Origin of the sequence: Pseudomonas sp. PDM16, from assembly GCF_014851865.1 — a bacterium.
Taxonomy (GTDB): Bacteria; Pseudomonadota; Gammaproteobacteria; order Pseudomonadales; family Pseudomonadaceae; genus Aquipseudomonas.
In genome coordinates, this window is the sequence record NZ_JACVAM010000006.1 from 112,724 (window position 1) to 170,192 (window position 57,469).

Annotated in this window: 50 protein-coding genes and 1 pseudogene (2 of these 51 cut by a window edge); 23 read left to right on the plus strand and 28 right to left on the minus strand. The window is 65.5% G+C overall.

What is annotated here, in order from left to right; translation table 11 throughout:
* The 3 genes from IB234_RS19975 to pbpC all read left to right on the plus strand — a co-directional run.
* Positions 1-3,032 carry the 3' portion of an alpha-2-macroglobulin family protein gene (locus IB234_RS19975; RefSeq protein ID WP_192321245.1) on the plus strand. 2,806 nt of this gene lie to the left of the window's left edge, so the window shows 3,032 of its 5,838 coding nt (coding positions 2,807-5,838); its start codon lies off the left edge, out of view; the stop codon is at positions 3,030-3,032.
* Positions 3,033-3,093: 61 nt separating this feature from the next.
* The gene (locus IB234_RS19980; protein WP_192321247.1) at positions 3,094-3,363 is read left to right on the plus strand and encodes a hypothetical protein; all 270 of its coding nucleotides are present in this window, start codon (positions 3,094-3,096) and stop codon (positions 3,361-3,363) included.
* A gap of 5 nt (positions 3,364-3,368) precedes the next feature.
* Positions 3,369-5,693: a penicillin-binding protein 1C gene (pbpC, locus tag IB234_RS19985; protein ID WP_192321249.1), complete on the plus strand. Its 2,325-nt coding sequence runs from the start codon at positions 3,369-3,371 to the stop codon at positions 5,691-5,693.
* A 151-nt stretch (positions 5,694-5,844) separates the two neighbouring features.
* On the opposite strand, the gene IB234_RS19990 is transcribed toward pbpC, so the two are convergent.
* The 9 genes from IB234_RS19990 to IB234_RS20030 form a co-directional block, all read right to left on the minus strand.
* A complete protein-coding gene (locus tag IB234_RS19990) occupies positions 5,845-6,786 on the minus strand; it encodes an AEC family transporter (protein ID WP_192321252.1) in 942 nt (313 codons plus the stop codon).
* A gap of 92 nt (positions 6,787-6,878) precedes the next feature.
* Positions 6,879-8,249 (minus strand): OprD family porin, encoded by a 1,371-nt coding sequence (locus tag IB234_RS19995; protein ID WP_192321254.1) that lies wholly within the window; start codon positions 8,247-8,249, stop codon positions 6,879-6,881.
* A 113-nt stretch (positions 8,250-8,362) separates the two neighbouring features.
* Positions 8,363-9,919 carry a galactarate dehydratase gene (gene garD / locus IB234_RS20000; RefSeq protein WP_192321256.1) on the minus strand — a complete coding sequence of 519 codons (1,557 nt, stop codon included), beginning with the start codon at positions 9,917-9,919 and terminating at the stop codon, positions 8,363-8,365.
* A gap of 28 nt (positions 9,920-9,947) precedes the next feature.
* On the minus strand, positions 9,948-11,318 hold the full coding sequence (locus IB234_RS20005) for an MFS transporter (protein ID WP_192321258.1): 1,371 nt from the start codon (positions 11,316-11,318) through the stop codon (positions 9,948-9,950).
* Positions 11,319-11,415: 97 nt separating this feature from the next.
* A complete protein-coding gene (locus IB234_RS20010; RefSeq protein ID WP_192321260.1) occupies positions 11,416-12,855 on the minus strand; it encodes an aldehyde dehydrogenase family protein in 1,440 nt (479 codons plus the stop codon).
* A gap of 18 nt (positions 12,856-12,873) precedes the next feature.
* Entirely contained in the window at positions 12,874-13,785 is a 912-nt protein-coding gene (gene kdgD, locus IB234_RS20015; RefSeq protein ID WP_192321263.1) for a 5-dehydro-4-deoxyglucarate dehydratase, read from the minus strand.
* A gap of 129 nt (positions 13,786-13,914) precedes the next feature.
* The gene (locus tag IB234_RS20020) at positions 13,915-14,652 is read right to left on the minus strand and encodes a FadR/GntR family transcriptional regulator (protein ID WP_192321265.1); all 738 of its coding nucleotides are present in this window, start codon (positions 14,650-14,652) and stop codon (positions 13,915-13,917) included.
* A 222-nt stretch (positions 14,653-14,874) separates the two neighbouring features.
* Positions 14,875-15,435, minus strand: a complete 561-nt coding sequence (locus tag IB234_RS20025; RefSeq protein ID WP_192321267.1) for a response regulator transcription factor — start codon at positions 15,433-15,435, stop codon at positions 14,875-14,877.
* On the minus strand, positions 15,428-16,699 hold the full coding sequence (locus IB234_RS20030) for an ATP-binding protein (RefSeq protein ID WP_192321269.1): 1,272 nt from the start codon (positions 16,697-16,699) through the stop codon (positions 15,428-15,430). The genes IB234_RS20025 and IB234_RS20030 overlap by 8 nt, the downstream gene beginning before the upstream one ends.
* A 192-nt stretch (positions 16,700-16,891) precedes the next feature.
* Between IB234_RS20030 and IB234_RS20035 the strand changes: the two genes are divergently transcribed.
* From IB234_RS20035 to IB234_RS20065, 7 genes are all read left to right on the plus strand, one after another.
* Positions 16,892-17,602, plus strand: coding sequence for an SIMPL domain-containing protein (locus IB234_RS20035; protein WP_192321272.1), 711 nt, complete (start codon positions 16,892-16,894; stop codon positions 17,600-17,602).
* Between the two features lie 191 nt (positions 17,603-17,793).
* Positions 17,794-19,395, plus strand: coding sequence for an ABC transporter substrate-binding protein (locus IB234_RS20040; protein ID WP_192321274.1), 1,602 nt, complete (start codon positions 17,794-17,796; stop codon positions 19,393-19,395).
* 122 nt (positions 19,396-19,517) lie between these two features.
* On the plus strand, positions 19,518-21,107 hold the full coding sequence (locus tag IB234_RS20045) for an ABC transporter substrate-binding protein (RefSeq protein ID WP_412547932.1): 1,590 nt from the start codon (positions 19,518-19,520) through the stop codon (positions 21,105-21,107).
* 54 nt (positions 21,108-21,161) lie between these two features.
* Positions 21,162-22,172, plus strand: coding sequence for an ABC transporter permease subunit (locus IB234_RS20050; RefSeq protein WP_192321279.1), 1,011 nt, complete (start codon positions 21,162-21,164; stop codon positions 22,170-22,172).
* A gap of 12 nt (positions 22,173-22,184) precedes the next feature.
* Positions 22,185-23,096: an ABC transporter permease subunit gene (locus IB234_RS20055; protein ID WP_192321281.1), complete on the plus strand. Its 912-nt coding sequence runs from the start codon at positions 22,185-22,187 to the stop codon at positions 23,094-23,096.
* A gap of 10 nt (positions 23,097-23,106) precedes the next feature.
* Positions 23,107-24,081: an ABC transporter ATP-binding protein gene (locus IB234_RS20060; protein ID WP_192321283.1), complete on the plus strand. Its 975-nt coding sequence runs from the start codon at positions 23,107-23,109 to the stop codon at positions 24,079-24,081.
* Positions 24,081-25,052 carry a peptide ABC transporter ATP-binding protein gene (locus IB234_RS20065; protein ID WP_192321285.1) on the plus strand — a complete coding sequence of 324 codons (972 nt, stop codon included), beginning with the start codon at positions 24,081-24,083 and terminating at the stop codon, positions 25,050-25,052. The genes IB234_RS20060 and IB234_RS20065 overlap by 1 nt, the downstream gene beginning before the upstream one ends.
* A gap of 22 nt (positions 25,053-25,074) precedes the next feature.
* Here the strand turns inward: IB234_RS20065 and IB234_RS20070 are convergent, their stop codons facing one another.
* The 12 genes from IB234_RS20070 to IB234_RS20125 form a co-directional block, all read right to left on the minus strand.
* A complete protein-coding gene (locus tag IB234_RS20070) occupies positions 25,075-26,226 on the minus strand; it encodes an ABC transporter substrate-binding protein (RefSeq protein WP_192321287.1) in 1,152 nt (383 codons plus the stop codon).
* Positions 26,227-26,329: 103 nt separating this feature from the next.
* Complete coding sequence (locus tag IB234_RS20075) at positions 26,330-27,241, minus strand: biotin-dependent carboxyltransferase family protein (protein WP_412547939.1); 912 nt, start codon at positions 27,239-27,241, stop codon at positions 26,330-26,332.
* Positions 27,241-27,915 (minus strand): 5-oxoprolinase subunit PxpB, encoded by a 675-nt coding sequence (gene pxpB, locus IB234_RS20080; RefSeq protein ID WP_192321291.1) that lies wholly within the window; start codon positions 27,913-27,915, stop codon positions 27,241-27,243. The genes IB234_RS20075 and pxpB overlap by 1 nt, the downstream gene beginning before the upstream one ends.
* On the minus strand, positions 27,912-28,658 hold the full coding sequence (locus IB234_RS20085) for a 5-oxoprolinase subunit PxpA (protein WP_192321293.1): 747 nt from the start codon (positions 28,656-28,658) through the stop codon (positions 27,912-27,914). The genes pxpB and IB234_RS20085 overlap by 4 nt, the downstream gene beginning before the upstream one ends.
* A gap of 179 nt (positions 28,659-28,837) precedes the next feature.
* The gene (locus IB234_RS20090; RefSeq protein ID WP_192321296.1) at positions 28,838-31,390 is read right to left on the minus strand and encodes a PepSY domain-containing protein; all 2,553 of its coding nucleotides are present in this window, start codon (positions 31,388-31,390) and stop codon (positions 28,838-28,840) included.
* Positions 31,391-31,477: 87 nt separating this feature from the next.
* Positions 31,478-32,590, minus strand: coding sequence for an alpha-hydroxy acid oxidase (locus IB234_RS20095; protein WP_192321298.1), 1,113 nt, complete (start codon positions 32,588-32,590; stop codon positions 31,478-31,480).
* A 2-nt stretch (positions 32,591-32,592) separates the two neighbouring features.
* Positions 32,593-33,270: a Fe2+-dependent dioxygenase gene (locus tag IB234_RS20100; RefSeq protein ID WP_192321300.1), complete on the minus strand. Its 678-nt coding sequence runs from the start codon at positions 33,268-33,270 to the stop codon at positions 32,593-32,595.
* 66 nt (positions 33,271-33,336) lie between these two features.
* Positions 33,337-35,565, minus strand: coding sequence for a catecholate siderophore receptor Fiu (locus IB234_RS20105; RefSeq protein WP_192321302.1), 2,229 nt, complete (start codon positions 35,563-35,565; stop codon positions 33,337-33,339).
* Between the two features lie 370 nt (positions 35,566-35,935).
* Positions 35,936-37,099 carry a type III PLP-dependent enzyme gene (locus tag IB234_RS20110; RefSeq protein WP_192321304.1) on the minus strand — a complete coding sequence of 388 codons (1,164 nt, stop codon included), beginning with the start codon at positions 37,097-37,099 and terminating at the stop codon, positions 35,936-35,938.
* 368 nt (positions 37,100-37,467) lie between these two features.
* Positions 37,468-39,417, minus strand: coding sequence for a TonB-dependent receptor domain-containing protein (locus IB234_RS20115; protein ID WP_192321306.1), 1,950 nt, complete (start codon positions 39,415-39,417; stop codon positions 37,468-37,470).
* A gap of 87 nt (positions 39,418-39,504) precedes the next feature.
* The gene (locus IB234_RS20120; RefSeq protein ID WP_192321308.1) at positions 39,505-40,833 is read right to left on the minus strand and encodes a sensor histidine kinase; all 1,329 of its coding nucleotides are present in this window, start codon (positions 40,831-40,833) and stop codon (positions 39,505-39,507) included.
* Positions 40,830-41,528, minus strand: a complete 699-nt coding sequence (locus IB234_RS20125) for a response regulator transcription factor (RefSeq protein WP_192321310.1) — start codon at positions 41,526-41,528, stop codon at positions 40,830-40,832. Before IB234_RS20125 ends, IB234_RS20120 begins: the two co-directional genes overlap by 4 nt.
* Positions 41,529-41,729: 201 nt before the next feature.
* Between IB234_RS20125 and IB234_RS20130 the strand changes: the two genes are divergently transcribed.
* Entirely contained in the window at positions 41,730-43,313 is a 1,584-nt protein-coding gene (locus IB234_RS20130; protein ID WP_192321312.1) for a peptide chain release factor 3, read from the plus strand.
* A gap of 120 nt (positions 43,314-43,433) precedes the next feature.
* On the opposite strand, the gene IB234_RS20135 is transcribed toward IB234_RS20130, so the two are convergent.
* Both IB234_RS20135 and IB234_RS20140 read right to left on the minus strand, forming a co-directional pair.
* Entirely contained in the window at positions 43,434-44,039 is a 606-nt protein-coding gene (locus tag IB234_RS20135; RefSeq protein ID WP_192321314.1) for a PolC-type DNA polymerase III, read from the minus strand.
* A gap of 25 nt (positions 44,040-44,064) precedes the next feature.
* Positions 44,065-44,544: an NYN domain-containing protein gene (locus IB234_RS20140; RefSeq protein WP_192321316.1), complete on the minus strand. Its 480-nt coding sequence runs from the start codon at positions 44,542-44,544 to the stop codon at positions 44,065-44,067.
* A gap of 110 nt (positions 44,545-44,654) precedes the next feature.
* On the opposite strand from IB234_RS20140, the gene IB234_RS20145 reads away from it, so the two are divergent.
* From IB234_RS20145 to IB234_RS20155, 3 genes are all read left to right on the plus strand, one after another.
* Complete coding sequence (locus tag IB234_RS20145; protein WP_192321318.1) at positions 44,655-45,329, plus strand: hypothetical protein; 675 nt, start codon at positions 44,655-44,657, stop codon at positions 45,327-45,329.
* A gap of 71 nt (positions 45,330-45,400) precedes the next feature.
* Positions 45,401-45,835, plus strand: a complete 435-nt coding sequence (locus IB234_RS20150) for a VOC family protein (RefSeq protein ID WP_192321320.1) — start codon at positions 45,401-45,403, stop codon at positions 45,833-45,835.
* A gap of 132 nt (positions 45,836-45,967) precedes the next feature.
* The gene (locus IB234_RS20155; protein ID WP_192321322.1) at positions 45,968-46,708 is read left to right on the plus strand and encodes a transporter substrate-binding domain-containing protein; all 741 of its coding nucleotides are present in this window, start codon (positions 45,968-45,970) and stop codon (positions 46,706-46,708) included.
* Between the two features lie 7 nt (positions 46,709-46,715).
* Here the strand turns inward: IB234_RS20155 and hrpB are convergent, their stop codons facing one another.
* Positions 46,716-49,235, minus strand: coding sequence for an ATP-dependent helicase HrpB (gene hrpB / locus IB234_RS20160; protein ID WP_192321324.1), 2,520 nt, complete (start codon positions 49,233-49,235; stop codon positions 46,716-46,718).
* Between the two features lie 110 nt (positions 49,236-49,345).
* Here hrpB and IB234_RS20165 point away from each other — a divergent pair, with 110 nt between their 5' ends.
* From IB234_RS20165 to IB234_RS20175, 3 genes are read left to right on the plus strand one after another with little or no spacing between them, the layout of a single operon-like run.
* Positions 49,346-49,762, plus strand: a complete 417-nt coding sequence (locus tag IB234_RS20165; protein ID WP_192321326.1) for a polyribonucleotide nucleotidyltransferase — start codon at positions 49,346-49,348, stop codon at positions 49,760-49,762.
* Positions 49,762-50,265: a DinB family protein gene (locus IB234_RS20170; protein WP_192321328.1), complete on the plus strand. Its 504-nt coding sequence runs from the start codon at positions 49,762-49,764 to the stop codon at positions 50,263-50,265. Before IB234_RS20165 ends, IB234_RS20170 begins: the two co-directional genes overlap by 1 nt.
* Positions 50,262-51,137 (plus strand): cation diffusion facilitator family transporter, encoded by an 876-nt coding sequence (locus IB234_RS20175; RefSeq protein ID WP_192321331.1) that lies wholly within the window; start codon positions 50,262-50,264, stop codon positions 51,135-51,137. The genes IB234_RS20170 and IB234_RS20175 overlap by 4 nt, the downstream gene beginning before the upstream one ends.
* A 35-nt stretch (positions 51,138-51,172) precedes the next feature.
* On the opposite strand, the gene azu is transcribed toward IB234_RS20175, so the two are convergent.
* Positions 51,173-51,622 carry an azurin gene (azu, locus tag IB234_RS20180; RefSeq protein ID WP_192321333.1) on the minus strand — a complete coding sequence of 150 codons (450 nt, stop codon included), beginning with the start codon at positions 51,620-51,622 and terminating at the stop codon, positions 51,173-51,175.
* Positions 51,623-51,884: 262 nt separating this feature from the next.
* Here azu and IB234_RS20185 point away from each other — a divergent pair, with 262 nt between their 5' ends.
* Positions 51,885-52,304 (plus strand): MAPEG family protein, encoded by a 420-nt coding sequence (locus tag IB234_RS20185; RefSeq protein ID WP_192321335.1) that lies wholly within the window; start codon positions 51,885-51,887, stop codon positions 52,302-52,304.
* A gap of 48 nt (positions 52,305-52,352) precedes the next feature.
* On the opposite strand, the pseudogene IB234_RS24010 reads toward IB234_RS20185, so the two are convergent.
* Positions 52,353-52,973: pseudogene (locus IB234_RS24010) on the minus strand (GDSL-type esterase/lipase family protein); the annotation flags it as partial.
* Between the two features lie 333 nt (positions 52,974-53,306).
* Here IB234_RS24010 and IB234_RS20190 point away from each other — a divergent pair.
* From IB234_RS20190 to IB234_RS20200, 3 genes are all read left to right on the plus strand, one after another.
* Positions 53,307-53,786, plus strand: a complete 480-nt coding sequence (locus IB234_RS20190; protein ID WP_043308345.1) for an Lrp/AsnC family transcriptional regulator — start codon at positions 53,307-53,309, stop codon at positions 53,784-53,786.
* A gap of 92 nt (positions 53,787-53,878) precedes the next feature.
* Positions 53,879-54,097, plus strand: a complete 219-nt coding sequence (locus IB234_RS20195; RefSeq protein WP_192321337.1) for a DUF2788 domain-containing protein — start codon at positions 53,879-53,881, stop codon at positions 54,095-54,097.
* A 97-nt stretch (positions 54,098-54,194) separates the two neighbouring features.
* A complete protein-coding gene (locus IB234_RS20200; protein ID WP_192321339.1) occupies positions 54,195-54,587 on the plus strand; it encodes a globin in 393 nt (130 codons plus the stop codon).
* Here the strand turns inward: IB234_RS20200 and IB234_RS20205 are convergent.
* Positions 54,581-55,153, minus strand: coding sequence for a pseudouridine synthase (locus tag IB234_RS20205; RefSeq protein ID WP_192321545.1), 573 nt, complete (start codon positions 55,151-55,153; stop codon positions 54,581-54,583). The genes IB234_RS20200 and IB234_RS20205 overlap by 7 nt on opposite strands.
* 186 nt (positions 55,154-55,339) lie before the next feature.
* Between IB234_RS20205 and ahr the strand changes: the two genes are divergently transcribed.
* Together ahr and IB234_RS20215 are read left to right on the plus strand one after the other, a co-directional pair.
* Positions 55,340-56,365: an NADPH-dependent aldehyde reductase Ahr gene (gene ahr, locus IB234_RS20210; protein ID WP_192321341.1), complete on the plus strand. Its 1,026-nt coding sequence runs from the start codon at positions 55,340-55,342 to the stop codon at positions 56,363-56,365.
* Positions 56,362-56,838 carry a GNAT family N-acetyltransferase gene (locus IB234_RS20215; RefSeq protein ID WP_412547933.1) on the plus strand — a complete coding sequence of 159 codons (477 nt, stop codon included), beginning with the start codon at positions 56,362-56,364 and terminating at the stop codon, positions 56,836-56,838. The genes ahr and IB234_RS20215 overlap by 4 nt, the downstream gene beginning before the upstream one ends.
* A 9-nt stretch (positions 56,839-56,847) precedes the next feature.
* On the opposite strand, the gene amn is transcribed toward IB234_RS20215, so the two are convergent.
* Positions 56,848-57,469, minus strand: the end of a protein-coding gene (gene amn, locus IB234_RS20220; RefSeq protein ID WP_192321547.1) for an AMP nucleosidase. The gene runs 845 nt beyond the window's last position; only the last 622 of its 1,467 coding nucleotides appear in the window; its start codon lies beyond the right edge, outside the window; the stop codon is at positions 56,848-56,850.

The window sequence follows — 57,469 nt, forward strand, 5'->3', positions numbered from 1 at the left end:
TCGACTCGCTGGACTACGTGAGCAAGGGCGCCAAGCGCGAAGTCGAGTGGCTGGCCATCGGCCCCGACCTCAAGCCACTGGCGGTGGACGGCCTGTCCACCGAACTGGTCGAGCACCGCTACGTGTCGGTGCTGGTCAAGCAGTCCAACGGCACCTACAAGTACCAGTCGCGAATCAAGAACATCCCGCTGGGCAGCCAGCCGCTGAGCATTGGCGCGAGCGGCACGAAGCAGACACTGAACACCAGCGAGCCCGGCGACTTCACCCTGACCCTCAAGGCCGCCGACGGCACGCCGCTGAACCAGGTCGACTACAGCGTGGCCGGCCACGGCAACGCCAGTCGCTCGCTGGAGCGCAACGCCGAGCTGCAGCTGCGCCTGAACCAGGACGCCTACGCCCAGGGCGACGAGGTCGAAATCAGCATCCGCGCGCCCTACACCGGCGCCGGCCTGATCACCATCGAGCGCGACAAGGTCTATGCCCACCAGTGGTTCAAGGCCGACAGCACCAGCAGCGTGCAGCGCATCCGCCTGCCCGCCGGGCTGGAGGGCAATGCCTACGTCAACGTACAGTTCGTGCGCGACAGCGCCTCGCCCGAGGTGTACATGAGCCCGCTGTCCTACGGGGTGGCGCCGCTGCGCATCAAGCTGGACGCGCGGCGCATTCCGCTGCAGGTCAGCGCTGCCGAACATATCGAGCCGGGCCAGGCGCTGGACATCAGGGTCAGCACCGACCGTCCTGGCCGCGCCGTGGTTTACGCCATCGACGAAGGCATCCTGCAGGTCGCGCGCTACAAGGCGCCGGACCCGCTGGCGCAGTTCTTCCAGAAACGCGCCCTGGAAGTGCAGACCAGCCAGATCCTCGACCTGTTGCTGCCCGAGTTCAGCCGCCTGCTCGACGCCGCGGCTGCCGGCGGTGACGGCGAGGACCTGCTCGGTGCTCACCTCAACCCGTTCAAGCGCAAGCGCAAGCCGCCGGTGGCCTACTGGTCCGGCCTGGTCGACCTGCAAGCCGGCGACAACGACTTCCGCTACAACGTGCCGGACTACTTCAACGGCAAGCTGCACCTGTTCGTGGTGGCGGTGGACGACGCGCGTATCGGCGTGGTCGAAGGCGCCACCGAGGTACGCGGTCCACTGGTGATCACGCCCAACGTGCCGGCCTTCGTCGCCCCGGGCGACGTATTCAAGGTCAGCGCCGGAGTGTTCAGCAACCTGGAGCAGCCGACCACGGTCAAGGTCAGTGTGGAGACCAGTGCCGGACTGAAGATGAAGTCCATCGACCAGGCCGAGCTGCGGCTGGCGCCGCGCAAGGAAGGCGTGGTGGAGATCGACCTGCTGGCCCAGGAAAACCTGGGCTCGGCGGACATGACCTTCGTCGCCACCCTGCCCGACGGCCGCCGCGTGAAGATCGGCGAGACCACCTCGGTACGCCCGCTGGTCGAGCGCCGCGTGGCACTGACCCTGGGTCGCACGGAAGATGCCAGCGGTGAGGTGCAGGTCAGCCGCGACCTCTACCCGCAGCTGCGTGACGTGCGCTTCGCCGCCGCCGGCTCGCCACTGGTCTGGGCCAGCGGCCTGCAGAGCTACCTGGACGACTACGGTTACAGCTGCACCGAGCAATTGGTGTCCAAGGCCATGCCGGCACTGGTCTGGGGCAGCTCGGCCACGGGCGTCGACCCGCAGGCGGTGCCGTCCTTCGACAACGCCGTACGCATCCTGCGCTCGCGGCAGAACCTGGAGGGCGGCTTCGGCCTGTGGGCGGCCAACCCGCAGGTGGCGCCGTTCGCCAGCCTGTACGCCACCGACTTCCTGATCGAAGCCAAGGAGCGTAACTTCGCGGTACCGGGCGACCTGCTCAACCGCGCCAACGGCTACCTCTCGCAACTGGCCAACGGCCCCAGCGAAGGCCTGGAGGAACTGCGCAACCGCGCCTACGCAGCCTACCTGTTGACCCGCCAGGGCGTGGTCACCAGCGGCGCGCTGGCCGATATCCGCGAGCGCTACGAAACCTTCCACAGCAAGAACTGGCAGCAGGACATCGGTGCTGCGTATCTGGCCGCCAGCTACAAACTGCTGAAGCAGGACAAGCAGGCCGACAAGCTGTTTGACCAGCAGGTGTGGCGCAATCTGGAGCAGAGCTGGAGCAGCTACGGCCTGTACTACGACCCGCTGGTGCACGACGCCGAACACCTGCGCCTGCTGGCCAAGCACTTCCCCGCCGAGCTGGACGAGGTGCCGGTGAAGCTGCTCGACGCCATGGGCCAGCGCCTCAGCGAACAGCGCTACAACTCGCTGTCCGCCGCGCTGCTGCTACGGGCGCTGGACAGCTACGGCGAGCGCGCCGAGGACGGCCTCAACCTGCGTGTCAGCGCCTGGCTGGGCAAGCAGGGTGAACAGCCCCTGCAACTGAGCGGCAAGCCGCCGGTCAGCGACGTGCCGCTGGCAGCCAAGATGCTGTTGCTGCGCAAGGACGGCGATGCCCCGGTGTTCTACATGCTCAGTGAAGGCGGTTACGACCGCGGCGCTCCGGACAAGGTGATCGCCGACGGCCTGGAAGTCACTCACGAGTACACCGACCTGAACGGCGAGCCGGTCAAGCAGGTGCGCGTCGGCGACGAGTTCCTGGTCCGCCTGCGCCTGCGCGCCAAGGACTTCGACCAGGTACAGCAGGTGGCCGTGGTCGACCTGCTGCCGGGTGGCACCGAGCCGGTGTATAACCAGCCGGCACCGGTCACCGAGCCCAGCGAGGAGGACGAGTATGCGGAGGAGAGCGAGTACGAGGAGCCCAGCTGGCTGCCGCCAGTGGGCGAGCTGGCGATGAGCGACTGGTCGCCCGAGTTCGCCGATGTGCGCGACGACCGCGTGGTGCTCTACGGCACCGTGTACCGCGACGCCGCCACCTTCGTCTACCGCGTGCGCGCCACCAACGCCGGCACCTTCGGCACGCCGCCGGCCTACGCCGAAGGCATGTACGACACCACCCAGCAGGCCCGCGGCAAGGCCGGTCAACTGACCATCGTCAAACCCTGACGGCCACCTCCCGCCGTTTCGCGCGGCGGGAGTGCCCTACACCCAATCGGATAGGCAGCGCATGAACCGATCACTGCTTTTTCTGCTGCTTGGCATCGTCCTGCCGGCATTTGCCGAGCAGCTACCGGTCGACGTCGTCACCTTCATCGACGACCACCAGAACTGCGAGCACTTCAGCGGCGAGGAACCTTATGACGAGGAGCGCCGGGCCTTTCTGAACGAGCAACTGCAGGGCTGCGACCAACTAGAGAGCCGCCGCGCCACGCTGCAGCAGCGCTATGCCAGAGACCCCAAACTCCTGCGCCGCCTGGAGCAGTACCCACCGCTCTGACCACCATGCCCGCCCTCACCCACCTCTCCCGCAGCTGGCGCCACCTCGGCCTTCTACTACTGGCCGGCGCCGGCCTGTTGCTGATCCTACGCCTGTGGCCGCATGCACCGCTGCGCGAGGCGGCGCCGCTGTCGCGCATGGTGCTGGCGGAGAACGGCGAACTGCTGCGCATGACCCTGGCCAACGACGGCCAGTACCGCCTGTGGGTGCCGCTGGAGCGTATCGCGCCGGCCATGGTCGAGACGCTGCTGCTCAAGGAGGATCGCCACTTCTACCGGCATCCGGGCGTCGACCCCACTGCGCTGCTGCGCGCGGCCATGGCCACCTATGGCGGCGGGATGCGCCAGGGTGGCTCGACCCTGAGCATGCAGCTGGCCAGGCGCCTGTACGACCTCAACTCGCGGCAGATCCCCGGCAAGCTGCAGCAGATCGCCCTGGCGCTATGGATCGAGGCGCGCCACAGCAAGCACGACATCCTCGAGGCCTATCTCAACCTGGCCCCCATGGGCGGCAATATCGAGGGCGTCGAGGCTGCCAGCCGCATCTACTTCGGCAAGGCGGCGGAACAGCTGTCGCTCAGCGAGGCCCTGGCCCTGGCTGTAATTCCCCAGCAACCGGGGCGCGGCCAGTTCGGCCCGGCGCTGCAGCGCGCGCGCCTGCAACTGATGGCTCAGTGGCGCCGCGAGCATGTCGACGACCCACGCAACGACGGCCTGCTGGGGCTGCCGCTGCAGGCCCGCACCCGGCGGCAATTGGCATTCCGCGCGCCGCACCTGAGCGAGCAACTGCTGGCCAGCCACGCTGGCAACGAACTGCACAGCACCATCGACCCACGCTTGCAGCGGCGCCTGGAACAGTTGGTCAGCCAGTTCGTCGACGACCAGCGCAAGCTGGGGGTGCGCAACGCCACGGCGATCCTGGTGGACAGCCGCGACCAGGCGGTGAAAGCGCTGGTCGGTTCGGCGGACTACTTCGATGCGAGCATCCATGGCCAGGTCAACGGCGTGCAGTCGCGCCGCTCGCCGGGCTCGACGCTCAAGCCCTTCCTCTACGGTCTGGCTCTGGACCAGGGCGTGATCCAGCCGATGAGCATCCTCAAGGACGCCCCCAGCGCCTTCGGCGCCTTCCAGCCGGAGAACTTCGACGGCAAGTTCGCCGGCCCGCTGACTGCCCTGGACGCGCTGATCCGCAGCCGCAATGTGCCGGCCGTGTGGCTGGCCAGCCAGCTCCGCCAGCCATCGCTGCATGGCCTGTTGCAACGCGCCGGCATCAAGGGCCTGCGTGAAGAGGAGTTCTACGGCCTGGCCCTGGCCCTCGGCGGCGGCGAGCTGACCCCGGCTGAACTGGCCAGGCTGTACCTGATGCTGGCCGGCGACGGCCGCCTGCGGCCACTGCGCTGGACCCGTGAGGACCGCAGCGAACCGGGTGCCCAGTTGCTGTCGCCACAGGCAGCCTTCATGGTCCGCGACATGCTGCGCCACAACCCACGCCCGGACGGCCTGCCCACCGACGCCCGCGGCCGCGATTGGCCAGTGGCCTGGAAGACCGGCACCTCCTGGGGCTTTCACGACGCCTGGAGCGCCGGCCTGGTCGGGCCCTACGTGCTGGTGGTGTGGGTCGGCAACTTCGACGCCACGCCGAACCCGGCCTTCGTCGGCATCAAGACCGCCGCGCCGCTGTTCTTCCGCATCGCCGATGCCCTGCCGCTGGCCCTGCCGGAGGTACGCGCTCCGGCCGACCGGCCGCCGCCGGGGCTGACCCGCGTCGAGGTCTGCGCCGCCTCCGGCGAGTTGCCCAATCGCTGGTGCCCGCAGACCCGCAAGACCTGGTACATCCCCGGCGTCTCGCCGATCCGCGTGTCGAACCTGCACCGCCCGGTGATGGTCGACCGGCAGACCGGCAAGGCCGCCTGCCCGCCCTTCAACCCGGCGACCAGCGAGCTGCAGGTGTTCGAATTCTGGCCGTCAGACCTGCAGCGCCTGTTCATCGCCGCCGGCCTGCCACGGCGCACGCCACCGGACGCCCAGCGCGACTGCCAGGTGCAGGCCGCCATCGATACCCGCGAGGCGCCGCGCATCACCTCGCCGCTGACCCAGGTGACCTACAGCCTGCGCCTGTCGCAACCGCAGGAGAGCATCAGCCTGGCCGCCCATGCCGCCGCCGATGCACGTTTGCTGTACTGGTTCGCTGACCACACCCTGGTCGGTCAGGGCTCGCCGCAGGCCGCCCTGCAATGGCGGCCCGAGCGTTCGGGGCAATACCGCATTCGGGTCAGTGACGACCAGGGCCGCAGCACCAGCCGGGCGCTGCAGGTGGAGTTCCTGCCGTAAGAGCAGGATCAGAATCTGTTTAGGGTCTTTTGAGCTAGAGCCAGGCAAGGCGAGATTGGGCGAGGACGCGGAGTTTACGAGCTGTAAATGAGCAGTCCGAGCCCAATCTCAACGCAGCATGGCCGACGATCAAGAGATCCTAGACAGATTCTCAGATCCAGCCGCCCCACTGCAGCACAAACAGGCCGATGTTGGTGGTGACCACCGCGACCAGGGTGGTGATCACGATGATCGCTGCCGCCAGCTCGTGGTTGGCACCGGCGGCGCGGGCCATGACGAAGCTGGCCGCCGCCGTCGGGCTGGCGAAGAACAGGAAGAGAATGGCCAGCTCGGCGTTGCGAAAGCCCAGGGCGAAGGCGCCGGCCGTGGCGAGAATCGGCAGCCAGACCATCTTCATCAGGCTGGAACCGATGGCCAGACCGCTACTGGCGCGCAGGGAGGCCAGCGACAGGGTGCCGCCGATGCAGATCAGCGCCAGCGGCAGGGTCAGCTCGGCCAGGTACTGGCCGGAAGTGGTCAGCCAGCCCGGCAGGGCGATCTTCCAGTAGGCGAAGGGAATCGCCGACAGCACGCCGATGATCAGCGGGTTGCGCAGGATGCTCTTGAAGATCGCCAGGGGGTTGGTGTTGCCGTTGGGGTTGTAGACCTCCAGCACGATCACCGAGAGCGTGTTGTAGCAGAGGATCACCACCCCACCGAGGATGCCGCCCAGCGACAGGCCGTAGTCGCCGTACAGGCTGGTGGCCAGGGCCAGGCCGATGATGCCGTTATTGCCACGGAACGCGCCCTGCACGTAGACCCCGCGCTCGGCGTGCGGTACCCGCCAGATCGCCCAGCCCCAGACCAGCAGGAAGCCCGCCACGGTGGCCAACGCGAAGTAGCCGAGCACCGCCGGCTGCAAGGCGGTCGACAAATCAGCATGCAGGATGGCGAGGAACAGCATCACCGGCATGCTGACATTGAAGGTCAGCTGCGAGGCGGTATGGATGAAGTGATCGTCGATCTGCCCCAGGCGCCTGAGCAGCACACCGAGGAACAGCATGGAGAACACCGGGATGGTGATCGTGAGGGTTTGCAGAAAGACAGCCAGCATGCGCGCCCCGGCGAGTTAGTTAGGCGGCTAATGATACCAGCGAAACGCTCTGGAATGGCGGATGCCGAGACGATCGGCATCCGCCACGCCGATCAGAACAGCGGCAGGCTGTAGCTGACGATCAGGCGGTTCTCGTCCTGATCACGCTGGGTCGGGGAACCACTGCCGGAGGCCGGCAGCTCACTGCGCAGCACGGCGTTGCGCCAGGACAGACCGAGGCCCTTGAAGGTACCGCTGGGGACCACGTAGGACAGGGTGATGTCGCGCTCCCACTCGCCCTTGTCGCCCTGGTTGGTCTTGATGTTGTCGCCGCTCAGGTACACGGTGTTGAAGGTCAGCCCTGGCACACCGAGCTGGGCGAAATCGTAGCCGTAGCGCACCTGCCAGGTACGCTCGCCGGCGCGCTGGAACTTGCCGATCTGCACGTCGGTGCTGAGGTAGGACGAGGAGCCCTCGCCGTCGCCACGGTTGAAGAACGGGAAGTCGCTGTCGCCATTCACCACCTGGTAGCCGGCGCCGATGCTGTGGCCGCTAACCACGTAGGTGAACAGGCCGCTGAGCACGCGGTTGTCGACTTCGCCACGGGTCACCCCGCCGCCGTAGTAGCCGCTGGCGACGTAGCCATCGGCCCGCCCGGCGGCGCTGCCGTTCTTGCCGTCCGAGTCACTATCGAAGGCGCGCAGGTCGGTCTTCAGCACGCCGGGGCCGATGGCCCAGTTGTGTTGCAGGCCGACAAAGTGCTGGGCGTAGAAGTCTTCCAGGTTGCCGTAGTAGTACTGCAGGGTGAGGTCCTTGTTCACCTTGTAGTCGCCGCCGGCGTAGTAGAACTGGTTGCTGTCGCGCGAGGTGGCCGCGCTGCCGTTGGCGCCGGCGATGGTCAGGCCGCGCTGGTCGGTGGAGTTGCGGCCCTTGGAATGCTCCAGGCGGCCGGCGACCAGGGTGAAGTTTTCCAGATCGGTCGAAGTCACCTGGCCACCCTCGTAGGTGGTCGGCAGCAGGCGGCCGTCGTTGGCGATCACCACCGGCAGCTTGGGCTGCAGGGTGCCGTAACGGAACTCGGTGTTGGAGACCTTGGCCTTGGCGGTCAGGCCCAGGCTGCCGAATTGGTCCACGGCATCGCCGTTGCGCTCGGACGGAAAGATCGTGCCGCCCTGCTGGCTGCTGGACTCGTAGTGAGTGCCACTGCCGCTGTCCAGGCGCACGCCGAGCAGGCCGAGGGCGTCGACGCCGAAGCCGACCGTGCCCTGGGTGTAGCCGGATGTGTAGTTAAGCATGAAGCCCTGCCCCCACTCCTCCTGCCGGCTCGGCGCGGCGGTGCCTTCGCGGTTGTCGGCGTTGATGTAGAAGTTGCGCAGGTTGAGGGTCGCCTTGCTGTCTTCGATGAAACCGGCGGCGCCGGCCTGCAGGGCGAAGCTGCCGGCCAGCGCGGAGGTGATGGCAGCGGCGAGTGCGGAGTTTTTCATTGTTGTCTCCTTGGGGTGCAGAAACCCGCTGCGGCGTGTTGGCAGGCCGCAGTCACGGGATGGGGAAGAAAAGGTCACCGCAGCCATTGCCAGCGCTGCGGTGACAAGCGTGGTCAGGTGATCGGCGCCGGGTTGAACAGCGTCAGGTCGTTGTGCAGACGCAGCCGCTCGGCGCAGGTTTCGCTGCGGCCGCTGGCGACGTCGAGGTACAGCTGGAAGATTTCCCAGCCCAGTTCGTCGAGGCTGACGCGACCGGAGGTGATGCGCCCGGCATCGACATCGATCAGGTCCGGCCAGCGCTCGGCCAGCTGGGTGCGCGTGGCCACCTTGATCACCGGGACCATGGCCAGCCCGTAGGGCGTGCCGCGGCCGGTGGTGAAGATGTGCAGGTTCATGCCGGCCGCCAGTTGCAGGGTGCCACAGACGAAGTCGCTGGCCGGGGTGGCGCAGTACTGCAGACCACGACCCTTGACCCGCTCACCGGGCGCAACCACGCCAGCGATGGCGCTGTTGCCGGACTTGGCGATCGAGCCCATGGCCTTCTCGACGATGTTGTTCAATCCGCCCTTCTTGTTGCCGGGCGTGGTGTTGGCGCTGCGATCAGCCATGCCGCGCTCCAGGTAGCGGTCGTACCACTCCATCTCGCGCACCAGCGCCTCGGCCACCTCGGGAGTAGCCGCACGCGGGGTGAGCAGATGGATGCCGTCGCGCACCTCGGTGTTCTCGGAGAACATCACCGTGGCGCCGGCCCGCACCAGCAGGTCGGCGGCCACGCCAAGAGCCGGGTTGGCAGTGATGCCGGAGAAGGCATCGCTGCCGCCGCACTGCATGCCGACCACCAGTTCAGAGGCCGGGCAGGTCTCGCGGCGGCGCTGATCAAGCACTTTGAAGCGCGCCTCGATCAGTTCGAGAATCTGCTCGACCATGCCAGTGAAGCCGGTGCTGGAGTCCTGCAGGCGGAACAGCCAGTCCTCCTCGTCCATGCCCGAGGTCATCGCGTCGCCCGGCATCAGCTGGCTGGCCTGCAGCTTCTCGCAACCGAGGCTGATCACCAGCGCCTGGCCGCCGAGGTTGGGGTTGCGGCTGATGTTGTGCAGGGTGCGGATCGGGATCACCGCATCCGGTGCGGTAATCGCCACCCCGCAGCCGTAGGCGTGGGTCAGAGCGACCACGTCATCGACATTGGGGTACTTCGGCAGCAGCTCCTTGCGGGCCCGTTCCACACAGTGATTGAGCACCCCGGTGACGCACTGCACGGTGGTGGTCACGCCGAGGATGTTGCGCGTGCCGACCGTACCGTCCGGATTGCGAAAGCCCTCGAAGGTGTACCCCTCCAGTGGCGCCGGAGTCGGCGGCACGGCGGTGGCCATCGGCAGGTGGTCGAGCTGCGGGGCATCGGGGATGCTCAGCAGCTCCTCGCGCACCCAGGTGCCGGCGGCGATGTCGGCCAGTGCATGGCCGATCACCGTGCCGTAACGCAGTACCGCGTGGCCAGCGGGGATGTCGACCAGTGACACCTTGTGGCTCTGCGGGATCGACTCGCGCGCCTCCAGGCCGTCGGCGAAATGGCCACCGGCCGCCACGCCCTGCTCGTTCACCACCACCGCGACGTTGTCGTCCGGGTGCAGGCGGATGTGCCGGGGCGAGTTCTGATGTTGAATCAACTGCATGGTTCAGACCCTTTCACGGTAGGGGCGGTCAGGCGCTGGTAACGGGATCAGCCGAGCCGTTCGCCGACGACTTTTTTACCGGCAGCCCATCATCATCCTCGCGCAGTTCGACGCGCTGGATCTTGCCGACGATGAACAGGTAGCTGATCACCGCCACCAGGGCGTTGGCGCCAACGTAGACCAGGGCCCACTTGAACGAACCGGTGGCCGCGATGATGTAGCCGATGACGATCGGCGTGGTGATCGAGGCGATGTTGCCGAAGGTGTTGAACAGGCCACCGGACAGACCGGCGATCTGCTTCGGCGAAGTATCCGCCACCACCGCCCAGCCCAGCGCACCGATGCCCTTGCCGAAGAACGCCAGGCTCATGAAGCCGATGACCATCCACTCGGCCGACACGTAGTTGCAGAACACCATGGTCGTCGACATCAGCAGGCCGAGCACGATCGGCAGCTTGCGGGCGAAGGTCAGCGAGTGACCACGGCGCAGCAGCCAGTCGGAGATCAGGCCGCCGAGCACCCCACCGATGAAGCCGCAGATGGCCGGCAGGGAGGCGACAAAACCGGCCTTGAGGATGGTCATGCCGCGCTCCTGCACCAGGTACACCGGGAACCAGGTGAGGAAGAAGTAGGTGATGCCGTTGATGCAGTACTGGCCCAGGTACACGCCGAGCAGCATGCGGTTGGTCAGCAGCTGTTTGACATAGCTCCACTTGGGGCCGCCACCGGCCTTCTTCTGGTCCATGTCGACCAGGCCGCCATTGGCCGCAATGTACTCGTACTCGTTGCGGCTGATACGCGGATGGTCTTTCGGGTTGTAGATGGTCTTCATCCAGATGCCGGAGAAGATGATGCCCAGCACACCCATGACGATGAACACGTGTTCCCAGCCATAGGAGTGCACGATCCAGCCCATCAGCGGAGCGAACAGCGCGGTAGCGAAGTACTGCGCGGAGTTGAAGATAGCCGAGGCGGTGCCGCGTTCGGCCGTCGGGAACCAGGCGGCGACGATGCGCGCATTGCCGGGGAACGACGGTGCTTCGGCGAAGCCGACCAGGAAGCGCATGACGAACAGGGTGACCACGGCCCAGGCCACTGGCATCACGCCAACGAAGCCCTGCAGCAGGGTGAACAGCGACCAGATGAAGATGCCGGCCGCGTAGACGCGTTTGGAGCCGAAGCGGTCGAGCAGCCAGCCGCCCGGGATCTGGCCGATCACATAGGCCCAGCCGAACGCGGAGAAGATATAGCCGAGGGTCACGGCATCGAAGCCGAGATCCTTCTGCATGCTGGATCCGGCGATGGAGATGGTGGCGCGGTCGGCGTAGTTGATCGTGGTCACGAGGAACAGCATGAGCAGAATCAAATAACGCACGCGCGAAGATTTCGTCTCTTGCATGACGGGTACTCCCACTAATTATTTTTGTCGCGGGTTCTTTATTTGGGAATCCACCGCCATCGTCAGGCAGACGAGCGGCAGTGGATTGGTGCGTCCGTCAGGACGCGATGTAGCTGGTTTTGACGGTCGTGTAGAACTCCTGGGCGTAACGACCCTGTTCGCGCGGCCCGTACGACGAGCCTTTGCGACCACCGAACGGCACGTGGTAATCCACGCCCGCGGTCGGCAGGTTGACCATGACCATCCCGGCCTGGGCATGACGCTTGAAGTGGTTGGCGTACTTCAGCGAGGTGGTGGCGATGCCCGCCGACAGACCGAATTCGGTGTCGTTGGACAGGGCCAGGGCTTCGTCGTAGTCCTTCACGCGGATCACACTGGCCACCGGACCGAAGATTTCCTCGCGGTTGATGCGCATATTCGCGGTGGTGTCGGCGAACAGCGCCGGCGCCATGAAGTAGCCCTCGGTGGCGCAGGTCACCCGCTCACCACCGGTGACCAGACGAGCGCCTTCGTCCACGCCGATGCCGACATAGGACAGATCCTGCTCGAGCTGGGCGGCGGACACCACCGGACCAATGTCGGTACCCTCGGCCAGCGCATGACCGACGCGGATCGAACGCATGCGTTCGGCCATGGCCTCGATGAAGCGCGGGTAGATGCCTTCGGTGACGATCAGGCGGCTCGACGCGGTGCAGCGCTGGCCGGTGGAGTAGAACGCGCTCTGCACCGACAGCTCGACAGCGGCCTTGAGGTCGGCGTCATCGAGGATGATCTGCGGGTTCTTGCCGCCCATCTCCAGCTGCACCTTGGCACCACGGGCCACGCACTGCTCGGCGATACGCCGACCGACGCCAACCGAACCGGTGAAGCTGACCGCGGCGATGCCGGGGTTCTTCACCAGCGCTTCGCCGATCACGCTGCCACGGCCCATCACCAGGTTGAACACACCCGCCGGGAAACCCGCACGGGAGATGATCTCGGCCAGGGCCCAGGCACAGCCCGGCACCAGATCGGCCGGTTTGAACACCACGCAATTGCCGTAGGCCAGGGCCGGAGCGATCTTCCACGCCGGAATGGCGATGGGGAAGTTCCACGGCGTGATCAGGCCGACCACGCCGATGGGCTCGCGGGTGACTTCGACACTCACGCCCGGCCGTACCGACGGCACCAGGTCGCCGGATAGGCGCAGGCATTCGCCGGCGAAGAACTTGAAGATGTTGCCGGCACGCGCCACTTCGCCGATCGCTTCGGGCAGGGTCTTGCCCTCTTCCCGGGCGAGCAGCGCACCGAGCTCGGCACGGCGCGCGAGAATCTCGCTGCCGACCTTGTCCAGCGCATCGGCACGCACCTGCACATTGCTCACCGACCAGGCCGGGAAGGCCTGTTCGGCGGCCTGCACGGCGGCATCGAGCTGGGCAGCACCCGCCTGGGCATAGTCACCGATCACCTCGCCGAGATCCGACGGGTTGATGTTGGCGGCGTAGCCCTCGGCGGCGAGCCACTCGCCACCGATGTAGTTGTCGTATTTCTGCGTCATCGCATCGCTCTCCGCGGCTTACTGCGGGCCGAGTTTCTTGATCAGCACGCCCAGCTCTTCCACTTCGGCCTCGGTCATGTCGACCAGCGGCGCACGCACCGGCCCCGCGTCGTAACCGGCCAGGCGAGCGCCGGCCTTGACGATGCTCACCGCGTAGCCGCCACGGCGGTTGCGCAGTTCCAGGTAGGGCAGGAAGAAGGTGTCGATCAGGCGACCAACAGTCTCGTGGTCGTCACGGGCGATGGCGTTGTAGAACTCGATCGCGGTACGCGGGATGAAGTTGAACACCGCCGAGCTGTACACCGGCACGCCGAGGGCCTTGTAAGCGGCGGCATAGACTTCCGCAGTCGGCAGGCCGCCGAGGTAGGTCAGGCGCTCGCCGAGGCGACGGCGAATCTGCACCATCGGCTCGATCTCGCCGACACCATCCTTGAAGCCGATCAGGTTCGGGCAGCGATCGGCGAGGATTTCCAGGCTGTCGGCGGTCAGGCGGCAGACGTTGCGGTTGTACACCACCACGCCGCTGTCGATGGAACGGCAGACCTGCTCGATGTGAGCGATCAGGCCCTCCTGGCAGGTTTCGGTGAGGTAGTGCGGCATCAGCAGGATGCCGGCGGCACCGAGGCGCTCGGCCTCCTGGGCGTAGGCGATGGCCTGACGGGTGGAGCCGCCGGCGCCAGCGAGGATCGGCACCTGGCCACGGCAGGTATCCACCGCCACCTTGATGATTTCAGAGAATTCCTTCGGCTCCAGCGAGAAGATCTCGCCAGTACCGCCGGCAGCGAATAGAGCGCTGGCGCCGTAGGGCGCCAGCCAGTCCAGGCGACGGGCGTAGGTGTCTGCGCGGAAGTTGCCTTGCGCATCGAAGTCGGTCACGGGGAACGACAGGAGCCCGGACGAGAGGGTGGACTTCAGTTCTTGTGGATTCATTGTTGGATCACCCTGCAAAACGATTTCTGAATGAGGTACAGCACAGTCGGCTTGTGGCGTCGTGTTGTCAGTCATCGTACAACTACAAATTGAACGCGACAAGTCATACGACCTCATCCGTTCGTCGTATCAGGCTTTCAGGGATTCGGCGGCTTCGTGGGCGCGGCGCAGCCGCTCGCGACTGTTGGTCAGGTGCAGGCGCATGGCGGCACGGGCGGCATCGCTGTCGCCACGGGCGATGGCGGCGTAGATGTCCTCGTGCTCCTGGTTCACCCGCTCGAGGTAGTGGCGCTGATCGTCATGGGCGATACGCGCAGAGTTCACCCGGGTGCGCGGGATGATGCTGGTACCCAGGTGATTCATGATGTCGGTGAAATAACCGTTGCCGGTGGCTTCGGCGATGCACAGGTGAAACTGGAAGTCCGATACCACTGCATCGCCGCCATGGCTTTCGCTCAGGTGCAGGGCATCGAGCATCTCGCGCATACGCTGCAACTGCTCTGGGCTGCGGCGCTGGGCGGCGAGGCCGGCGGACTCCACTTCCAGGCTGATGCGCAGCTCCAGCAGGGCTAGCACGTCACGCAGGGTGACGATGGTCGCCGGATCGACGCGGAATGGACCATCGCTGGGCAGCGTGAGCACGAACGTGCCGATGCCGTGACGGGTCTCGGCCAGTCCCGCCGCCTGCAGGCGCGAGATCGCCTCGCGCACCACGGTACGACTGACACCGTGCTCGCTCATCATCGCCGACTCGGTGGGCAGCTTCTCCCCCGGTTTGATCGCACCCTCGCGAATGCGCTCGGTGAGGGTGGCCACCAGTTCCTGAGCAAGGCTGCGGGGACGTTTGCGAGGTTGCGGTGTGGACATGGGCAAAAGGGTGCTGAGCTATGGGAAGACCATCATAGCCCAGGCAGTCGTACGACAACTACCGTCAGGACTGAGCAGCCCGTAGGGTGCGCCATGCGCACCGGCAATCCCGCGAGTGGTCAGAGGTGCGCATGGCACCCTGGAAGATGCAGCACAACCTAGTGGAAACGACACGGCCCGGATCACCAACGGTGGTCCGGGCCGTGGGTCAGCCGCGAAGGCTCAGCGACGAACCGGGCGCTTCTGCAGTTTGCGTTGCAGGGTACGGCGATGCATGCCGAGGGCGCGGGCGGTGGCGGAGATGTTGCCATCATGCTCGGACAGCACACGCTGGATGTGTTCCCACTGCAGACGGTCCACCGACATCGGGTTTTCCGGCACCAGGGTGTTGAGGTCGGCGTGCTGCGACAGCAGCGCGGTGAGCACGTCGTCAGCATCCGCCGGCTTGCACAGGTAGTTGGTGGCGCCGCGCTTGATCGCCTCCACGGCGGTGGCGATGCTCGAGTAACCGGTGAGGATTACCACGCGCATCTCCGGGTCCAGCTCCAGCAGCTTGGGCAGCAGCACCAGGCCGGAGTCACCCTCCATCTTCAGGTCGACCACGGCGTAATCCGGCAGGTCTTCCTTGGCCAGGGCCAGGCCCTCCTCTGCCGAGTTGGCCACGCTCACGCGCAGGCCGCGGCGGTCCATGGCACGCGCCATGACGCGGGTGAAGGTGGCGTCGTCGTCCACCAGCAGCAGGTGCGGCTGGTCTTCCTGATCGTGCAGTTGTTCGTCAGACATGCTCATCTCCAAGCCTCGGCAGCCGCAGTTCCGTCAGCGTGCCACCTTCTTCGTGGTTGTAGAGTTTCACCGAACCGCCGGCCCGCGTCACGCTGGCCTGACTGAGGAACAGGCCAAGGCCGAAGCCCTTGCCCTTGGTGGTGAAGAAAGGTCGACCGATCTGCTCGGCGATGGCCAGCGGCACACCGGCGCCGTGGTCGCGGATGGTCAGGTTGATCCACTGCTCGTCCCAGTCCAGGCGAATATCGAGTTTGTCCGGGCAGGCGTCCGCGGCGTTGTTCAGCAGGTTGAGCAGGGCCTGGGTCAGGTCCGCCGGAGGCAGTAGCCGTGGCACACCTCCGGCGCCCAGGCACTGGAAACGATAGGTCGCCTCGGGGCGCATCAGGTGCCAGCGGTTGAGCGTCGTCTCCAGCCACTGCACGGCGGTCTGCTCGAACACCGCCTGGCGCCGGTCGGCCTCGGCGGCACGCACCAGGTGCTGCAGAGTTTCCTTGCACAGCTTGACCTGTTCCTGCAGCAGGGCCAGGTCGTCCTGCAGGGCTGGTTTGTCGCGGTACTCCTGGCGAAGCTCCTTGAGCAGCACGCTCATGGTCGCCAGGGGCGTGCCCAGCTCGTGGGCGGCACCGGCGGCCTGGGTGGCCACGGCCAGCAACTGCTGGTCGCGCATGCCCTCTTCACGGCGCAGGGCCTGCAGCTCGTCCTGGCGGCGCAGCGCGCCAGCCATCTTGACCACGAAGAAGGTTATGAAGGCGGCGGAGAGCAGGAAGTTCAGCCACATGCCGAACAGGTGCAGGCTGATCAGCATGGCCTCGTGCTGCACGTTGTTCAGGTGCAGCGGGTGGTACCAGATCAGCAGCGCCGTATAGCCGGTCAGCGCCAGCCCGGCGAGAAACATGGAGTAGAACCACGGCAGCGTCGCCGCCGCGATGGTCAGCGGTACCAGGTAATAGGACACGAACGGGTTGGTCGAACCGCCCGAGTAGTAGAGCAGCACGCTGTGGATCACCAGGTCGCAGGCCAGCTGCATGGTGTATTCCTGCTCGGTCACCGGCCACGGCCCGCGCAGGCGCAGGGCCGTGAGCAGGCAAAGGCCGAGCGACACGCCGAGGGTGATGCACAGAGGTAGCCAGGGCAGCGGCAGCAGGTCCGACAGGTAGGCGATGCCCACCGAGCCGGCCTGGGCGGCGAGCACCAACAGGCGAATGAGCGTCAGGCGCCAGAGGTTCTGGCGGCTGGCGGACAGCAGTTGGACCGGGGCGTACATGGAGGTATGTGGCATGCCGGCGAGTATAACCAGAGCTCGGGGTAGACCGGCTACCTGCGGCAACCAGCCGCACTCTGCGATTACCCTATAGACGACCAGAAGCGCTCAACGAATAAACCTGCGAACGACCTTTAACCCGAATAGTCTGACCACTTCGTCAAACACCAGGACAACCACCCGCAAGGAGTTCCCATGCACGCACTCAACCGTCTCGCCGCCACCGTCGCCCTCGGCCTGGCCACCCTCGCCAGCCTGCCGGCCATGGCCGACGAGCCGCGCTACAATCAGGTATCACTGCGCGCCGAGGTCAGCCAGGAAGTGGCCCACGACCGCATGTACGTCACCCTCTACACCGAAGCACAGAGCGACGATCCGGCCGAGCTGGCCGCCGGTGTAACCAAGACCCTCAACGCCGCCATCGACAAGGCGCGCAAGGCCCAAGGCGTGAAAGTCAGCCTCGGCAGCCGGCAGAGCTACCCGGTGTACGAAAACGAAGGCACCAAGATCAGCGCCTGGCGCGAGCGCGCCGAACTGCGCCTGGAAAGCGCCGAGTTCGCCCGCCTGTCCCAGCTGTCGGCCGACCTGCTGGGCGAGCTGAAAATGGCCGAGATGAGCTTCGCCGTAGCCGAGGACACTCGCAAGACCAGCGAAGACCAGTTGATCAAGGAAGCGGTGAGCGCCTTCAAGGCCCGCGCTCAGCTTGCCACTGACGCAGTCGGCGGCAAGGGTTACAAGCTGGTCAGCCTGAACCTGAACAGCGGCGGCTTCCAGCCGGTGATGCCGATGCGCGCCATGGCCATGGACCGCGGCAGCTTCAGCAAGAGCGAGGCGGCTCCGCAGATCGAAGCCGGCACCAGCCGAGTGAGCATGAGCGCCGATGGCGTGATCGAAGTATTGCCCTGACCCCGTCTCGGTGCCGCTTGCAGGCGGCACCGCCCTCCCCCCGCCGACGCACGTGTCGTGAAACGGCCCCTCAGCACATACCCTCTACACTCAATGGCGACTCATGCTGGCCGCGGCGTTTGCCGCGCTCCGGCTTCACGCAAGGTGCTCCTGGAGCACTCCTCGATGAATAGAACGAACATGAGGTCACCATGCGTAGGAACGCCATCATCCAGGCTCTCGCCATCACCGGACTGATTGCCAGCTCCCCACTCGCCAGCGCCGCCAGCAACCTGGTCTTCTGCTCCGAGGGCAGTCCCGCCGGCTTCGATCCAGGCCAGTACACCACCGGTACCGACTTCGATGCCGTGGCGGAAACCATGTTCAACCGCCTGACCCAGTTCGAGCGTGGCGGCACTGCCGTCGAGCCGGGCCTCGCCGAGAAGTGGGATGTCCCCCCCGATGGCCTCAGCTACACCTTCCACCTGCGTCCAGGTGTGAAGTTCCACAGCACCGAGTACTTCAAGCCGACGCGCGAATTCAACGCCGACGACGTGCTGTTCACCTTTCAGCGCATGCTCGACAAGGAGCATCCGTTCCGTAAGGCCTACCAGGCCGAATTCCCCTACTTCACCGACATGGGCATGGACGCCAACATCGCCAAGGTGGAGAAACTCGACGACCACACCGTCAAGCTCACCCTCAACAGCGTCGACGCCGCCTTCATCCAGAACCTGGCCATGAGCTTTGCCTCGATCCAGTCTGCCGAGTACGCCGACCAGTTGCTCAAGGCCGACAAGGCCGCCGACATCAACCAGAAGCCGGTCGGCACCGGCCCGTTCGTGTTCAAGCGCTACCAGAAGGACGCGCAGATCCGCTTTACCGGCAACAAGGAATACTGGAAGCCGGCGGACGTGAAGATCGACAACCTGATCTTCTCCATCAACACCGACGCATCGGTGCGCATGCAGAAGCTCAAGGCCGGCGAATGCCAGATCACCCTGCTGCCGCGCCCGGCCGACCTGGAAGGCCTGAAGAAGGACCCGAACCTGGCCATGCCGTCGCAGCCAGGCTTCAACCTCGGCTACATCGCCTACAACGTCCTGCACAAGCCGTTCGACAAGCTCGAAGTGCGCCAGGCACTGGACATGGCGGTGAACAAGCAAGCCATCATCGACGCCGTGTACCAAGGCGCCGGCCAGGCCGCGGTAAACGCCATGCCGCCAACCCAGTGGTCCTACGACGACACCATCAAGGACACCCAGTACAACCCGGAGAAAGCCAAGGAGCTGCTCAAGGCCGCCGGCGTCGCCGAAGGCACCGAGATCACCCTGTGGGCCATGCCGGTGCAGCGCCCGTACAACCCCAACGCCAAACTGATGGCCGAGATGCTGCAGAACGACTGGGCCAAGGTCGGCATCAAAGCCAGGATCGTCACCTACGAGTGGGGCGAGTACATCAAGCGCGCCAAGGGCGGCGAGCACGATGCCATGCTGATCGGCTGGAGCGGCGACAACGGCGACCCGGACAACTGGCTGGGCACCCTGTACGGCTGCGACGCGGTCGACGGCAACAACTTCTCCAAGTGGTGCCACGAGGACTACGACAAGCTGGTCAAGGCCGCCAAGGCCACTTCAGACGTCGCCAAGCGTACCGAGCTGTACAAGCAGGCACAGCACATCCTCAAGGCACAGGTGCCGATCACTCCGATCGCCCACTCCACCGTGTACCAGCCGATGCGCAAGGACGTGCAGGACTTCAAGATCAGCCCGTTCGCGCTCAACTCCTTCTACGGGGTGAGCACGGGTAGATAGCCGCTTGGGTATGGCCCGGCAGGATCGGATAGTGATGCAGGTAAACTGCTGCCTTTTCGCAGTGCCCGATCCGTCCACGGCCACCTCTAGCGGACAAATCGCCTCTCAATAAAGGACCGATGATGCGCATTATCTCGCTGCTCCTGACGCTCGGTGCGTGCCTGCCGGCGTTCGCCCAGCAGCAGTCCCTCGTGGTCTGCTCCGAAGCCAGCCCCGAAGGCTTCGACATCGTCCAGTACACCGCCGCCACCACCGCCGACGCCTCGGCCGAGACGGTCTACGAACGTCTGGTGCAGTTCGCCCCCGGCAGCACCCGCATCATTCCCGCCCTGGCGGAAAGCTGGGAGATCAGTGCCAACGGCCTGACCTACACCTTCACCCTGCGCAAGGGTGTGAAGTTTCATGAAACGCCCTGGTTCAAACCGAGCCGCGAGCTGAATGCCGAGGACGTGCTGTGGAGCTTCGAGCGCCAGCGCGACAAGGACCACGACTGGCACGAGCTGTCGCCGCGCGGCTACCCCTACTTCGAGGCCATGGGCTTCGCCGAGCTGATCGACCAGATCGAGGCGCTCGACGAGCATCGCGTGCGCTTCACCCTGAAACACCCCGAGGCGCCCTTCCTGGCCGACCTGGCCATGGGCTTCACCTCCATCTATTCCGCCGAGTACGCCGAACAGCTGCTCGACGCCGAGACACCCGAGAAGCTCAACAGCCAGCCGATCGGCACCGGGCCCTTCGTCTTCGAGCGCTACGCCAAGGACGCTCAAGTGCGCTTCGCCGGCAACCCGCACTACTGGGGCGGCAAGCCGGCGCTCGACCGGCTGCTGCTGGCCATCACCCCCGACCCGAACACGCGCATCCAGCAACTCAAGGCCGGCGCCTGCCAGGTGGCCGTGTTCCCGCGGCCGAGCGACGTGCCCAAGCTGCGCGAGAACAAGGACCTGCAGGTACTGGAACTGGACTCGCTGCTCACCGCCTACGTGGCCATCAACACCCGGCACAAGCCGCTGGACGATGTGCGCGTGCGCCAGGCCATCAACCTGGCCTTCGACCGCCAGGCCTACCTGCGCGCCCAGTATGGCGAGGGCAACGCCACCCTGGCCGCGGCGCCCTACCCGGCCACCCTGCTCGGCTACGACGAACGCCTGCAGCCCTGGCCCAAGGACCTCGAACGCGCCCGCCAGCTGCTGGCCGAGGCCGGTCATGCAAAGGGCCTGAAGCTGTCGATCTGGACCCGCCCCGGCGGCGGCCCGACCAACCCCAACCCGGGCATCGGCGCGCAGATGCTGCAGGCCGACCTGGCCGCCATCGGCATCGCCGCCGATATCCGCGTGTTCGAGTGGGGCGAGCTGATCAAGCGTGCCAAGAACGGCGAGCATGATCTGGTGTTCATGGGCTGGGCCGGCGACAACGGCGACCCGGACAACTTCCTCACCCCCAACCTGTCCTGCGCCGCCGCCGAGAGTGGCGAGAATCAGGCCGGCTGGTGTCACAAGGAGTTCGACCAGCTGATCCGCGAGGCCCGTCGCGTCGCCGAGCCGGATCGCCGTGCGGCGCTGTACCGCGAGGCCCTGGCGATCTTCCACCAGCAGGCGCCGTGGATCGCCCTCGCCCATCCCAAGCAGTTCGCCGTGCTGCGCAAGGATGTCGAGGGCTTCGTGCTCAGCCCGCTGGGCTCCAACAACTTCACCCATGTAAAGCGCAAGCCATAACAGCCGCGCCCCACGAAGGCGCGGGCTCAACCTGATGCGGAGTACCACAACGCAATGCTGTCCTTTATCGCCAGACGCCTGGGGCTGCTGATCCCCACCTTTTTCGGCGTCACCTTGCTGACCTTCGCGCTGATCCGTCTGATCCCCGGCGACCCCGTGGAAGTGATGATGGGCGAGCGCCGCGTCGACCCCGAGATGCATGCCGAGGCCATGCACCGCCTGGGCCTGGACAAGCCGCTGCCGGCCCAGTACCTGGACTACATCAGCAAGCTGGCCCAGGGCGACCTGGGCGAATCGCTGCGCACCCGCGAGGGCGTGTGGGACGAGTTTCTCACCCTGTTCCCGGCGACCCTGGAACTGTCCCTGGCGGCCCTGCTATTTGCCGGCATGATCGGAGTCATCGCCGGGGTAATCGCCGCGCTCAAGCGCGGCTCGCTATTCGACCACGGGGTGATGGGCGTGTCGCTGGCCGGCTATTCGATGCCGATCTTCTGGTGGGGCCTGCTGCTGATCATGTTCTTCTCCGTGTACCTGGGCTGGACGCCGGTCTCCGGGCGCATCGACCTGCTCTACGACATCGAACCCAAGACCGGCTTTATGCTGATCGATACGCTCCTGAGCGAGGAGGAAGGCGCGTTCAAGGACGCCCTGATGCACCTGATCCTGCCGGCCATCGTGCTCGGTACCATTCCGCTGGCGGTGATCGCACGGATGACCCGCTCGGCGATGCTCGAAGTGCTGCGCGAGGACTATATCCGCACCGCCCGCGCCAAGGGCCTGTCCCCGGCTCGTGTGGTGTTCGTGCATGGCCTGCGTAATGCACTGATCCCGGTGCTCACCGTGTTCGGCCTGCAGGTCGGCACCCTGCTGGCCGGCGCCGTGCTGACCGAGACCATCTTCTCCTGGCCGGGCATCGGCAAGTGGCTGATCGAGGCCATCGGCGCCCGCGACTACCCGGTGGTGCAGAACGGCATCCTGCTGATCGCCTGCCTGGTGATCCTGGTTAACTTCGTCGTGGACATCCTCTACGGCCTGGTCAACCCACGCATTCGCCATCAACGCTAAGGAGGCCCGCACATGACTCAATCCAACGCCGTGCCCGCCACCGAGCAGGCACTGTTCTACCCCTCGCCGCTGAAGGAATTCTGGCAGGCCTTCGCCCACAACAAGGGCGCCGTCGGCGGCCTGCTGTTCATGCTGGTCATCGTGTTCTGCGCGCTGTTCGCGCCCTGGGTGGCGCCCTTCGACCCCAGCGAGCAGTTCCGCGACGCCCTGCTCACCCCGCCGTCCTGGCTGGAAGGCGGTCAGGCGCGCTTCCTGCTCGGTACCGACGAGCTGGGCCGCGACCTGCTCTCGCGGCTGATCCACGGCGCGCGCCTGTCGCTGATGATCGGCCTGGCCTCGGTGCTGATGTCGCTGATCCCCGGCATCCTCATGGGCCTGGTCGCCGGCTTCTTCCCGCGCCTGCTCGGCCCCTCGATCATGCGCCTGATGGACATCATGCTGGCCCTGCCCTCGCTGCTGCTGGCCGTGGCCATCGTCGCCATCCTCGGCCCCGGCCTGATCAACACGGTGATCGCCATCGCCATCGTCTCGCTGCCCAGCTACGTGCGCCTGACCCGCGCCGCGGTGATGGGCGAGCTGGGCCGCGACTATGTCACCGCCGCGCGCCTGGCCGGCGCCGGCCTGCCACGGCTGATGTTCGTCACCGTGCTGCCCAACTGCATGGCGCCGCTGATCGTGCAGGCCACCCTGAGCTTCTCCTCGGCCATCCTCGACGCGGCGGCCCTGGGCTTCCTCGGCCTCGGCGTGCAACCGCCGACGCCCGAGTGGGGCACCATGCTGGCCTCGGCGCGCGACTACATCGAACGCGCCTGGTGGGTGGTGTCGCTGCCGGGGCTGACCATCCTGCTCAGCGTGCTGGCGATCAACCTGATGGGCGACGGGCTGCGCGATGCGCTCGACCCGAAACTGAAGAATGCGCAGTAAGGAGCCCGCCATGAGCCTTCTCGATATCAAGAACCTCAGCGTGCGCTTCGGCGCGGCCGATGCCATTCCGGTGGTCGACGGCCTCGACCTGTCCGTGGACAAGGGCGAAGTACTGGCCATAGTCGGCGAGTCCGGCTCCGGCAAATCGGTGACCATGATGGCCCTGATGGGCCTGATCGACGCCCCCGGCATCGTGCGCGCCGACAGCCTGCGCTTCGCCGGCCACGACATGCTCACCCTCAAGGGCCGGCAACGCCGCAAGGTGGTGGGCAAGGACCTGGCCATGGTGTTCCAGGATCCGATGACCGCGCTCAACCCCAGCTACACGGTCGGTTTCCAGATCGAGGAAGTGCTGCGCCAGCACCTCGGCCTCAAGGGCCGCGCCGCCCGCCTGCGCGCCCTGCAGCTGCTGGAGCGGGTCGAGATTCCCGGCGCCGCTAGCCGCCTCGATGCCTACCCGCACCAGCTCTCCGGCGGCATGAGCCAGCGCGTGGCGATCGCCATGGCCATCGCCGCCGAACCCAAGCTGCTGATCGCCGACGAGCCGACCACGGCGCTGGACGTGACCATCCAGGCGCAGATCATGGACCTGCTGCTGGACCTGCAGCGCAGCGAGGGCATGGGCCTGGTGCTGATCACCCACGACCTGGCCGTGGTCGCCGAGACCGCCCAGCGCGTGTGCGTGATGTACGCCGGGCAAGCGGTGGAGATCGGCAGCGTGCCGACCCTGTTCGACGCCCCGACCCACCCCTACACCGAGGCGCTGCTCAAGGCCATTCCCGAGCACAGCCTGGGCGCCGAGCGCCTGGCCACCCTGCCCGGCATCGTGCCCGGCCGTTACGACCGCCCCGTCGGCTGCCTGCTATCGCCGCGCTGCCCCTACGCCCAGCCGCACTGCCGCGAGCAGCGGCCGGCGCTGGAGCCGCACGTGCGCGGCGCGGTGCGTTGCTTCTACCCCCTCAACCTGACCGCGAAGGTGGCCTGATGAGCATCGTCCTCGAGGCCCGCGAGCTGACCCGTCACTACGAGATCTCCCGCGGCCTGTTCAAAGCCAATGCCCTGGTGCGCGCGCTCAACGGCGTGTCCTTCTCGCTGGAAGCCGGCAAGACCCTGGCGGTGGTCGGCGAGTCCGGCTGCGGCAAGTCGACCCTGGCCCGCGCCCTGACCCTGATCGAGGAGCCCAGCGCCGGCAGCCTGCAGATCGCCGGGCAGGAGGTGGCCGGCGCCGACAAGGCCCAGCGCAAGCAGCTGCGCCGCGACGTGCAGATGGTGTTCCAGAATCCCTATGCCTCGCTCAACCCGCGGCAGAAGATCGGCGACCAGCTGGCCGAGCCGCTGCTGATCAATACCAGCCTGTCTCGCGCCGAGCGCCGCGAGAAGGTGCAGACCATGATGCAGCAGGTGGGCCTGCGCCCCGAGCACTACCAGCGCTACCCGCACATGTTCTCCGGTGGCCAGCGCCAGCGCATCGCCCTGGCCCGCGCCATGATGCTGCAGCCCAAGGTGCTGGTGGCGGACGAGCCGACCTCGGCGCTGGACGTGTCGATCCAGGCCCAGGTGCTCAATCTGTTCATGGATCTGCAGGAGCAATACCAGACCGGCTACGTGTTCATCTCGCACAACCTGGCGGTGGTGCAGCACGTGGCCGACGACGTGCTGGTGATGTACCTCGGCCGCCCGGCCGAGATGGGCCCGGCCGCGCTGATCTACGAGCGGCCGCTGCATCCCTACACCCGCGCCCTGCTCTCGGCCACCCCGGCGATCCACCCGGACCCGGCCAAGCCGAAGATCAAGATCGCCGGCGAGCTGCCCAACCCGCTCGACCCGCCGCCCGGCTGCGCCTTCCACCGCCGCTGCCCGCACGCGACCGAGCGTTGCCGTGTTGAAGTGCCGGAGCTGCGCCTGGTCGAAGCCCGCCAGGTGGCCTGCCACCATGCGGAGATGATCGAACACTGACCCATCGGCGGAGAAAACAGCCTCAGCGACTCTCTACTTCGACAGCCCGGCCGCCTTCCACCCGCGTCAGGAACACCAGATCGGAGCCCTGGTGATCTCTGGGAGAGAAGGTCACCCGGAAGCCACCCAGGTCCTCATCGAAGCGTTCGAGTGCTTTCACCAGCCCGTCCCTGCTCGTCTGCGCTCCCGCTTCGCGCAGGGCTCGCCCCAGAACCTCGGCGGCGATGTAGCCTTCAAGGGACGCGTAGCCTGGGCGGGCGCCGCGCAAGTCGGCACGATAGCGGCGAACCAGGGAGAGCGTCACATCATCAGGCGATGGCACGACCTGGCTGATGTAAACGCCCTCTCCGTCAGCACCGGCCTTCTCGATGAAGTCATCGGGACCGACGAAGGACACCGTGAAGAATCGCGCCTGGAGCCCAGCGGCCTTGGCCTGCCGGATCGCCACTACCAGCTGCTGATAGGTGCCGACGAAGAACACTGCCTCAGGAGAGGTCTTGCGGAGCAGTTCGACCGGCGCTGCCAACTCGAGCGAATTGCGCGGCATTCTCGCCTCGGCGGAGAGGCGTAGATCGTACCCCGCCAACGCCCCGATCAGGCCGCCCTTGACCGTCTCACCAAAGGAGTCGTCCTGCATCAGCAAGGCAACCCGGCGAATGTTCAGGTCATCGACCATGTAGTCGACGAGAGTGGCCGCCTCCTGAAAATACGAAGCGCGGATATTGAACACCCTTGGATGCAACGGAGCCCTTAGTGCCTCCGCTCCGGAGAAGGCGAACAGATACGGCACCCTGTGCTCCATGGCCATCGGCAGCACGGCCCGCGAGGTAGGGGTTCCCACATAACCAAAGAGAGCGAACACCGAAGGCGGATCGAGCAGGGCCTTCGTCTCCAAGACGGTGCGTGAAGGCTCGTAGCCATCGTCACGCAGGATCAGCGCGATGTCTCGCCCGTGCACACCACCAGTGGCATTCAGCCGGTTGAAGCTAGCGCTTGCCCCCAGATACATCCCTCTTCCCAACCCCGCCGCCGGGCCACTCTGTGCGTTGACCATCCCCAGTCGAATGCTGTCTGCCTCGACCCCAACCTCGGCCCTCAGCGGGGATACGCCGAGGAGCAGCACCAACAGGATGCACAATCGCTGCGGCAACACGGCAGTAAACAGTTCAGGCATGGGTGCGAGGCCGTTTCTTATTGGATTCATTGGGGCGATGGTCGGAACGTTCATCTTGCACGAGTCTGGTCGAAGACCTCGGTGCATGCATCACCGATCCTACTCAACGGCCGAAGAAGTTGTAAAAGCTGCGCAGCTCGGCCTGGGCTTCGATCAGGTTGCCGCGCGCAAAGCGCAGCGGGCTGTTCGGTGGAATCTGGGCCAGACGCCACGAATCGCGAGGGTAGAGCCAGCCGATGGTTGGGTAGCCGCCCATCGTCTGCCGGTCGGCCTGCAGGATGATCGGCTGGCCATCCGGTGGAACCTGGATTGCACCCCGCGCCACCCCCTGCGACCATTCGCGACTTGGCGCAACCAGCCCCTCTCCGGCGAGGCGTGCGCCCATGCGGTCGGACCTGGGCGTGAGATGCCAGGGGCGTGAGAAAAAGGCATCCAGCTGTTCGCCGGAGAAATCCGCGGAGTCGCTACCCAGGATCACACGCAGAGGTGCTTCGGCGCTAAGACGGTAGCGCCAGGGGACACTGGCCACGCCTGGAAAACTGGCTTCGGCGCATGCCAGAACGTCGCCTTCGCGCAGGGCAACACCATCACCAGCCAATCCCCCCATGCCTTCACGCACGTGCGTGGAGGCACTGCCCAGCACTGCGCACACGGCGAAACCACCGGCCGCCGCCAGGTAGAAACGCTGGCCCGAGCGAGCGAAGCCGATGCGCAGCCGCTGACCTGGATGAACGGCAAAGCGTGACCAGGCAGACAGCGGCGAGCCGTCCAGCTCCACCGGTGCGTCGGCACCGGTCAGCGCCAGCCAGGTTGATACCCGGCATTCCAGCTCCACGCCCCCCAGGGCGACCTCCAGCAAGGCACTGCCCCAGGGATTGTCGACCAGGCGATTGGCCCAGGCGGCCGCCTGCCAGTCCATCGGTCCGCCGGGCGAGACGCCCAGATGCTGCCAGCCACTGCGACCGCCATCCTGTATCAGGCTCAAGGGGCCTGGCTTGATGACCTGCAGCCCGATCACACTCTGGCCTCCCGGCGATAGGTCGTCTCGTCGACTGGCCGGAAGCGCACTCGATCCCCCAGTGCCAATGGGCAGGGTGGCGTTCGTGCGGGGTCGAACAACCGCCAGGGACAGAGGCCGATCAGATGCCAGCCTCCTGGTGACGCCTGCGGATAAATGGCGGTCTGCCGCTCGGCGATTGCCAGGCTGCCCGCCGGCACCCGCGCCCGCGGCGTGGACAGCCGAGGCAGCGCCAGCCGCTCGTCCAGCTCGCCGAGATAGGCGAACCCAGGTGCGAAGCCGATGGCGCCGACCCGGTATTCGGCGGCACTGTGCAAATCGATCACCTGTGCGCAGGAGAGTCCACAGGACTGAGCCACGCTGGCGAGGTCTTCACCGGCGTACCACACGGGAATCTCATGCAAACAACCGATATCGCCCGCCACCGGCTCGCTCGAACCGGCATCCAGCAGAGGTGCCATGCGTTCGATCAGTTGCAGATGGTCGATGCGCATCAGATCGTAGTGCAGCAACAGGCTGGTCCAGCCGGGCACCAGATCGATGAGCAACGGCCCCAGATCACGCCGAATGCGGTCGGCCAGGGCGGCTATGCGCAGAGGCAGGTAGGGGGCTGGCTCTTCGGCCAACACCAGAAGCAGAGCATCGGCACCAGCGGGTTCGAGACGAATCACAGAGCGTCCAATTGCGCTCGCAAGCGGCGCAGGACGGCCAGGGACTCGGCATTGTCGCCATGCACGCAGAGGCTGTCAGCTCGCAGCTGCAGGGGCTTGCCATCAATATCCGCGAAGGTCTCGCCCGCTGCGATCGCCAGAGCCTGTTCGAGTATCTGCTCGGGCTGATGGTGCACCGCACCAGCCAGGCGCCGAGGAGCCAACTGGCCGTCGGCCAGATAGGCACGATCGGCGAACGCCTCGAACAGCAGCGGCACGCCGGCCGCTTCGGCCAGACGCCGCTCGCGGGAGTTGTCGGCCAGGGCCAGCGTCATCAGCGGCATGCCGCGTCGATAGGCAGAACAGGCGGCCAGCACTGCCTCGAACAAGGCATCGTCGCGAACCAGATCGTTGTACAACGCACCATGCGGCTTGACGTAGGAGACCTGGGCGCCGGCCGCACGACAGAATGCGTCCAGCGCACCTATCTGATACAGCACGATTGCCATGACCTCGTCCGGGGTGCAACTCATGTGGCGGCGACCGAACCCCTGCAGGTCGGGATAGGAGGGATGGGCGCCGATGCCGACCCCGTGCTGGACGGCCAGTGCCACGCTGCGCCGCATGATCAGCGGATCGCCGGCGTGGAAGCCGCAGGCCAGGTTGGCCTGGTCCACCAATGGCATGGCGTGCTCATCGTCGCCCATGCTCCAGGCCCCGTAGCTTTCACCCATGTCACAGTTGAGCAGGATTCGTCGAGTCATCGGTACGCCTGTGGTCTGTTGTCGTTATCGCTAGCGGCTCGACGCGGTTCCGGTCAACGCAGTCCCGACGACGATACAGGCGCGATTCTGCGCGCAATCCACCGGACTGAGCCAGCCCACAGGCGAGGCGACCATCTCCCGAGGAGGACAGGCCGCACTACCCGGACCGCCCAGACACCTCAGTAAACGTCGCGGCGATAACGCCCCTCTTCCACCAGCGCCTGCACTGCTTCGCTACCGAGCAGCTCGTGCAGCACCGCGTCGACACCGCCGGCCATGCCCTCCAGGCTGCCGCAGACGTACAGAGCGGCGCCGTCAGCCAGCCAGCGGCGCAGTTCCTCGGCCTGCTGGCGCAGCAGGTCCTGCACGTAGACCTTCTCCTGCTGATCGCGGGAGAAGGCCAGATCGAGACGTTGCAGGTCGCCGCACGCCAATGCCGCGTCAAGCTCGGCAGCGCAGTAATAGTCGTGAGCACGATTGCGCTCGCCGAACAGCAGCCAGTTGTACGGCTGGCCAGCGAGGATACGGGCACGCAGCAGTGAGCGCAGGCCGGCCAGACCGGTACCGTTGCCGATCATGATCAACGGGCGGCCGTCGTCCGGCAGGTGGAAGCTGCTGTTGCGCCGCAGTTTCGCCAGCACCAGCCCCCCCTCCGGCAGATACTCGGTGAGCCAGCCGGAGCCCAGGCCAAGACTGCCGTCGCTGCGCCGCTCCTGGCGTACGATCAGCTCCAGCACGCCGTCACTGGGAACGGATGCGATGGAGTACTCCCGGGTGCCAAGCGGCACCAGCGCCTCCAGCAGTGCCTGGGCATGCAGGCCGACCAGATGAGCGAAGCTGTCCGGGAGCAGCCGGTCACGCAGCGCCTCGGCGAGGCTCATGGCCACCCCATCGACATCCACCTGAGTAAAGCCGTCGAGCTGATGGCGCTGCAGCCACGCCCCCACCCGCTCCAGCGGATGACGGGGCAGGACCTCCAGAATGTCGCCCGCCTTCCAGTCCCGCGGCGAAGGCGCTGCCAGGCCAAGCAGATAGGTCGGCGCCCCCTGGCTGCCAGGATTGAGCAGCAAGCGAGACGCGAGGGTCCAGCTGTCCCAGGACGTCCCCGTCGTCGCCAATGGTACCGCCCCGGTCAGCTCACCGAGCTGCAGCTGCCACTGCTGCAGCGCCAGGTTGTCGCTCCCGTCCACCTCGATAGAGTCGAACAGCCGATGCGCCCCCTGACGCGACAACCAGTCGCCCAGTCGGCGGGCGAAGCCGCAGAACTGCTGGTACTGGCGATCCCCCAGGGCCAGCACGGCGTAACTCAGGTGCGGCATCGCCAGCGAGCCATCCAGCACCTTGCGCTCGAAACCACGGGCACTGTCCGGGGCCTCTCCGTCGCCGAAGGTGCTGACCACGAACAGTGCGCGCCTTGCCTGCTGCAGGCTGGACTCGTCCAGCTTTGCCAACGGCTCGACGCGCACCGCCAGACCGGCAGCCTGCAACTGGCCGGCAGTCTGCCAGGCCAGCTGTTCGGCGAAGCCACTCTGGCTGGCGAAGCCAACCAGCCAGCCGTCTGCCGAGGCTGCTTCCCCCAGAGCACCACGCGCCGCCTTGACCGCACGCTTCTTGCGCCGCCGATCCAGGTAGAGCAGCCAACCGGTCACGAAGAAGACCGGCATGGCGGCACTGGCCAGCATCATCAGGATGCGCCCCGGCAGGCCGAAGTATTCGCCGACATGCAGAGCATAGATGCTGGCAAGCAGCTGGGCCCCGAACGGCTTGTCGCTAAAGAGCTCGTGGCGAATGACCCGCCCCGTGAGCGGCTCGAGCTGTATCTGGTTCGCCGCGCGCGGGTGCTGTGCATCGTCCAGCAGATAGGACACGCTGACCGGCTGACCGGCGGCCGGGGGCAGACGCAGGTTCCACGCCACCATCTCCGGTCCCGCTGCCTGCTGGACGCCACGCCACAGTGCGTCGTAGTCGACCACCAGTGGCGGTCCGGCGGGAGACTCGCCACCCCGGCCTCCCTGGTTCTGCCCGCGCCCTTCGCCACGCTGGCGCTGCTGTCCGGCCGGCGCGTCGGAGAGCAGACCGGTCAGCCCCGACCGATACCAGTCGTAGGACCAGAACAATCCGGTCAACGCGGCGCAGAGATAGAACAGCAGCACCCAGGTTCCCGCCACGGCATGCAGGTCCCAGTTGAAGGCTCGCCCCTTCTTGGCCCAATCGAACGTCAACCAGATACGCCAGTTCAGGGCCTTGCGCGGCCAGCGCAGATAGAGGCCGGACAGGCAGAAGAAGATCAGCGCGAGGGTACTCGCACCGGTGAGTTGCTTACCTGCATCACCCATGGCGAGCCAGCGATGCAACTGCAGGATGAAACGAAAGAAGCCCTGACCGGCCGGCTCGCCAAGCAGCTCACCGGTATAGGGATCGAAGAAGCGCATCGGACCGCGCCGTTCGCCTGGGGGGGGTGTGAAGAAAACCCGAGCGGCACTGCCGCTGCCATTCTCCACCCAGAGGCCCGACACCTTGTCGCCACTTACCCTCTCGATCTTCTCCACCAGCTCGCCAGGTGCCAGGGTGCCGCCTTCGCGGACCTCGACGCGCAGGGTAGCTGGGTTGAGCGCCTGCATGATCTCGCCCTCGAAGCTGTAGAGGGCGCCTGTCACCCCCATGATGGCGAGCACCAGACCCGCACTGATCCCGAGGAACCAGTGCAGTTGGAAAAGGACTTTCTTGAACACGATGACTACCTTGGACAACGGGTCGAGGCCCGGGGTGGTGCGATTCTAGATAGGAAGCATTTGCAGATGGATGGTTTTACCCAGTCTTTACCTTGTCCCGTCACGCGCCGATAGCAGCAGTTGGTCATCGATATCCGCCAGCGTGCGACACCCACACAACGCCATGGCCATCTCCAGCTCCTCGCGCAGGCCACGCAGCAGATGTGCGACCCCCAGCGAACCCGCCACTGCCAGTGCATATATATAGGGACGGCCCACCATCACCGCATCCGCTCCGAGAGCGATGGCCTTGAGGACGTCGGTACCGCGACAGATGCCGCCATCCACCAGCAGCGTCGCATCACGACCGAGCACCCGGCGAATTGCCGGAAGCATGCGAGAGGCTGTCAATTGGCTGTCCAGAACCCGGCCACCATGGTTGGACACCACTACCCCCGCAGCACCGGAACGCATAGCGAGTTCCGCATCGGCCGGATGCAGAATCCCCTTGAGCAACACCGGCAAGCGGCTATGCCGGCACAACCAGGCCACCTCATCCCAGCGCGGGGCCTGAGCCAGCAGGCCGTCGAACACCGGACTGGCACCGGCAACCAGTTCGACCGGGCGCGCGGGGTCGACGATGTTGACCGCGGAGACACCCGGCGGCAGCTTGAAGCCCTCTCGCTGTTCACGATTGCGCACGCCACTTACCGGAGCGTCCACCGTCAGTACCAGCGCGCGATAACCCGCTGCCGCGGCACGCTCGGCCAGGGCCAACGTGGTCTCGCCATCACCCTGCCAGTAGAGCTGGAACCAGAGCGGCCCGGTAGCGCACTCGATGACGTCCTCGAGTCGCGTCGAGGCGAACGAGCTGAGCACGGCCGCTCCCCCCATGACACCTGCCGCGAGCGCGACAGCCCGCTCGCCCTCTTCATGAAACAGATGCTGATAGGCGACCGGCGCCAGCACCACGGGGTGCTCTAGCATGTCACCCATGATCTGGCAGCGCGTATGCCCCCCGCGCAGGTCACGCAGCACCCTGGGCAGCAGGCTCCACTCCTGCCAGGCCTGCAGGTTGGCGTGGCAGGTGAGCTCATCGGCGGCACCGCCATCCAGATAGGCAAGCGCGTTGGTATCCAGATGCGCACGAGCGTAACGCTGGTAGTCGCTCGCACAGACCAGATCGGCGGGAATGGAGGTCAGCGGTGTCCGCAGAGGCATGCTCATTCCCCCCACTGGCGCAGGAGGTTGTGATAGGTGCTGGTCAGGCTCAGGACCTCGTCGCTGTCGCCCAATTGGCTGCGCAGCTTGATGATGGCCATGTCCATGTCGAACAGCATCTTGCGCTGCCAGGCATCGCGGACCCAGCTCTGGGTCCAGAGGAAGGACGCCAGCCTCATACCCGAGGTGACCGGCTCGACCCGGTGCAGGCTGGTGGCCGGATAGACGATGGCATCACCCGCCGCTAGCTTGACCTCGTGTTCGCCATAGGTGTCCTCGACGATCAGCTCGCCGCCTTCGTATTCCTCCGGATCGCTGAGGAACACGGTCGTCGACACATCGGTGCGCACCTGCAACCCGCTGAAACGATCGCGCTGCAGCGCATTGTCGACATGATTCCCGTAGCGTCCGCCCCCCTGGTAGCAGTTGAACATGGGCGGCAAGACGTGCCTGGGCAACGCGGCCGACTGGAACAGGGGATTGCGGGCCAGCGCATCCGCGATGACTCCAGCCAGCCCCGGATAGGCCGGCGAGTCAGGAGGGAACTGCAAGTTTTCCTTGCCGCCCTTGGCCTGCGGTCCGGCGCTGACGCAGCCGTCTTGCCAGGGCTGCGCGGTCAGTTCTTCTCGCAGACGAATCACCGTCTGTCGATCCAGGACCTGGGGGATATGCAGCAGCATTGCGGAACTCCTCAATCGGAACGCAAGAAGCCCGCGCACAGCGCGGGCTCCGACAGCAAGGCGGGATCAGAACGCCAGTTCGGTAGTGAACATGGCCGAGCGTGGATCGCCATAACGCACGCGAGTGCCCCCGTTGTTCACATCGAAGTAGTCCTCGTCGAACAGGTTGTACACGTTCAGGCGCAGATTGACGTTCTCACTCACCTGGTAGGACGCCATCGCATCGGCCACCCAGTACGAAGGCACATAAGCCAGCGAGGTGGTCGCAGCATTCACGGCAGTTCCCGAGGTGATCAGGCGCTTCTGCTCATCCACGTACCGAGCACCACCACCCAGAGTGAGCTTGCCCAGCTTGTAGGTGGTCCACAGGGTACCGGTCAGTTCCGGAGACCAGCGCACGCCGGAAGTCTGGGTGACCACGCCGGTGGTGGCGTTCACACTCTGCTGATCGAGCTGCTTGGTCTTCATGTGCGCCACGCCGGCGGTGATCTGCCAGTTCTCGGTGATCTGGCCGACCATGCCCAGCTCCACGCCATCGACACGGGTCTTACCTTCCTGAATGCTTTCCAGGGTGATCTCATCCTGGGTGACCTGGTTTTCGTTCTCGGTGCGGTAGGCCGCGAGCGTAAGGCTCAGTTGATCGTCCAGCAGATCCCACTTGGTCCCCAGCTCCACGTGGCGGGTTTCCTGAGGATCGGCCGAAGGGTTGTTGATGTTGCCGGCGGCAGAGCTGATGGTGAAGCTGTTGCCGGGTGGGGTCTGCGAGTCCGCGTAGGAAAGGTAGATGCTGCCATTGGGCAACGGCTTGAACACCACCCCCGCGTTCCAGGTCAACAACTGGTCCGACACATCCAGCTTGGTGACGACTCCGTCGGCTGCCCGTGTCTTGTAATCGGTCTCGTAGTCTTCGTAGCGCAGACCACCGTTGATCGACCACTGTTCGTCGAAATGCAGCGTATCGAACACATAGACCGCCACCGAGCCGGTCTCCCCGGAGTTTCGGGCGCCGGTCTTGAACGGATCGGCCATCTGGTCATGCGGATTGGGGTTGTACAGGTTGGCCAGGGTGGTGCTCAGGCCAGTAACGGCGCCGGTACGGGTCAGTTGCTCTTCCTTACTGAACTCAATGCCACTGGACAGCGAGTTGCGCAGGCCGAAGGTGTCGAACTCGGTAGTCAGGTTGGTGAGGTTGGCCAGCACGTCGTTGGCCTGATCACCGTATTGGCGCGAGCGCGTCACGGTCCAGGTACCGCGATCAGGTGTGGTCGGCGCGGTGATGCTGAAAGCACCGGTCAGCACCCGCTCGATGCTGGAGCGCCCCCAGCGCGAAATGTTGCGCACGGTGGTCACGTCGTTGAGGTCATGCTCGAGCTTGAGGGTGAACATGTCTGCCTGAGCATCCTCGTAGTCGCTCGGAGAACCATAGAAATTCTCGCGATCGACCTTGGGTGCGGAGTTCAGCAGCGGGTTTGAGTTGTAGTAACCGTCCATGCCGATGGCAGGAATACCACCATCTGGGACGTTCTCCTGGCGCAGATGGTAGGAGTACAGGTAAACGCGGGTATCTCCATCGAGACCGAACGCGATGGACGGGGCCACACCGAAGTTGGTGTTCTCGACGTAATCACGCTCGTCGACACCGCCATCACGACGCGCCAGGTTCAGGCGCACTGCCGAGCCATCGCCGATCTGCTGATTGATGTCGGCGGTGATGGCCTTCTTGTCGGCCGTACCGTAGCCGAGTGTGCCGCTGATGCTGTTCTCCAGCGACGGCAGCTTGGAGACCATGTTGATGTAGCCGGAGGCGGAGCCGCGGCCGCTGTCGGTGCCGGACGGCCCCTTCACCACCTCGACCTGCTCGGTGTTGAACACGTCGCGAGTGATCGCCCCCAGGTCGCGTACACCGTCGACGAAGGTGGAGTTTTGTGTGGAGAAGCCACGCATCATGAAAGTGTCGCCTAGCGCAGTGTTGCCGTTCTCGCCCATCTGCATGGTGATGCCAGGGGTGTTACGCAGCGCCTCCATCAAAGTGGTGGCGCCCTGCTCGCGCATCACTTCCTTGTTGATGACCTGAATGGTCTTGGGAGTGTCCAGCAGCGGCTCCGTCATCTTGGCGTTCGCGCTCTTGGTGACGCGGTACTGGGCTTCGGCCTTGGACGTGATGCTGGTGGCCGGCAGATTGAGGTCCTTCGATACCTCGTCTGCCTGCACGCTCATGCTCATGGCCGGTACCGCGGCGACTACCAGTGCCGCCAACTGCCTGTTCTTCTGATGCTTACGGCTGCGAATCGACATTCCATCCCTCCCCTGACTTAAGAAAAGGCCGCGAGTCCAAATGACCCTCCGACCTCAAGGCGCCGGAATGCTAATAATTCGCATTAATTACAGCAATCTGTTTACGAAATATTTACAAACGAGACAAATTCTCGTCACATTCCTATGCCCCAAGATTGGTGGGAAATGTCCGCAAAACACCCTGAATGCCAGGCTACATCTGGCTTCCGAAGCGAAATTCGATATCAGAAAAACGAGAGACCGAGTCGGTCCAAGGCGAGGTCATTTGTAAAGGCGGAGAGACGCGGGAGCCGTATCCTGGCGAAACAGCTCCCGAATCGGAGACACCGTAACGCCCCGGGGCGGGGCGCAGGTGGCACCGGGAGGGCTCTTACAGGTAGAACGCCTTCAGCGGCGGGAAGCCGTTGAATTCCACCGCGCTGTAGCTGGTGGTGTAGGCGCCGGTGGACAGCCAGTACAGGCGGTCTTCGGCGGCCAGGTTCAGCGGCAGGCCGTACTTGTAGTTCTCGTACATGATGTCGGCGCTGTCGCAGGTCGGGCCGGCGATGATGACTTCTTCCATCTCGCCCTTGCGCTCGGTCCAGATCGGGAACTTGATGGACTCGTCCATGGTTTCGATCAGGCCGCTGAACTTGCCCACGTCGGTGTAGATCCAGCGCTCCACGGCGGTACGCGACTTGCGCGCAATCAACACCACTTCGCTGACCAGGATGCCGGCGTTGGCAATCAGCGAGCGGCCCGGCTCGAGGATGATTTCCGGCAGGTCGTCACCGAAGTCTTCCTTGAGGAAACGGGTGATTTCCTCAGCGTAGGTCTCCAGGTCGTTGGTGCGCTGGATGTAGTTGGCCGGGAAGCCGCCGCCCATGTTGATCATCTGCAGGGTGATGCCGTCTTCCTCCTTCAGACGCTCGAAGATCACTTTGACCTTGGCGATGGCGGCGTCCCACACGTCGATGTCGCGCTGCTGCGAGCCGACGTGGAAGGAGATGCCGTACGGCACCAGGCCCAGCTGCTTGGCCAGGATCAGCAGGTCCAGGGCCATGTCCGGGTTGCAGCCGAACTTGCGGGAAAGCGGCCAGTCGGCGCTGGTCGAACCTTCGGTGAGGATGCGCACATAGATCTTCGAGCCCGGCGCGGCCTTGGCGATGTTGCGCAGGTCGGCTTCCGAGTCGGTGGCGAACAGGCGCACGCCCTTGTCGAAGAAGTAGCGGATGTCGCGGGCTTTCTTGATGGTATTGCCGTAGCTGATGCGCTCCGGGCCGACACCGGCGCTCATGACCTTGTCCAGCTCGTAGATCGAGGCGATGTCGAAGTTGGAACCCTTGTCACGCAGCAGCTCGGTGATCTCGATGGCCGGGTTGGCCTTCACCGCGTAGTAGATCTTGGCGAAGGGGAAGCAGTTGACCAGCTGATCGTAGGAATTGGCGATGGTCTGCTTGTCGATCACCACGAAGGGGGTTTCCTGCTGATCGGCAAACGCCTTCATGCGCTTGAAAGTTTCGGGTGCGAAATAGTCTTCGACCTTGATCGACATGCTCGGGACTCCATATGGCAAAACACATTATTGAAAAGAGGGAGTGGCTCTAGGTTCGAGCCGCGAACGCCTGATCAGTTTCCCCACTTTGGTTCGCCTACTTCCCAAGGCATGTCGCCGATGACTCTTCGCAGCGCGAAAAGCCTCTCGTCGTCAGTACTTGAGCCGGATGGATCGTTGCCAGCATGAGCGTTCGGGCGCGAACTTTAGGACCAAGATTCCGTGTTAGCAATCAAAAGTTGCCGCAGTTTTGCACTCGGTTGTCGCTTGTCCGATTGATTGTTTTTTATCCCAAACGAAACGTTAGAAATGCTGCACAAAAAAGGCCCGCGGGCGAGTGCCGGCGGGCCTTGGCATAGCTTGATGAATCAGATGCGCAGGGCCACGCCCAGACGCAATTCACGACCCGGTTCGTCGGCGCCGCGCACACCTTCGTAATCGGTGATGTGCTCGAAATCTTCGTTGCTGGCGTGATCCAGGTAGGTCTTGTCGAAGACGTTCTTCAGGGTCAGGGTCAGCGCCAGGCGGTCGTCCTGCATCGGCTGCCATTCGGCGTACAGGTCATGCACGCCGTAACCCGGTTTGTCGACTTCGCCGACGCCGGTGTCGAGGCCATCGATGGCCTGGACGAAGCGCCCCTGCCAGCCGAACGACAGGTTGTCGTTCATGCGGTAGTCGGCAAAGGTGGTCCAAGTATCGCCGATGCTGGTGCCCAGGCCGTTGTACTCGTAGACGTTGAGGCGCTCGCCATCGACGCGGGCGTCGTTGTGGTGATAGCTCAGGCCCACGCTCAGGCGCTGCCAGTGGTAGGCACTCTGCAGCAGTACGCCCTTGCTCTTCAGGTCACCGACGTTGACGTACAGGTTGGGCCGGCCGAGCGGGTCGGCAATGGCGTCCTCGATGCGGGTGACGTAGCCCTTGGCCGACAGTTCCAGGCCGCCGAGGCGGTATTCGGCGCCGACTTCGCTGGTCTTGGCCTTCTCCGCCTTGAGGTCCGGATCGTTGCCGGAGGAATCCAGCTTGAACGCATCGCGCACCTGCGGGCCACGCAGGGCCTCGGCGTAGCCGGCGAGCAGGGCCAGCTCCGAGGTCAGCTGGTAGCGCAGGCTAAGGTTGGGGCTGACGCCGTCGTCGTCGAAGCTCTGTTCGTCGCGGTCATCCAGCTCGTAGCGATCGTAGCGCAGCCCGGCACCGAGCAGCAGGCGCTCGGTGACCTGGTAGGCGTCCTGCAGGTAGAGGCCGGTGACGTTGCCGGTCTCGCTGTCCAGCGAGCGGTCGCCGGCCGGGCCGAGGGTGCCCTTGTCGTCGCGGTAGTCGACGCCGTAGGTCAGGCTGTGATTGCCGATGTGGCTGGTGTTGCGCAGGTCGAAGCCGTCGCTGCGGGTGGTGCCGTAGTACAGGCCGAAGCGGCCGTCCTGCTCCAGCTCGGTCTCGGTGTGGTAGGCGGTCAGCTCAGCATCCAGCAGCGGGTTGTCCTTGGACTGGAAGGCGTAGTTGAGGGTCCAGGTCTCGCGCTCGGTGCTCAGTGGGTACAGCGGATTGAAGCCGCTGACGATCCACTGCGGGCGCTGGGTGCGCTCGCCGTCGTCGTGGCGCTGCTCGTAGCTCAGGCGCAGGGTCTGCTCCTCGCTGAGCTTGCCGACCAGCTTGGCGTAGCCGAGCTTCTGCCGCGCGCCGGTGCCGAACACGTCGTCGTTGTCGCCGTTCTCGTAGTCGTTCTGGTCCTGGTAGCTGCCCACGGCCAGGGCCGACCAGTCCTCGTTGAAGCGGCCGAACACGCTGGCGCTGGTCTTGTAGCCTTCGCCATTGCTGAAGTAGCCGCTCTTGAGCAGCGCGCCGGCCTGCTCGCCTTCACGCAGCAGGTCGTCCGGGTCCTTGGTCACGAAACGAATCGAGCCGCCCAGGGCGCCGGGGCCGGCGGTGGCATCGCCGGTGCCAGCCTGCACCTCGGCGCGTTTGAGCAGCTCCGGCTCGATGCCGATGCGCCCGGTGTGGTGGAAGGTCTGCCCGGCCTGCTGGGCGCCGTCGATGCTGATGTTCAGCAGGGTGTCTTCCATGCCGCGCAGGTAGAGCTTCTGCGCCACACCGGCGCCACCGCCGACGGTGACCTCGGGGTTGGACTCGAACACGTCCTGCAGGTCGTTGGCCTGGAAGTGCTCCAGCTGCTCGACCTCAACCGTCTCGGCGCGGTCGGTCTGGCCGCTGATCTCGACGGCCTCCAGTGCCAGGGCCGGGTCTTCTACCTCGGCGGCCTGGGCCAGGCCGGCGGCCAGCAGGGCGGCGGCGAGCAGGGAAAGACGGAAGGGGCGGTACTGCATGGGTTGGCCTCAACTTCAGATGTGAATTCTTCTCAACTGAGAAATATTCGCCTCAAGCAGAGCGGGAGGAAATCACTTTTACAACTGTTACGCGCCTGGCAACTGCAGCTCCAGCTGCAGGCCACCGCTCTCCAGGTTGCGCGCCAGGATGCGCCCGCCGGTGGCCTGCACCTGGCGTTCGGCCAGGGCCAGGCCGAGGCCAAAACCGGCACGCTCGCCGGACACGCGGAAGAACGGGCGGAAGATGCGCTCCAGCCACTGCTCCGGCACGCCTGGGCCCTGGTCGGTGACGATCAGGCGGAAGCCACGCTCGCCAGGCTCCAGCGCCACCCGCACCTCGCCGCCCGGTGGCGTGTGATCCAGGGCGTTGCGCACCACGTTCTCGATGGCCTGGCCCAGGGCTCGCTGGCTGGTTCCAGTCAATGGTGCCTCGCCGGGCAACTCGGCGACCAGGCGGCGGTCGGGGAACTCGAAGCGCGCATCGTCGAGGATGCTGTCGACCAGCTCGGTGAGGTCGAGGGTCTCGTCGCGTAATTCAGGGCGCTCGTTTTCCAGCCAGCCCAGGGTCAGGGCATCCTCGACCAGGCGACGCATCTCGCCGCATTCGCCACGGATGCGCTCGAGCAGGCGGTCGTTGCCCGGGTCCTGCTCGGCCAGGCTGACCGCCATCTCGATGCGCGTCAGCGGCGTGCGCAGCTCGTGGGACATATCGGCCAGGCGCTGGCGCTGGTCAATGATCAGTTGCCCGGTGCGCTCGGCCATGGCGTCGAAGGTCGCCGCCAGGCTGGCCAGCTCGTCGTTGCGCGAGCCGAGCAACGAGCGCACGCGCACGCCGTAACCGCCCTCGGCGAACTGCCGGGTCGCCTGCTCCAGGCGCCCAAGCGGCTGCATCAGGTGGCGATAGAGCAGCCAGCACACGCCCACCAACATGGCCAGCGGCACCACGAACTGCAGCAGCAGCCAGACCTGGTGCCAATACAGGCCGGGGCGCATGCGCTGCGGCAGGATGATCAGGAAGTGGGTTTTGCCGTCGGCGAACGGCAGATCCATGATCGGGTTCTCCGGGAAGTACAGGTGGATCTTCCAGGACACGTCGCGGCCCAGGCTGAAGCCCTCGGTGAAGCGCTCGTTGAGCACGCTACCGGCCAGCGGATGCACCTCGGACTCGACCACCGCCGCCCAGGTCTGCTCCTGTTCCTGCAGGGTGGCCAGCCAGCGCGCCAACGCATCGTGATCGCCGGCCCGGTACAGAGCCTCGGCCTGGGCGCCATAGTGGCGCAGGGTCTGCTGGTGTTCGGCATCGATGAAGCTCATGCGCTCCTCGGTCTGCCAGGCCAGCCGGGCGATCAGCCAGAACAGCAGCACGCTGCCGACGGCGATGACGATGCACAGCTTCCAGAACAGTTGCCGTTTCATGCGAAGGCGTACCCGCGGCCATGCAGGGTCTGCAGGCGGTCGGCGCCGAGGCCGGCCTCGACCAGGCGCCGGCGGATGCGGCTGACGTGCATGTCCAGGCCGCGGTCGTAGCTGCTGTATTCGCGCTCCAGCACCACGCGATACAGATACGGCTTGCTCAGCGCCTCGCCGCGCTGGCTGACCAGTTGCCAGAGCAGGCGAAACTGGATCGGCGTCAGCGTCAGCTGGCATTCGCCGACCCGCGCCTGCTGGGCGTGGCGGTCCAGGTGCAGTTCATCGACCTGCAGGCTGCTGGGCTGCCCGCCCCGGGAGGCCTCGACCGGGCGGGTGCGACGCAGCACCGCGTCGATGCGCAGTTGCAGCTCGGTGATGTTGAATGGCTTGGGCAGATAGTCGTCAGCGCCGTGGCGTAGACCACGGATGCGTTCCTCCTCGGCGCCGCAGGCGGTGAGCATGATCACCGGCGTCTGCTGCTGTTCACGCAGGCGGCGCAGCACCACCAGGCCACTGATGTCCGGCAGCAGCACGTCGAGCAGCACCAGGTCGGGCTGCTCCTCCAGCGCCATGACCAGGCCGTCCTCGCCCAGGTGGCTGCAACGGGTGGCATAGCCCTGGCCGCGCAGCAGCTCGCCGAGCTGGGCGCACAGAGTGGTGTCGTCCTCGATAATGAGGATGCGGGCCAGGTGGCTGGTCATGCGCGAAGTCCGAAGCATTAAAGAGAATAATTCTCATACAGAAGATGCTCCGACGCAAAGCACAACGAAGTCCAAGCGTGGATCGGACAGACGCCCGGCTCCGATTCGGCCAGAGATCGCGATTCCCGTTATAATCCCGCGCTTTTCGGGGCGCCCGGCCATGCCCGGCGCCCGCCATCGATTCCAGTCAGGCACGCACACATGACCATCCAGGCCGCCGAAGTCGCCAAACGCCGTACGTTTGCGATCATCTCCCACCCCGACGCCGGTAAGACCACCATCACCGAGAAGCTGTTGCTGATGGGCAAGGCGATCGAGGTCGCAGGGACCGTGAAGTCGCGTAAGTCCGACCGTCACGCCACCTCCGACTGGATGGAGATGGAGAAGCAGCGCGGTATCTCCATCACCACCTCGGTGATGCAGTTCCCCTACCGAGCACACATGGTCAACCTGCTCGACACCCCCGGCCACGAAGACTTCTCGGAGGACACCTACCGCACCCTGACTGCGGTGGACAGCGCCCTGATGGTGCTCGACGGCGGTAAGGGCGTTGAGCCACGCACCATTGCCCTGATGGAGGTCTGCCGCCTGCGCGACACGCCGATCGTCAGCTTCATCAACAAGCTCGACCGCGACATCCGCGACCCCATCGAGTTGCTCGACGAGATTGAGGCAGTGCTGAAGATCAAGGCCGCGCCCATCACCTGGCCGATCGGCTGCTACCGCGACTTCAAGGGCGTCTACCACCTGGCCCAGGACAAGATCATCGTCTACACGCCGGGCCATGGCCACGAGCGCACCGAGCAGAAGGTGATCGACAAGCTGGACTCGGATGAGGCCCGCGCCCACCTGGGTGACCTCTACGCTCGCTTCATCGATGAGCTGGAACTGGTCCAGGGCGCCTGCCACGAGTTCGACCAGGCCGCCTTCCTCAAGGGTGAGATGACCCCGGTGTTCTTCGGCACCGCGCTGGGCAACTTCGGCGTCGACCAGGTGCTCGACTGCATCGTCGACTGGGCCCCGCAGCCGCTGTCGCGCGCCGCCCACGAGCGCGTAGTCGAGCCGGTGGAAGAGAAGTTCAGCGGCTTCGTGTTCAAGATCCAGGCGAACATGGACCCGAAACACCGCGACCGCATCGCCTTCATGCGCATCTGCTCGGGCAAGTATGAGAAAGGCATGAAGATGCGCCATGTGCGCATCAAGAAGGACCTGAAGATCGCCGACGCCCTGACCTTCTTCTCCAGCGAACGCGAGCAGCTGGAAGAGGCCTACGCCGGCGACATCATCGGCCTGCACAACCACGGCACCATCCAGATCGGCGATACCTTCACCGAAGGCGAGGTGCTGGGCTTCACTGGCATCCCGCACTTCGCCCCGGAACTGTTCCGCCGCGTGCGCCTGAAGGACCCGCTGAAGTCCAAGCAGCTGCGCCAGGGTCTGCAGGAACTGGCCGAGGAAGGCGCGACCCAGGTCTTCTTCCCCGAACGCAACAACGACATCATCCTCGGCGCCGTCGGTGTGCTGCAGTTCGATGTGGTCGCCAGCCGCCTGAAGGAGGAATACAAGGTCGAGTGCGCCTACGAGGCAATCACCGTCTGGTCAGCCCGCTGGATCGAGTGCAGCGACGAGAAGAAGCTCAAGGAGTTCAAGGACAAGGCCTTCGAGAACCTGGCCGTGGACGGTGGTGGTCACCTCACCTACCTGGCCCCGACCCGGGTCAACCTAAGCCTGATGGAAGAACGCTGGCCGGACGTGAAATTCCGCGCCACCCGCGAACATCACTGATGCGAAGTTGATCCGAAAACGCCCCGGCCACTGCCAGGGCGTTTTGTTTGTGCGGAGCGGTTTTTCATAGAAGCGGGCCCACCGCGCACTCTGACTCCCTCTCCCTATGGGAGAGGGGAGTTACGCGCCGACTTTCAGCAGCGTGCGCACCTTGGCCGCCGAAAGCTTCTGCAGGCCGCACAGGCAGTCGTGGTCGGCGCGGATATCATGGCGCTCCCACAACAGCGCCTGCAGGTGCAGGGTCAGGTTGGCCGCCATCTCGGCGTCGGCCAGCGCGCGGTGGGCCTGGCCGGTGCTGGGCAGGCCCACCCAGCGGTTGAGGTTGCCCAGGCTGTGGCTCGGCGCCTCCGGCAGCAAACGGCGCGACAGCAGCAGCGAGCAGGCGAAGTCGCGACCACGGCGACGGCCCACCTGGCCCAGCTCGGCATCCCAGAACTTCGCGTCGAACGCCGCGTTATGCGCCAGCATCGGCGCATCGCCAACGAACTCGGCGACTTCCGCCATCACCTCGGCCACCGGCGGTGCACTGCGCAACATGGCATTGCTGATGCCGGTCAGCTGTTCGATGAACGGCGGCACCCAGGCGCCGGCATTCATCAGACTTTGGTAGCGGGCGACGATGTGCCCATCCTCGATCATGGCCACGCCGATCTCGGTCGGTCGCGCGCCCTGGGCCGGCGACATGCCAGTGGTTTCGAAGTCGATCACGGCGATGCGTTCGGGCATCGGTCTTCCTCAGTTCTTCAACAGTTCAGTTTTTCAACAGCAGTGCGCCCTCGACCGGCACAAAGCGGTCGGCAGCGCGAATCAGCGAATTGGCGGTGAGCCCGGCCACGCCATACACGGTACTGGCAACATCTCGGCGCTCGCGCACCCGCTGCAGCAGCAGGTCGAAGTCGCCATCGCCGGACGCCAGCACCACCTCGTCCACCCGCTCGGCGGCCTCCATCACATCCAGGGTGATGCCGACGTCCCAGTCGCCCTTGGCCGAACCATCGCTGCGCTGGATGTAGGGCTTGAGCATCACCTCGAAACCGAGGTTGCGCAGGATCTGCTGAAACTGGCGCTGCTTGGCATCGCCACGGTCGATGGCATAGGCGCGCGCCTCAACGATCTCGCCAGCGGCCGCCACCTGGCGCCACAGCTCGGCGTAGTGGAAGTGGCAGCCATGGGCCTGGCGCACGGTGTAATAGAGGTTCTGCACATCGGCGAACAGGGCGATTCTTTTCACGAGACACGGCCGGACGAAAGGAGCGGCATTATGCGCTATTGGCCAGCATGTTCGTTGCCCCCGGCCATCGGCTAAAGTGACTTCATGAAGTACTGCCACGATGCCTGCCAATGAATCCGCTTACCGTTCTGCGCGACTCCTTTCACTTCTTCAGTCGCCACCTGGCCAGCATCGCGCCGCTGTGCCTGCCGCTGATCGCCGTCGAGTGCCTGGTACGGGCGCTCATCTCGGGACTGGCCGATGCGGGGCATGTACCTGCCTATGAACTGCTGGTCGGGCTGTTCTTCTATCCGCTGTACAGCGCCGCATTGATCCTCTACCTCGATGCTCGCAGCCAGGGCCAGCGCCCCAGCGCACGCAACCTGCTGGCCGCCGCGGTGCAGATGTGGCCGCCGTTTGCCGTGCTGGCCGGGTTGACCACCCTGCTGATCATGCTCAGTGGCGCGCTACTGCTGCCACTGGCGTTGTGGGTGATGGTCAAGCTGGCCTTCGCTGAATACTTCCTGGTGCTGCGCGGCGCCTCCCCCCTGCAGGCCATGCGCGAAAGTTTCCTCCTCAGCGCCGGCCACTTCTGGTCACTACTGGCCTGTGTGCTGCTGGTGATAGTGCCGCTGTGGCTGCTGGACGACTGGACCCTGCAGCTGCTCGGCGAACAGACGGATACGGTCGGTAGCCTGCTGCTGGACATCGTCAATGGCTTCCTGCAGCTGTTCTCCAGCGTGGTGCTGTTCCGCTGCTACATGCTGTGCAGTCAGAGGCCGACCGAAGACAGCCACAGTAGCTGACTATGCCGACAGAAAAACCACCGATCCGCTGCTAGGCTTTGAACGTCCGACTTCCCTGAGAAGAATCCTCCATGTCCGAACAGAACCCCAGCATCCTGTCTCACGTTTCCATCGGCACGAACCAGTTCGATCAGGCTGTGGCCTTCTACGACAGGGTGTTGGCCACTCTCGGCTGCAAGCGCATTCTCGAGCACCCTGGCGCCATGGCATGGGGCCGCGAGTACCCGGAGTTCTGGGTGCAGGCACCCATCGACGGCCAGCCTGCCAATGTCGGCAACGGCACCCACTTCGGCTTCGTCGCTCCGGACAAGCAGGCGGTGCACGCCTTCTACGAGGCGGCGCTGGAAGCCGGCGCCAGCCCGGACGGGCCGCCCGGACCACGCCCTCACTACGGAGAGCCCTATTACGGCTGCTTCGTGCGTGACCTGGACGGCCATAAGATCGAGGCAGCGTATTGGGACATGGAGCTGGTCTACGAGTTGTATGTCGAGCCGCACGATCACTGAGTAGACGGCCTCGATATTGCCCCCCGCGGACGCGGGCCGGGCACCGCTTTCGAACTATGGACAAAGCCGACCGCTGCCTCCATGCTCGAATCGAAGCGAACAACAAGACGGCCTCGAGCCGCGCGGTAGTGAATGCGCAGAATTTTTCCAACTGTCCTGCTGGCTTGGTTGTTCTCTGCCGGCGCCCTGGCCGAGAAAGCGCCTGCCGAACCGGCTATCGTCGTGGGCTATTACGAGTTCCCACCCTATACCTGGACTGCCGAGGACGGTACGCCGAGCGGCTCGGTGCTGACCCTGACCGAGCGCTTGCTGCGGCAGGCGGGGTACCGTGGCGAATACAGGTCGCTGCCTGGCGCGCGACTATATGCGGGGCTGCAGGACGGCAGCGTGCAACTCTGGCCCGGAGCCGGCGGCAAGGCCGAACTGATCGGTCATACCTACGAAGCTCGCCACGCCATGGGCCACTTCAACCTGGCGCTCTACCACCGCCAGGACGTGCAGGCACCGACGCTACCGGACGGTCTGCGCGGCAAGGGAGTGATTGTGATCAGTGGCTACAGCTACTGGAAACAGATCAACGATCTGCTGACGGACCCTGGGATGGGCATCAGCATTCACCGCACCAGCACTCACGCCTCCGCCCTGGAAATGTTGCTGCGAAAGCGTGGCGACTATCTGCTCGACTACCAGGCACCGGTGGAACAGGTACGTAAAGAGCTCGGCCTCTCGCCACTTCCCTATATCGTGCTGCAGCGTCTGGAGTCACGACTCATCGCGTCTCGCCATGCGCCCGGGAGCCTGGGCCTGCTGGAGAAGCTCGACCGCGCCTACGAAGAATTGCAGGCCGCCGGCGAAGACCTCAGGGTCGAATGAGCGCCTCCTAACGGCGGGGCTTGGCCCGCGCCGTCGGCTCCGCCACCAGCGGGTCGTCCGGCCAGTAGTGCTTGGGGTAGCGCCCCTTCAGGTCCTTCTTCACTTCCAGGTAGGTGTTGGCCCAGAAGCTGGCCAGGTCCTGGGTCACCTGCACCGGGCGACGTGCCGGTGACAGCAGGTGCAGCAAGACGCCCTGCCGGCCACCAGCAATGCGCGGCGTGGCGGCCAGGCCGAACAGTTCCTGCAAGCGCACCGCCAGCACCGGCGGCGACTCGGAATAATCGATGCCGATGCGCGAGCCGGACGGCACCTGCAACGCCTTAGGAGCGAGTTCGTCCAGGCGCTGCGGCAGCGGCCAGGGCAGCTGCCCCTGGAGGATGCTCGTCAGGTCGAGATTGGCGAAGTGGCTGAGCCGGCTGACCTTGCCCAGGTACGGCAGCAACCAGTCCTCCAGCGTCGCCAGCAGCGCGGCGTCACTCAGGTCCGGCCATTCGCTGGCGTCCTTCTGTTGCAGATCCAGGCCACGCAGCAGCGCCACCCGTGCCTGCCACTGGCGCAGCTCAGGCGTCCATGACAGCAGCTCCAGGCCCTTGCGCCGCACCAGTCCGAGCAGCGCACGACCACGTGCAGCCTCGTCCAGTCCGATCAGTGCCTCGCGGCTGAGCACCAGCTCGCCGACCCGGCGTTGGCGCTCGGCGCGCAGCACGCCCTCGCGCTCGTCCCACTCCAACTCCTCGCGCAACATCACCTGTTCGGCCAGCACCGAATCGAACAGCGTTGGATCGAGATCGGCGGCCAGGTAGATGCGCTCCTCGCGCTGGCCCTGACGGCTGCCGAGATCGGCGATCACCAGCCATTCGTGCTTCATCAATGCATCCGGCTCACCGAACTGGGCGGCGCGACCATTGGCCAGGCGATAGTCGCCACCACCCTTGCCACGCTGGCGGGCGACACGATCCGGGTAGGCGAAGGCCAGCAGCGCGCCGAGCCAGCGCGGGTGCTCGGGGTCGGCCACCGCTTCGTCGGCCCTGCCGCGTAGGTATGAGCGGAACTGCCGGGCCAGCTGGCGCGCGCGCTGCACGCCGCCACGCGAGCCTCCAGCGGCGCGCGACTCGCCGGCCAGCAGGCTCATGCGACTGTGCAGGTCGGCACCGCCACCGCGCAGGATGTCACGCTCGCCGAGCAGCGCCGCCAGGTCCGCCGCCAGCGCGCCGAGGCCCAGAGCCTGGCCACGCAGCAGCAGGTGGGCGATGCGCGGATGGGCCGGCAACTCAGCCATGGTCTGGCCATGCGTATTCAGCGCGCCGCGTTCGTCCAGCGCACCAAGGCGCGCCAGCAGGTCACGACCCTGGGCGAAAGCGGCGGCCGGTGGTAGGTCGAGCCAGGCCAGATCGGCAGGCTGCACGCCCCAGCGCGCCAGCTGCAGGGCCAGCCCCGCCAGATCGGCCTGAAGGATTTCTGCTGCGCCGTAGGCGGCCAGCTGTTCGTGCTGGGTCTGCGACCACAGGCGGTAGCACACACCCGGCTCCAGGCGCCCGGCACGGCCGGCGCGCTGGGTGGCCGAAGCGCGGGAGATGCGCTGGGTGTCCAGGCGAGTCATGCCGCTGGCCGGGTCGAAGCGCGGCACTCGCGCCAGGCCGGCGTCCACCACCACGCGCACACCGTCGATGGTCAGGCTGGTCTCGGCGATATTGGTGGCCAGCACCACCTTGCGCTTGCCGGCCGGAGCCGGCTCGATGGCGGCGCGCTGGGCGCTCAGTTCCAGCTCGCCGTGCAGCGGACAGAGCAGTACCTCGGGGCGCTGGCCCAGGTTTTCTTCGAGCTGTTCGTGCACCCGGCGGATCTCGGCCTGGCCGGGGAGAAACACCAGCAGGCTGCCCGGGCCATCGGCCAGGGCCTGCAACACCGTCTGCACCACCCGAGGCTCGATGCGCTCACCGGGCAGCCAGGGCGCGCCCCAGCGCATCTCCACCGGGTGCATGCGGCCCTCGCTGGAGACCACCGGCGCATCGCCAAGCAGAACCGACAGGCGCTCGCCTTCCAGAGTCGCCGACATCAGCAGCACCTTGAGCGGCGGCTCGTCGCGCAGCAGCTCGCGGCCGTTGAGGGTCAGCGCCAGGGCCAGATCGGCATCCAGGCTGCGCTCGTGGAATTCATCGAAAATCACCAGGCCGACGCCATCCAGCGCCGGGTCGTCCTGCAGGCGGCGGGCGAGAATGCCCTCGGTGACTACCTCGATACGGGTGTTGGGGCCAACCTTGCTGTCCAGGCGAATGCGGTAGCCCACCGTCTCGCCGACCTTCTCGCCCAGTTCGCTGGCCAGGCGCTCGGCAGCGGCGCGCGCAGCCAGACGACGTGGTTCGAGCATGAGGATGCTCTGCCCGGCCAGCCACGGCTCGTGCAGCAACGCCAGCGGCACACGCGTGGTCTTTCCCGCGCCGGGCGGTGCTTCCAGCACGGCCTCGTGGCGCTCGGCCAGGGCGGCGCGCAGGGCGGGCAAAACGTCGTCGATGGGCAGGCGGTTCATGGGCTCTCCGAAACAGCCGGCGATTATAAAGCCGAACCGAAGCGCGGCACCGGGCATCCAACTGCAATGACGGCCTTGGTATAGTGCCGCACCATTTCCAGGAGGTGCCCATGCGCATGCATTCCCGCGTTATCGGCGGCGTTCTCGCCGCGACCCTGCTGACCCAACTTGCCGCCTGCGGCACCCTGTTCTTCCCGGATCGCCGCGGGCAGATCGAGGGCAAGGTCGATCCACTGGTGGTCGGCCTGGATGCCATCGGCATTCTGTTCTACGTGATTCCCGGCCTGATCGCCTTTGGCGTCGACTTCGCCACCGGCGCCATCTACCTGCCAAACGATCAGTACACGGTGGCGCCTTCGATCCTACGCGAGGCCATCGGCGAAGACGGCAAGGTCGACAACCACAAGCTCAAGGCCATCCTCTACCGTGAGCTCGGCCGTGACCTGCCGCTGGACGATCCGCGCCTGATCCAGCACAACGGCGGCGCCGAACAGTTGGCCGCTTACGGCCTGCGCGCCGAGGCCTGATGAGCGCTCTCGTCACTCACGCGCAACGCCTGCTGGCCTACCACGGCTGGGCTTACGCACGATTGCTCGACGAGTTGGCGAACCTGTCCGAAGAACAGTACCTGGTGCCCTGCGGTCTGTTCTTCGGCAACATCGATGGCACGCTCAATCACCTGGCGGCGGTGGACCGCATCTGGCTGGCGCGAGTGCGGGGCGAGCCCTCTCCCTTCGACCACCTGGATGCCTGGGTGAGCAGCGACCGCGCCGAACTGAGACGCTATCTGGAGGTGGGCGTAACCGCCTGGCACCAGCGACTCGACGACCTTGGCGACGACGCGCTACTGACGCCTCTCACCTATCACAACATGGCCGGCGAGCCTCAGCAGCGCCCCCTACTAGATATCGTGAGCCACCTGGTCAACCACGGCACCCACCACCGTGGGCAGATCACTACGGTGCTGACCGCCCTGGGTCATCCGGCGCCGAAGCTCGATTACATCTACGCCCTCGCCGAGTTGCCATGAGCGTGATACCCCAGCACGCCCGCCTGCTGCGCCAGGCCACTGCCGCGGCACTGGCCACCGCACTGCTGCTGGCCAGCGCCAAGGCCATCGCCTGGTGGTTGAGCGGCTCGGTCAGCCTGTTGGCCGGGCTCACCGACTCGCTGCTCGATGGTGCCGCCTCGCTGCTCAACCTGATCGCCGTGCACTACGCCCTGCGCCCGGCCGATGACGACCACCGCTACGGCCATGGCAAAGCCGAAGCCCTGGCCGGCCTCGGCCAGGCTTTGTTCGTCGGCGCCAGTGCCGTGCTGGTGGCGCTGCAGGCCTGGGATCGTCTGCGCCATCCCGAGCCGCTCGGCGCCCAGACGCTGGGTATCGCGGTGATGATGCTGTCGCTGGCGATGACCTTCGCCCTGCTGCTGTTCCAGCGCCACGTGGTGCGCGTGACCGGCTCAACCGCCATCCGCGCCGACTCGCTGCACTACCGCTCCGACCTGCTGCTCAACGCCGGCATCCTGCTCGCACTGCTACTCGCGACCTTTGGCTGGCAACAACCGGATGCGCTGATCGGCATGGCGATTGCCGCCTACATCCTGTGGAGCGCGATCAGCATCGTGCGCGAAGCGGTGGCGGTGCTGATGGACGAAGAGCTGACAGCGGACGTCAGCGAGCGCATGCACGTGCTGGCCTGTGCCGTACCTGGCGTGCTCGGTGCCCATGATTTGCGTACGCGCATTTCCGGCACCCGCTGGTTCGTGCAGTTGCACCTGGAGTTGCCCGGTGAGCTGTCACTACGCGAGGCGCATCAGCGTTGCGTGGAAGTGGAGCAGGCGATTCGCGGCGAATTTCCGCGTGCCGAGGTGCTGGTACACGCCGACCCAAGGCCGGCGTGAGAGACGGCCCGGCGAATGCCAGGCCGGGAAGCCGATCAGTCGACCAGCTTGAGTTCGCCTTTCATCAGGCCGATGTGGCCCGGGAAGGAACAGAAGAACTCGTAGGGGGTACCAGCCTCCAGCTTGGCCACATCGAAGCTGGCGGTCGCGGTCTCGCCGCCACCGATGATCTTGGTGTGGGCGATGACGCGCTCGTCACCCGCCTTGATGTAATCGTTGTCGAGACCGGCGGCGATACCGTCGGTGGCAATCGCCTGGGCGTCTGCGGTCTTGCTCAGTACCCAGTTGTGTCCCATCACGGCCTTGGCCATGCTCCCGGTGTGCTTGAGGGTCACAGTGAAGGTCTTGCAGCTTTTGCTGACATCGATCGACTTGGTCTCGAACGTCATCTGGTCGGTGGAGTGGACTTCCACGGCACACTCGGCGGCGAACGCCGGCAGGCTGGCCAAGCTGATGGCAGAAGCGATCATGAGTTTACGCAACATCGACTTTCTCCTGGGCAGGTAGGCAATTACATCTAGCCCTCCGAGACTGCCACCGGCGCATCACTCTGCCCATGGGTTGCGACAACCGGTCACAGGCAGACCGCACAGCCACCATTTCGCACAAAACCCTTTATTTGCGGGGCATTGAGCCCATGTCGACATACGCATGGCCACTACGCGACAAAAGCGCACAGGCAAACTAGAGCAATTGCTCTAAACGTATTAGGCTAGGCGCGCTAATAACAACAACAGTGAGCCCCTCATGAATCTATCCCCCTCCGCCGTTGCCCTGCTCGGGCTGGTCGCCTGGACCCTGCTACTGCTGTTTCTGATCATCAACCAGCGCGGGCTGCTGGTGCTGAGCGGACGCATGCGGGTGAATGTCTTCGCTCCGGACGGCAGCAATACGCCCGGCGGCTTCGCCAAACGCGTAGTGCGCGTCCACGCCAACGCCCTGGAGAATCTGCCGCTGCAAGTCGCCGTGCTGCTCTATGCACTGCAGGCCAACCAGACCGCCATCACCGACCCGTTGGCCTATGCGCTACTGGGTGCTCGACTGTTCCAGTCGCTGATGCATCTGACCAGCACCAGCAGCCTGTTCGTCTGGCTGCGTTTTGCCGGCCTGCTGGTGCAGATGCTCATCCTCGCTTGGTGGCTGGTGCGACTCGCCGGTTTGCTCTGAGGCAGGACACAGGATCGGCTGCAGCAACCGCTCCCAGGCCCTGTAGCCGCTGGCAGTGAGATGCAGGCCGTCGGCACGGTAGTCGCGCAATCGCAATACCGCCTGGACATCGACGTATTGCCAACCCTCTTCACGTGCCCAGGCTTGCAGCTGGGCATTCACCTGGGCCACCTGGCGATTGAGGATGGGATGGTGCTCGTGCATCGGCGTCACCCGCAGGGTTGACTGCAGCACCGGGGTGACACCCGCCAGCCGCAGCCGGTCCAGCAGTGCTCGATAGTTGTCCAGCAACTGTTCGGGCGCGATGCCGTAACGCAGGTCGTTGATTCCGACCATCACCAACACCTGCCTGGCGCCCGTTGCCTCCAGCAGTGTCAGGCCCTCCAGCAGATCGCTGCTGACCACGCCGGAAACCGCCAAGTTGATTGGTGCAAGGCACGTCGGATGACCGCCCCAGATATGCCCGGCGGTGATCGAGTCACCGAGCAGGGCCAGCGGCGCCTGGCGGGGGCGCTGGCGCAATGCATCGAAGCCAGCCTCCACCCGCTGTTCACGAGTGGGAGGTGGTGGGCGGTTGCCAGCCTGGACCGCCATCCAGCCGGCGGAGAGCAGGGCGAAGGCCCAGACCAGCAGGCCGGCACGACGTTTCATGTCATCGTTGAAGTGCATGGCGCGATCTTGCCGCAAGCGCAAAGAAAAAGGGGAGGCCGATGGCCTCCCCTTTTTCTTGTCCGATGCTGGCAATCGTGTCGCCGCTTTCCTCGCCCGCCTGATTGGGCGGTGCGGACCCGGGGGCCTGCACGATCCGGTAGGACCGCCGGCGCCGCGGCACCTGATTGGGCGCCGCGGGTGGACATAACGTCCGGGCCATGAAACTGAGGGAAAGCTTAACGAGCACAATGCGCCAAAGGATTGCTAATATTGCTCACCACAACCTTATTTGCGCAATTATTAGCCATTTAAATATTAATTTCCGCAATCCAAGCACAAAGAAGATAAGCAATGAACAAACTGGATCGCTACGACCTGCGCATTCTCGCCGAGCTGCAGCGCGATGCGCGCATCTCCAATCAGGAGCTGGCCGAACGCATCGGACTGTCGCCCTCACCCTGCTCACGACGGGTCAAGCAGCTAGAAGACGATGGTTACATCGCTCGGCAGGTGGCACTGCTGGACCGCAAGAAACTCGGCCTGTCGCTGACAGCGTTCGTCCTGATCGGCATGGATCGCCACACTCCGGAGCGCTTCGAGCATTTCCAGTCGGTGATCCGTCAATGCCCGGAGGTGCTGGAATGCAGCCTGGTGACCGGGATGGACGCCGACTACCAGCTCAAGGTGGTGGTGCCGGACATGGACCACTACCAGAAATTCCTGCTCGGCCAACTCACCCGCATCGAGGGCGTGACCAGCGTACGCTCCAGCTTCGTGCTGAATCAGGTGCTGTCCAGTACCGAGCTGCCACTGGAGCACCTGCGCGGCTGATTGCCGCAGGCCTGAGCGACAAATGCTGCGCGGGGCGCCCTGACGCGTATAATCGCCGCCCCGCAGCAGTTCCCGTATACCGCGAGGCCACCATGGAAACCGAACAGTTCGAAGCCCTGATGATGTACGTCCTGGTGGGCGGCCTGATCGTATTCATGTTCTTCATCATCTGGGACCTGGCCAAGAAGTCCAAGGCAGGCCGCCTCGGCACCGCCATCCTGTTCCTCGGCCTGGGCCTGTGCCTGTTCGCCTTCCTGGCCAAGCCGATCATCACCTACTTCATCGAGATGGCTCGCGGTATCCACGGCTGAGAAACACCAACGTACCTCGGACGCGCCCGCGGTCGTCTACGGCAACGACCGATGTGCCTGAACCGCGCATTCTTCAGCTGTCTCTCAAGGAAAAGTCATGAACGCCACCAACCTGGTCATGCAGAGCTACGGACGCTGCTGTGTAAGCCCCACCTTCTTCGATGACTTCTATCAGCACTTCCTCGCCAGCTCGTTGCAGGTACGCGAAAAATTCGCCACCACCGACATGACCGCGCAGAAGACCCTGCTGCGCCAAGGCATCCTCAACCTGGTGATGTATGCCCGCGGCATGCCCGACACCAAGCTGAAAGCATTGGGCGAAAGCCACTCGCGCATGCGCCTGGACATCCGCCCCGAACTCTACGACCTCTGGCAAGCGGCGTTGCTGCGGACGATCTCCGAGCATGACAGCGAATATAACGAGGAAGTCCGCACTGCCTGGCGCGATGTGCTGCAGAAAGGCATCAACGTGATCAAGTCGTACTACTGATCCAGCCGAGCCGGCACCTCTCGCCACTGACCTGGCAGCAGCTCCTCCAGCCCCCAGGGCCCGATACGCACACGCACTAGCCTGAGCGTGGGCAGGCCCACGGCGGCAGTCATGCGCCGCACCTGGCGGTTGCGTCCCTCGCGGATCACCAGCTCCAGCCAGGCGGTGGGCACGCTCTTGCGAAAGCGCACCGGCGGGTTGCGCTCCCACAGCGACGGTTCCTCCAGCAGACGAGCCTCGGCCGGCAGGGTCGGGCCATCGTTGAGTTGCACACCCTCGCGCAGCTGACGCAATTGCTCCTCGCCCGGGGAGCCCTCCACCTGCACCCAGTAGGTCTTGGCCAGCTTGTGCTTGGGGTCGGCGATCCGCGCCTGTAGCCGGCCGTCATTGGTCAGCAGAAGCAACCCCTCGCTGTCGCGGTCCAGGCGACCGGCCGGGTAAACCCCGGGCACGGCGACGAAATCCTTGAGGGTGACGCGCCCCAGCTCATCGTTGAACTGAGTGAGCACGTCAAACGGCTTGTTCAGCACGATCAGCCGCGGCTCGGTCGGCGGTGCCTTGGCCACACGGCGTGGTGCTGGCGTGGTACCGGTACGGCGCGGAGCGGAAGAGCGGGGCGGGCGAGACATGCTGGGTCCGGCGGCAAGATGGGCAGTCAGTTTAACCGAGCATCATCACCTTCGCTGATGATGCTCCACGTGCGCCTCCGGCCGGCTACTCTGCACCCATCCTTATCCGCCTCGGGGAACCTCATGAGCAACGAACTCACCACCTTCACCGGCTGGGCCGCCACCGCGCCGGGAGCCCCACTCGAACGCCACAGCTACGACCCTGGCCCGCTGGGCGCCGAGGAAGTCGAAGTGGCGGTGGAGTACTGCGGCATCTGCCACTCTGACCAGTCGATGATCGACAACGAGTGGGGCAACGCGCGCTACCCTTTCATCCCCGGTCACGAAGTAGTCGGCAGCATCGTCCGCATGGGTGAGCAGGTGCGCGGCCTCAAGCTCGGCCAGCGCGTGGGCATCGGCTGGTACAAGGGCAGCTGCATGCACTGCGGCTCGTGCATGGAAGGCTCGCACCAACTGTGCCGCACGGTGAAACCGACCATCGTCGGCAGCCATGGCGGTTTCGCCGACCGCCTGCGCTCGCACTGGGCCTGGGCCGTGCCGCTGCCGGAAGGTCTCGACCCGGCACTCGTCGGCCCGCTGTTCTGTGCTGGCTCCACCGTGTTCGGCCCGCTGCTGGACTTCGACGTGAAACCCACCGACCGCGTCGGTGTGGTCGGTATCGGTGGCCTCGGCCACCTGGCACTGGGCTTCCTCAACGCCTGGGGTTGCGATGTCACCGCCTTCACTTCGTCGCTGAGCAAGCAGGACGAGGCCAAGCGCCTGGGCGCGCACAAGGTGGTGGCCTCCACCGACAGCGCGGCGATGAAGGCGATTGCCGGCACCCTCGACTTCCTGCTGGTCACCGCCAGCGCTGACCTGGACTGGAACGCCCTGCTTGCCACCCTGCGCGGCAAGGGTCGCCTGCACTTCGTCGGCATCGTTCCCAGCGCCATCCCGGTGCATGTGTTCAGCCTGATTCCACAACAGAAGAGCCTGTCCGGCTCGCCAGTGGGTTCGCCGAAGACCATGGCGACCATGCTCGAATTCTGCGCCCGTCATCAGATCCTGCCACAGGTCGAGCACTTCCCCATGAGTCAGGTGAATGAGGCGCTGGACCACCTGCGGGCCGGCAAGGCGCGCTATCGCGTGGTGCTGGATGCCAGCAAGTGACAGCAGGGGAGCGCCACGGGCATGATGCGCCGATGACTTATCGCATCGACCCCGCCCAAACCGCCAACCGCCCACGCCTGATCGAGGTGTGGGAGGCGGCGGTACGCGCCACCCACCACTTCCTTCCGGAAGACGACATCCAGTTCTACAAGCGCATGCTGCGCGAGCAGTACCTGGATCTGGTCACCCTGAGTTGCCTGCGCGACGGTGACGGCCGCGTTCAGGGCTTTGCCGGCACCGCCGAGGACCGCCTGGAAATGCTCTTCGTCGACCCAGCCGCCCACGGCCGAGGCTTCGGCAAGGCGCTGCTGCGTCATGCCATAGAACAGCACGGCACCCACCTGGTCGACGTCAACGAACAGAACCCCAGTGCGGTGGCCTTCTACCTCAGCCAGGGTTTCGAGCAGATCGGGCGTTCACCGCTGGACGGCGCCGACAAGCCCTTCCCTCTTCTCCACTTGCGCCTGCGCTGAGGAAGCACCTCAGCGGAATGGTGGCTCGTCGAAGCTGCGCAGTTTGCGCGAGTGCAGCGAATCGAGCTGGCAGCGCAGCAGGTCGAGTGCGGCAATGCCGATCGACAGGTGCTGGCTGACCGCGCGCTGGTAGAAACCGGTGGCCGAGCCGGGCAGCTTGATCTCACTGTGCAGCGGCTTGTCCGACACGCACAGCAGCGTGCCGTAGGGCACCCGCAGGCGATAACCCTGGGCGGCAATGGTGCCACTCTCCATGTCCACCGCCACCGCGCGCGACAGGTTGATCAGCGGCCGCTCGTGGGCCCAGTGCAGCTCCCAGTTGCGGTCGTCGTAGGTCAATACGGTGCCGGTACGCAGGCGTCTCTTCAGCGTTTCCCCCCGTTCACCGGTGACGCTGGCGGCGGCCTCCTGCAGCGCCTGCTGCACTTCGGCCAGGGCCGGGATCGGGATATGCGGCGGCAGCACCCGGTCGAGGATGCCATCACGGCGCATATAGGCGTGGGCCAGCACGTAGTCGCCGATGGTCTGCGACTGCCGCAGGCCGCCGCAGTGACCGATCATCAGCCAGCAGTGCGGCCGCAGCACGGCCAGGTGGTCGGTGATGTTCTTGGCGTTGGACGGGCCAACGCCA

Excerpts from the sequence above, each read along its gene's own strand:
- IB234_RS20155 (WP_192321322.1), top strand. The coding sequence starts at position 45,968 with ATGCGCAGAATTTTTCCAACTGTCCTGCTGGCTTGGTTGTTCTCTGCC.
- IB234_RS20010 (WP_192321260.1), bottom strand. The coding sequence starts at position 12,855 with ATGACGCAGAAATACGACAACTACATCGGTGGCGAGTGGCTCGCCGCC.
- IB234_RS20060 (WP_192321283.1), top strand. The coding sequence starts at position 23,107 with ATGAGCCTTCTCGATATCAAGAACCTCAGCGTGCGCTTCGGCGCGGCC.
- IB234_RS20125 (WP_192321310.1), bottom strand. The coding sequence starts at position 41,528 with ATGACCAGCCACCTGGCCCGCATCCTCATTATCGAGGACGACACCACT.
- IB234_RS20035 (WP_192321272.1), top strand. The coding sequence starts at position 16,892 with ATGCACGCACTCAACCGTCTCGCCGCCACCGTCGCCCTCGGCCTGGCC.
- IB234_RS20165 (WP_192321326.1), top strand. The coding sequence starts at position 49,346 with ATGCGCATGCATTCCCGCGTTATCGGCGGCGTTCTCGCCGCGACCCTG.
- IB234_RS20195 (WP_192321337.1), top strand. The coding sequence starts at position 53,879 with ATGGAAACCGAACAGTTCGAAGCCCTGATGATGTACGTCCTGGTGGGC.
- ahr (WP_192321341.1), top strand. The coding sequence starts at position 55,340 with ATGAGCAACGAACTCACCACCTTCACCGGCTGGGCCGCCACCGCGCCG.
- IB234_RS20105 (WP_192321302.1), bottom strand. The coding sequence starts at position 35,565 with ATGTCGATTCGCAGCCGTAAGCATCAGAAGAACAGGCAGTTGGCGGCA.
- IB234_RS20200 (WP_192321339.1), top strand. The coding sequence starts at position 54,195 with ATGAACGCCACCAACCTGGTCATGCAGAGCTACGGACGCTGCTGTGTA.
- IB234_RS20190 (WP_043308345.1), top strand. The coding sequence starts at position 53,307 with ATGAACAAACTGGATCGCTACGACCTGCGCATTCTCGCCGAGCTGCAG.
- IB234_RS20175 (WP_192321331.1), top strand. The coding sequence starts at position 50,262 with ATGAGCGTGATACCCCAGCACGCCCGCCTGCTGCGCCAGGCCACTGCC.
- IB234_RS20100 (WP_192321300.1), bottom strand. The coding sequence starts at position 33,270 with ATGCTGCTGCATATCCCCCAGGTCCTGGATCGACAGACGGTGATTCGT.
- IB234_RS20145 (WP_192321318.1), top strand. The coding sequence starts at position 44,655 with ATGAATCCGCTTACCGTTCTGCGCGACTCCTTTCACTTCTTCAGTCGC.
- IB234_RS20030 (WP_192321269.1), bottom strand. The coding sequence starts at position 16,699 with ATGTACGCCCCGGTCCAACTGCTGTCCGCCAGCCGCCAGAACCTCTGG.
- IB234_RS19990 (WP_192321252.1), bottom strand. The coding sequence starts at position 6,786 with ATGCTGGCTGTCTTTCTGCAAACCCTCACGATCACCATCCCGGTGTTC.
- azu (WP_192321333.1), bottom strand. The coding sequence starts at position 51,622 with ATGTTGCGTAAACTCATGATCGCTTCTGCCATCAGCTTGGCCAGCCTG.
- IB234_RS20085 (WP_192321293.1), bottom strand. The coding sequence starts at position 28,658 with ATGACTCGACGAATCCTGCTCAACTGTGACATGGGTGAAAGCTACGGG.
- IB234_RS20005 (WP_192321258.1), bottom strand. The coding sequence starts at position 11,318 with ATGCAAGAGACGAAATCTTCGCGCGTGCGTTATTTGATTCTGCTCATG.
- IB234_RS20065 (WP_192321285.1), top strand. The coding sequence starts at position 24,081 with ATGAGCATCGTCCTCGAGGCCCGCGAGCTGACCCGTCACTACGAGATC.
- IB234_RS20170 (WP_192321328.1), top strand. The coding sequence starts at position 49,762 with ATGAGCGCTCTCGTCACTCACGCGCAACGCCTGCTGGCCTACCACGGC.
- IB234_RS19980 (WP_192321247.1), top strand. The coding sequence starts at position 3,094 with ATGAACCGATCACTGCTTTTTCTGCTGCTTGGCATCGTCCTGCCGGCA.
- IB234_RS20055 (WP_192321281.1), top strand. The coding sequence starts at position 22,185 with ATGACTCAATCCAACGCCGTGCCCGCCACCGAGCAGGCACTGTTCTAC.
- IB234_RS20130 (WP_192321312.1), top strand. The coding sequence starts at position 41,730 with ATGACCATCCAGGCCGCCGAAGTCGCCAAACGCCGTACGTTTGCGATC.
- IB234_RS20110 (WP_192321304.1), bottom strand. The coding sequence starts at position 37,099 with ATGTCGATCAAGGTCGAAGACTATTTCGCACCCGAAACTTTCAAGCGC.
- IB234_RS20025 (WP_192321267.1), bottom strand. The coding sequence starts at position 15,435 with ATGTCTGACGAACAACTGCACGATCAGGAAGACCAGCCGCACCTGCTG.
- kdgD (WP_192321263.1), bottom strand. The coding sequence starts at position 13,785 with ATGAATCCACAAGAACTGAAGTCCACCCTCTCGTCCGGGCTCCTGTCG.
- IB234_RS20040 (WP_192321274.1), top strand. The coding sequence starts at position 17,794 with ATGCGTAGGAACGCCATCATCCAGGCTCTCGCCATCACCGGACTGATT.
- pbpC (WP_192321249.1), top strand. The coding sequence starts at position 3,369 with ATGCCCGCCCTCACCCACCTCTCCCGCAGCTGGCGCCACCTCGGCCTT.
- IB234_RS20050 (WP_192321279.1), top strand. The coding sequence starts at position 21,162 with ATGCTGTCCTTTATCGCCAGACGCCTGGGGCTGCTGATCCCCACCTTT.
- IB234_RS20115 (WP_192321306.1), bottom strand. The coding sequence starts at position 39,417 with ATGCAGTACCGCCCCTTCCGTCTTTCCCTGCTCGCCGCCGCCCTGCTG.
- IB234_RS20135 (WP_192321314.1), bottom strand. The coding sequence starts at position 44,039 with ATGCCCGAACGCATCGCCGTGATCGACTTCGAAACCACTGGCATGTCG.
- IB234_RS19995 (WP_192321254.1), bottom strand. The coding sequence starts at position 8,249 with ATGAAAAACTCCGCACTCGCCGCTGCCATCACCTCCGCGCTGGCCGGC.
- IB234_RS20120 (WP_192321308.1), bottom strand. The coding sequence starts at position 40,833 with ATGAAACGGCAACTGTTCTGGAAGCTGTGCATCGTCATCGCCGTCGGC.
- IB234_RS20045 (WP_412547932.1), top strand. The coding sequence starts at position 19,518 with ATGCGCATTATCTCGCTGCTCCTGACGCTCGGTGCGTGCCTGCCGGCG.
- IB234_RS20070 (WP_192321287.1), bottom strand. The coding sequence starts at position 26,226 with ATGCCTGAACTGTTTACTGCCGTGTTGCCGCAGCGATTGTGCATCCTG.
- garD (WP_192321256.1), bottom strand. The coding sequence starts at position 9,919 with ATGCAGTTGATTCAACATCAGAACTCGCCCCGGCACATCCGCCTGCAC.
- hrpB (WP_192321324.1), bottom strand. The coding sequence starts at position 49,235 with ATGAACCGCCTGCCCATCGACGACGTTTTGCCCGCCCTGCGCGCCGCC.
- IB234_RS20020 (WP_192321265.1), bottom strand. The coding sequence starts at position 14,652 with ATGTCCACACCGCAACCTCGCAAACGTCCCCGCAGCCTTGCTCAGGAA.
- IB234_RS20150 (WP_192321320.1), top strand. The coding sequence starts at position 45,401 with ATGTCCGAACAGAACCCCAGCATCCTGTCTCACGTTTCCATCGGCACG.
- IB234_RS20185 (WP_192321335.1), top strand. The coding sequence starts at position 51,885 with ATGAATCTATCCCCCTCCGCCGTTGCCCTGCTCGGGCTGGTCGCCTGG.
- IB234_RS20095 (WP_192321298.1), bottom strand. The coding sequence starts at position 32,590 with ATGCCTCTGCGGACACCGCTGACCTCCATTCCCGCCGATCTGGTCTGT.